53 protein-coding genes, 1 tRNA gene and 1 pseudogene (2 of these 55 running past the window's edge) are annotated in these 55,483 nt (G+C 63.3%); 21 read left to right on the forward strand and 34 right to left on the reverse strand.

The features are described 5' to 3' along the window. On the forward strand, positions 1-894 hold the 3' portion of the coding sequence (locus tag ABVV53_RS15890; protein WP_353985414.1) for a PQQ-dependent sugar dehydrogenase. 537 nt of this gene lie to the left of the window's left edge; 894 of the gene's 1,431 nt are visible here — the last part of the coding sequence; its start codon lies off the left edge, out of view; the stop codon is at positions 892-894. Between the two features lie 37 nt (positions 895-931). Here the strand turns inward: ABVV53_RS15890 and ABVV53_RS15895 are convergent, their stop codons facing one another. Next, on the reverse strand, positions 932-1,804 hold the full coding sequence (locus ABVV53_RS15895) for an ATP-binding protein (RefSeq protein WP_353985415.1): 873 nt from the start codon (positions 1,802-1,804) through the stop codon (positions 932-934). Between the two features lie 24 nt (positions 1,805-1,828). Between ABVV53_RS15895 and ABVV53_RS15900 the strand changes: the two genes are divergently transcribed. Then, positions 1,829-2,776, forward strand: coding sequence for an L-threonylcarbamoyladenylate synthase (locus ABVV53_RS15900; RefSeq protein ID WP_353985416.1), 948 nt, complete (start codon positions 1,829-1,831; stop codon positions 2,774-2,776). A 6-nt stretch (positions 2,777-2,782) separates the two neighbouring features. Here the strand turns inward: ABVV53_RS15900 and ABVV53_RS15905 are convergent, their stop codons facing one another. The 5 genes from ABVV53_RS15905 to ABVV53_RS15925 all read right to left on the reverse strand — a co-directional run bounded on the left by ABVV53_RS15905 (position 2,783) and on the right by ABVV53_RS15925 (position 7,250). Then, complete coding sequence (locus tag ABVV53_RS15905; RefSeq protein WP_353985417.1) at positions 2,783-3,112, reverse strand: hypothetical protein; 330 nt, start codon at positions 3,110-3,112, stop codon at positions 2,783-2,785. Positions 3,113-3,236: 124 nt separating this feature from the next. After that, complete coding sequence (locus tag ABVV53_RS15910) at positions 3,237-3,770, reverse strand: CarD family transcriptional regulator (RefSeq protein ID WP_353985418.1); 534 nt, start codon at positions 3,768-3,770, stop codon at positions 3,237-3,239. Between the two features lie 269 nt (positions 3,771-4,039). Next, the gene (gene fdxA / locus ABVV53_RS15915; RefSeq protein ID WP_353985419.1) at positions 4,040-4,378 is read right to left on the reverse strand and encodes a ferredoxin FdxA; all 339 of its coding nucleotides are present in this window, start codon (positions 4,376-4,378) and stop codon (positions 4,040-4,042) included. Then, positions 4,375-4,689, reverse strand: a complete 315-nt coding sequence (locus ABVV53_RS15920; RefSeq protein ID WP_353985420.1) for an RNA-binding S4 domain-containing protein — start codon at positions 4,687-4,689, stop codon at positions 4,375-4,377. The genes fdxA and ABVV53_RS15920 overlap by 4 nt, the downstream gene beginning before the upstream one ends. A 17-nt stretch (positions 4,690-4,706) precedes the next feature. Next, positions 4,707-7,250 carry a helicase-related protein gene (locus tag ABVV53_RS15925; RefSeq protein WP_353985421.1) on the reverse strand — a complete coding sequence of 848 codons (2,544 nt, stop codon included), beginning with the start codon at positions 7,248-7,250 and terminating at the stop codon, positions 4,707-4,709. Positions 7,251-7,523: 273 nt separating this feature from the next. Between ABVV53_RS15925 and ABVV53_RS15930 the strand changes: the two genes are divergently transcribed. The 6 genes from ABVV53_RS15930 (at position 7,524) to ABVV53_RS15955 (ending at position 14,466) form a co-directional block, all read left to right on the forward strand. After that, complete coding sequence (locus tag ABVV53_RS15930; protein ID WP_353985422.1) at positions 7,524-9,257, forward strand: M23 family metallopeptidase; 1,734 nt, start codon at positions 7,524-7,526, stop codon at positions 9,255-9,257. Positions 9,258-9,288: 31 nt separating this feature from the next. Beyond that, positions 9,289-10,281 (forward strand): porphobilinogen synthase, encoded by a 993-nt coding sequence (gene hemB, locus ABVV53_RS15935; protein WP_353985423.1) that lies wholly within the window; start codon positions 9,289-9,291, stop codon positions 10,279-10,281. Positions 10,282-10,366: 85 nt separating this feature from the next. Continuing rightward, positions 10,367-12,586 (forward strand): spermidine synthase, encoded by a 2,220-nt coding sequence (locus tag ABVV53_RS15940; RefSeq protein ID WP_353985424.1) that lies wholly within the window; start codon positions 10,367-10,369, stop codon positions 12,584-12,586. 5 nt (positions 12,587-12,591) lie between these two features. Further along, positions 12,592-13,149, forward strand: a complete 558-nt coding sequence (locus ABVV53_RS15945) for a gamma carbonic anhydrase family protein (RefSeq protein WP_353985482.1) — start codon at positions 12,592-12,594, stop codon at positions 13,147-13,149. Continuing rightward, positions 13,149-13,430, forward strand: a complete 282-nt coding sequence (locus tag ABVV53_RS15950) for a DUF167 domain-containing protein (protein ID WP_353985425.1) — start codon at positions 13,149-13,151, stop codon at positions 13,428-13,430. Before ABVV53_RS15945 ends, ABVV53_RS15950 begins: the two co-directional genes overlap by 1 nt. A gap of 64 nt (positions 13,431-13,494) precedes the next feature. Further along, entirely contained in the window at positions 13,495-14,466 is a 972-nt protein-coding gene (locus ABVV53_RS15955) for an agmatine deiminase family protein (protein WP_353985483.1), read from the forward strand. 171 nt (positions 14,467-14,637) lie between these two features. Here ABVV53_RS15955 and ABVV53_RS15960 read toward each other — a convergent pair whose 3' ends face one another. The 4 genes from ABVV53_RS15960 to ABVV53_RS15975 all read right to left on the reverse strand — a co-directional run bounded on the left by ABVV53_RS15960 (position 14,638) and on the right by ABVV53_RS15975 (position 19,334). After that, a complete protein-coding gene (locus ABVV53_RS15960; protein ID WP_353985426.1) occupies positions 14,638-15,309 on the reverse strand; it encodes a spermine/spermidine synthase domain-containing protein in 672 nt (223 codons plus the stop codon). Then, positions 15,306-15,758 (reverse strand): acetyltransferase, encoded by a 453-nt coding sequence (locus ABVV53_RS15965; RefSeq protein ID WP_353985427.1) that lies wholly within the window; start codon positions 15,756-15,758, stop codon positions 15,306-15,308. Before ABVV53_RS15965 ends, ABVV53_RS15960 begins: the two co-directional genes overlap by 4 nt. Continuing rightward, entirely contained in the window at positions 15,755-17,758 is a 2,004-nt protein-coding gene (gene thrS / locus ABVV53_RS15970; protein ID WP_353985428.1) for a threonine--tRNA ligase, read from the reverse strand. The genes ABVV53_RS15965 and thrS overlap by 4 nt, the downstream gene beginning before the upstream one ends. Positions 17,759-17,993: 235 nt before the next feature. Next, positions 17,994-19,334 carry a glycosyltransferase 87 family protein gene (locus ABVV53_RS15975; RefSeq protein ID WP_353985429.1) on the reverse strand — a complete coding sequence of 447 codons (1,341 nt, stop codon included), beginning with the start codon at positions 19,332-19,334 and terminating at the stop codon, positions 17,994-17,996. A gap of 110 nt (positions 19,335-19,444) precedes the next feature. Here ABVV53_RS15975 and ABVV53_RS15980 point away from each other — a divergent pair, with 110 nt between their 5' ends. From ABVV53_RS15980 to ABVV53_RS15995, 4 genes are all read left to right on the forward strand, one after another. Then, positions 19,445-20,191 (forward strand): alpha/beta hydrolase, encoded by a 747-nt coding sequence (locus ABVV53_RS15980; protein ID WP_353985430.1) that lies wholly within the window; start codon positions 19,445-19,447, stop codon positions 20,189-20,191. A gap of 19 nt (positions 20,192-20,210) precedes the next feature. Next, positions 20,211-21,062 carry a tetratricopeptide repeat protein gene (locus tag ABVV53_RS15985; protein ID WP_353985431.1) on the forward strand — a complete coding sequence of 284 codons (852 nt, stop codon included), beginning with the start codon at positions 20,211-20,213 and terminating at the stop codon, positions 21,060-21,062. Beyond that, positions 21,059-22,039, forward strand: a complete 981-nt coding sequence (locus tag ABVV53_RS15990; protein ID WP_353985432.1) for an LLM class flavin-dependent oxidoreductase — start codon at positions 21,059-21,061, stop codon at positions 22,037-22,039. Before ABVV53_RS15985 ends, ABVV53_RS15990 begins: the two co-directional genes overlap by 4 nt. A 116-nt stretch (positions 22,040-22,155) precedes the next feature. Continuing rightward, positions 22,156-23,382: an NAD(P)/FAD-dependent oxidoreductase gene (locus ABVV53_RS15995; protein WP_353985433.1), complete on the forward strand. Its 1,227-nt coding sequence runs from the start codon at positions 22,156-22,158 to the stop codon at positions 23,380-23,382. Here ABVV53_RS15995 and queG read toward each other — a convergent pair. Then, positions 23,366-24,502: a tRNA epoxyqueuosine(34) reductase QueG gene (gene queG, locus ABVV53_RS16000; protein ID WP_353985434.1), complete on the reverse strand. Its 1,137-nt coding sequence runs from the start codon at positions 24,500-24,502 to the stop codon at positions 23,366-23,368. The two genes, ABVV53_RS15995 and queG, sit on opposite strands and share 17 nt — an antisense overlap. Between queG and ABVV53_RS16005 the strand changes: the two genes are divergently transcribed. From ABVV53_RS16005 to msrB, 3 genes are read left to right on the forward strand one after another with little or no spacing between them, the layout of a single operon-like run. After that, the gene (locus ABVV53_RS16005) at positions 24,501-25,490 is read left to right on the forward strand and encodes an ABC transporter ATP-binding protein (RefSeq protein WP_353985435.1); all 990 of its coding nucleotides are present in this window, start codon (positions 24,501-24,503) and stop codon (positions 25,488-25,490) included. The two genes, queG and ABVV53_RS16005, sit on opposite strands and share 2 nt — an antisense overlap. Further along, positions 25,490-26,749, forward strand: a complete 1,260-nt coding sequence (locus ABVV53_RS16010) for an ABC transporter permease (RefSeq protein ID WP_419956792.1) — start codon at positions 25,490-25,492, stop codon at positions 26,747-26,749. The genes ABVV53_RS16005 and ABVV53_RS16010 overlap by 1 nt, the downstream gene beginning before the upstream one ends. Before the next feature lie 31 nt (positions 26,750-26,780). After that, positions 26,781-27,305, forward strand: coding sequence for a peptide-methionine (R)-S-oxide reductase MsrB (msrB, locus tag ABVV53_RS16015; RefSeq protein WP_419956788.1), 525 nt, complete (start codon positions 26,781-26,783; stop codon positions 27,303-27,305). On the opposite strand, the gene ABVV53_RS16020 is transcribed toward msrB, so the two are convergent. Continuing rightward, positions 27,263-27,949 carry a PilZ domain-containing protein gene (locus tag ABVV53_RS16020; RefSeq protein WP_353985437.1) on the reverse strand — a complete coding sequence of 229 codons (687 nt, stop codon included), beginning with the start codon at positions 27,947-27,949 and terminating at the stop codon, positions 27,263-27,265. The genes msrB and ABVV53_RS16020 overlap by 43 nt on opposite strands. A 214-nt stretch (positions 27,950-28,163) precedes the next feature. Here ABVV53_RS16020 and ABVV53_RS16025 point away from each other — a divergent pair, with 214 nt between their 5' ends. Further along, entirely contained in the window at positions 28,164-29,780 is a 1,617-nt protein-coding gene (locus ABVV53_RS16025) for an alpha-D-glucose phosphate-specific phosphoglucomutase (protein WP_419956793.1), read from the forward strand. Between the two features lie 48 nt (positions 29,781-29,828). On the opposite strand, the pseudogene ABVV53_RS16030 reads toward ABVV53_RS16025, so the two are convergent. The 10 genes and pseudogenes from ABVV53_RS16030 to ABVV53_RS16075 all read right to left on the reverse strand — a co-directional run bounded on the left by ABVV53_RS16030 (position 29,829) and on the right by ABVV53_RS16075 (position 38,653). Next, positions 29,829-30,251: pseudogene (locus ABVV53_RS16030) on the reverse strand (VOC family protein). Positions 30,252-30,386: 135 nt separating this feature from the next. Beyond that, the gene (locus ABVV53_RS16035; protein WP_353985439.1) at positions 30,387-31,544 is read right to left on the reverse strand and encodes a class I SAM-dependent methyltransferase; all 1,158 of its coding nucleotides are present in this window, start codon (positions 31,542-31,544) and stop codon (positions 30,387-30,389) included. A 3-nt stretch (positions 31,545-31,547) separates the two neighbouring features. Further along, positions 31,548-32,387 (reverse strand): phytanoyl-CoA dioxygenase family protein, encoded by an 840-nt coding sequence (locus tag ABVV53_RS16040; RefSeq protein ID WP_353985440.1) that lies wholly within the window; start codon positions 32,385-32,387, stop codon positions 31,548-31,550. Next, complete coding sequence (locus tag ABVV53_RS16045) at positions 32,378-33,106, reverse strand: WbqC family protein (RefSeq protein WP_353985441.1); 729 nt, start codon at positions 33,104-33,106, stop codon at positions 32,378-32,380. The genes ABVV53_RS16040 and ABVV53_RS16045 overlap by 10 nt, the downstream gene beginning before the upstream one ends. After that, the gene (locus tag ABVV53_RS16050; RefSeq protein ID WP_353985442.1) at positions 33,103-33,642 is read right to left on the reverse strand and encodes a GNAT family N-acetyltransferase; all 540 of its coding nucleotides are present in this window, start codon (positions 33,640-33,642) and stop codon (positions 33,103-33,105) included. The genes ABVV53_RS16045 and ABVV53_RS16050 overlap by 4 nt, the downstream gene beginning before the upstream one ends. Continuing rightward, positions 33,627-34,379, reverse strand: a complete 753-nt coding sequence (locus ABVV53_RS16055; protein ID WP_353985443.1) for a cephalosporin hydroxylase family protein — start codon at positions 34,377-34,379, stop codon at positions 33,627-33,629. Before ABVV53_RS16055 ends, ABVV53_RS16050 begins: the two co-directional genes overlap by 16 nt. Next, entirely contained in the window at positions 34,376-35,509 is a 1,134-nt protein-coding gene (locus ABVV53_RS16060; protein ID WP_353985444.1) for a DegT/DnrJ/EryC1/StrS family aminotransferase, read from the reverse strand. Before ABVV53_RS16060 ends, ABVV53_RS16055 begins: the two co-directional genes overlap by 4 nt. 26 nt (positions 35,510-35,535) lie before the next feature. After that, the gene (locus ABVV53_RS16065) at positions 35,536-36,771 is read right to left on the reverse strand and encodes a glycosyltransferase family 2 protein (protein WP_353985485.1); all 1,236 of its coding nucleotides are present in this window, start codon (positions 36,769-36,771) and stop codon (positions 35,536-35,538) included. Positions 36,772-36,776: 5 nt separating this feature from the next. After that, complete coding sequence (gene rfbC / locus ABVV53_RS16070) at positions 36,777-37,319, reverse strand: dTDP-4-dehydrorhamnose 3,5-epimerase (protein ID WP_353985445.1); 543 nt, start codon at positions 37,317-37,319, stop codon at positions 36,777-36,779. Continuing rightward, on the reverse strand, positions 37,316-38,653 hold the full coding sequence (locus ABVV53_RS16075) for a class I SAM-dependent methyltransferase (protein WP_353985446.1): 1,338 nt from the start codon (positions 38,651-38,653) through the stop codon (positions 37,316-37,318). Before ABVV53_RS16075 ends, rfbC begins: the two co-directional genes overlap by 4 nt. A 767-nt stretch (positions 38,654-39,420) precedes the next feature. Between ABVV53_RS16075 and rfbF the strand changes: the two genes are divergently transcribed. Together rfbF and rfbG are read left to right on the forward strand one after the other, a co-directional pair. Beyond that, entirely contained in the window at positions 39,421-40,191 is a 771-nt protein-coding gene (rfbF, locus tag ABVV53_RS16080) for a glucose-1-phosphate cytidylyltransferase (RefSeq protein ID WP_353985447.1), read from the forward strand. Positions 40,192-40,202: 11 nt separating this feature from the next. Continuing rightward, the gene (gene rfbG, locus ABVV53_RS16085; RefSeq protein WP_353985448.1) at positions 40,203-41,297 is read left to right on the forward strand and encodes a CDP-glucose 4,6-dehydratase; all 1,095 of its coding nucleotides are present in this window, start codon (positions 40,203-40,205) and stop codon (positions 41,295-41,297) included. A gap of 400 nt (positions 41,298-41,697) precedes the next feature. On the opposite strand, the gene ABVV53_RS16090 is transcribed toward rfbG, so the two are convergent. Together ABVV53_RS16090 and ABVV53_RS16095 are read right to left on the reverse strand one after the other, a co-directional pair. After that, positions 41,698-41,782: transfer RNA gene (locus ABVV53_RS16090), tRNA-Leu, on the reverse strand. 58 nt (positions 41,783-41,840) lie between these two features. After that, positions 41,841-42,122 (reverse strand): integration host factor subunit beta, encoded by a 282-nt coding sequence (locus ABVV53_RS16095; protein ID WP_353985449.1) that lies wholly within the window; start codon positions 42,120-42,122, stop codon positions 41,841-41,843. 253 nt (positions 42,123-42,375) lie between these two features. On the opposite strand from ABVV53_RS16095, the gene ABVV53_RS16100 reads away from it, so the two are divergent. Beyond that, positions 42,376-44,031, forward strand: a complete 1,656-nt coding sequence (locus ABVV53_RS16100; RefSeq protein WP_353985450.1) for a peptide MFS transporter — start codon at positions 42,376-42,378, stop codon at positions 44,029-44,031. A 374-nt stretch (positions 44,032-44,405) separates the two neighbouring features. Continuing rightward, positions 44,406-44,540, forward strand: coding sequence for a hypothetical protein (locus tag ABVV53_RS16105; RefSeq protein ID WP_353985451.1), 135 nt, complete (start codon positions 44,406-44,408; stop codon positions 44,538-44,540). 4 nt (positions 44,541-44,544) lie between these two features. On the opposite strand, the gene dxs is transcribed toward ABVV53_RS16105, so the two are convergent. The 7 genes from dxs to rpe form a co-directional block, all read right to left on the reverse strand. Beyond that, on the reverse strand, positions 44,545-46,467 hold the full coding sequence (dxs, locus tag ABVV53_RS16110) for a 1-deoxy-D-xylulose-5-phosphate synthase (RefSeq protein WP_353985452.1): 1,923 nt from the start codon (positions 46,465-46,467) through the stop codon (positions 44,545-44,547). Positions 46,468-46,594: 127 nt separating this feature from the next. After that, positions 46,595-47,053, reverse strand: coding sequence for a Fur family transcriptional regulator (locus tag ABVV53_RS16115; protein WP_353985453.1), 459 nt, complete (start codon positions 47,051-47,053; stop codon positions 46,595-46,597). A 47-nt stretch (positions 47,054-47,100) separates the two neighbouring features. Then, on the reverse strand, positions 47,101-47,778 hold the full coding sequence (gene msrA / locus ABVV53_RS16120; protein WP_419956789.1) for a peptide-methionine (S)-S-oxide reductase MsrA: 678 nt from the start codon (positions 47,776-47,778) through the stop codon (positions 47,101-47,103). 1 nt (position 47,779) lies between these two features. Beyond that, positions 47,780-47,938: a hypothetical protein gene (locus ABVV53_RS16125; protein ID WP_353985454.1), complete on the reverse strand. Its 159-nt coding sequence runs from the start codon at positions 47,936-47,938 to the stop codon at positions 47,780-47,782. Positions 47,939-48,074: 136 nt separating this feature from the next. Then, positions 48,075-49,667, reverse strand: a complete 1,593-nt coding sequence (purH, locus tag ABVV53_RS16130; protein WP_353985455.1) for a bifunctional phosphoribosylaminoimidazolecarboxamide formyltransferase/IMP cyclohydrolase — start codon at positions 49,665-49,667, stop codon at positions 48,075-48,077. A gap of 154 nt (positions 49,668-49,821) precedes the next feature. Further along, complete coding sequence (locus ABVV53_RS16135; protein ID WP_353985456.1) at positions 49,822-51,732, reverse strand: heparinase II/III family protein; 1,911 nt, start codon at positions 51,730-51,732, stop codon at positions 49,822-49,824. Between the two features lie 4 nt (positions 51,733-51,736). Next, entirely contained in the window at positions 51,737-52,396 is a 660-nt protein-coding gene (gene rpe / locus ABVV53_RS16140) for a ribulose-phosphate 3-epimerase (RefSeq protein ID WP_353985457.1), read from the reverse strand. Between the two features lie 268 nt (positions 52,397-52,664). Between rpe and ABVV53_RS16145 the strand changes: the two genes are divergently transcribed. Continuing rightward, on the forward strand, positions 52,665-53,189 hold the full coding sequence (locus ABVV53_RS16145) for a DUF2141 domain-containing protein (RefSeq protein WP_419956794.1): 525 nt from the start codon (positions 52,665-52,667) through the stop codon (positions 53,187-53,189). Here ABVV53_RS16145 and ABVV53_RS16150 read toward each other — a convergent pair. The 3 genes in view from ABVV53_RS16150 to ABVV53_RS16160 are tightly spaced (each overlapping or abutting the next) and all read right to left on the reverse strand, a layout consistent with a single transcriptional unit that may run on beyond the window. Next, the gene (locus tag ABVV53_RS16150; RefSeq protein WP_353985459.1) at positions 53,180-53,983 is read right to left on the reverse strand and encodes a nucleotidyltransferase family protein; all 804 of its coding nucleotides are present in this window, start codon (positions 53,981-53,983) and stop codon (positions 53,180-53,182) included. The genes ABVV53_RS16145 and ABVV53_RS16150 overlap by 10 nt on opposite strands. Continuing rightward, a complete protein-coding gene (locus ABVV53_RS16155) occupies positions 53,980-54,873 on the reverse strand; it encodes a hypothetical protein (protein WP_353985460.1) in 894 nt (297 codons plus the stop codon). Before ABVV53_RS16155 ends, ABVV53_RS16150 begins: the two co-directional genes overlap by 4 nt. After that, a protein-coding gene (locus ABVV53_RS16160) for a diacylglycerol/lipid kinase family protein (RefSeq protein ID WP_353985461.1) crosses the window boundary here: on the reverse strand, positions 54,873-55,483 show its 3' portion. The gene runs 442 nt beyond the window's last position; only the last 611 of its 1,053 coding nucleotides appear in the window; the start codon falls outside the window, past its right edge — the gene reads right to left on this strand; it ends in the stop codon at positions 54,873-54,875. Before ABVV53_RS16160 ends, ABVV53_RS16155 begins: the two co-directional genes overlap by 1 nt.

Below are 55,483 nucleotides of genomic sequence, written 5' to 3' on the forward strand. Positions count from 1 at the left end.
AATGAGGTGCTCGAATTTAAGTTTGAGCCGGGCGCGACTGAACTGATGGGAGCGCCGAGGCAGCTCATGGAACTGCCTGCGGGCGGCAATCACTGGATGCGCAATTTGTTGCTGAGCCAGGACGGCAAGTACCTCTACGTTGCGGTCGGGTCTGCGACGAACATCGCTGAAGATGGAATGGAAGCAGAGACGGGGCGAGCGGCCATTTGGGAAATTGACACTGATACAGGCCGGCGACGCCAGTATGCCGCGGGTATGCGCAATCCGAACGGCCTCGACTGGAATCCCTCAACGGGCGAGATGTGGGCCGTGGTGCAGGAGCGGGACATGCTGGGTCCGGACCTGGTGCCGGACTACCTCACCAATGTTCCCGTCGGCGCGCAGTACGGGTGGCCGTGGGTCTACTGGAAAGACAAGTTCGATGAGCGGGTCGAGTGGCCGATGGACACTTACATGCTCGAGTATACGCGCAAGCCGGAATATGCATTGGGCGCACATGTATCAGCGCTTGGGCTGAAGTTCGCAACGGCCGGCAGTCGCTTGGGCGAGCGTTTCGCAAACGGCGCTTTCGTGGCGCGCCACGGCTCCTGGAATCGCAAGCCGCCATCGGGTTACGACGTCGTCTTCGTCCCCTTCGATGCTAACGGCAATCCCAGCGGTAAGCCCCTGGAGGTGCTGACAGGTTTCCTTGAAGCGGATGGCGACAAGGCCAAAGGACGACCCGTCTGGCTCGCGTGGGAGAAGACGGGAGCATTGCTGGTAAGCGATGATACCGGCGGTGTGATCTGGCGCGTCGTCGCTCCCGATGCGGCTCCCAGTGCTGGTCCACAGGCGGTAGTCACCGAGCACCTTCAGCCTCGGGAGCAGCTTGTCGATCCGACACAGCCGATGTGATGGAGCGCGCTTCGCGGCAGCGGCGCGCTTGGTGCAGTCAGACTGAGATACCGGCGCGCCCGGCAAGTTCTGTTATGAACTGCCAGGCCACTCGGCCAGAGCGAGCGCCCCGGCGCTGTGCCCATTCGAGCGCATCGCTGTGCTGCCAGACAAGTCCGAGCGCTTCGGCATAACCAGCGATGATAGCGAGATAGTCGTCCTGACTGCAGTTATGGAAGCCGACCGACAGACCAAACCTGTCAGCGAGGGCAAGCTGATCGTCAACGGCATCGCGCGGATTGATCGGGTCGTTCTGCTCTGACATTGTTCGTCCGACGATAGCGCGCCGGTTTGATGTGACCGCCAGGCGAACATTGGAAGGCCTGGCCTCAACCCCGCCTTCTAACCAGGATCGCAAAAGGCGCGGTCCCGAAGAATCTCCTTCCTCGAAGCCGAGATCATCGACAAACACCAGGAAGCGACGATCTACCCGGCCGAGTTCCGCAAACAGCCACCCTACTTTGGAGAGGGCATCCTGGCTGACTTGGACCAGTGCGATCCGGTCGGGGTAGGTAGCTTGGGCTTGGCGCACTGCCGCGCGCAGGAGCGCGGATTTGCCCATTCCACGCGAGCCCCACAAAAGCATGTCGTGGGCGGCGTATCCAGCTGCGAGCCGGACCGCGTTGGTGAGGACCCGTTCTTTCTGACTGTCGATGCCACGAAGGAGATCGAGGTCCGGTGCTTCGAGTCGCTGAATGCCGCGTGCAGCGGCTCCGCTCCAGACGTAAGCGGGGCAGGAGAGCCAATCAACAGCTTGGCCCGCCTGCGGTACAAGTTGCTGCAGCACATCCGCGATCCGAGCGAGTTGGCTGCTAACGTCCTCGCCGATCGCGTTGCTGAGCGTCGGCGCCTCTTTTCCTTGGCAATCCATGCCTGCTGCCTATAGCGGCCGCTGATGACGCAGGCCAGTCGACCCTCAGTTGTTGTCGCCGACGAGGACGGTATCCGCAAGGCGGCAGCTCTCTTGCGTGAAGGACAGCTCGTCGCCTTGCCGACCGAAACGGTTTACGGCCTGGCTGCACGCGCGGACCGTCAGGAGAGCGTCGAGGCTATCTACCGGGCCAAAGGTCGTCCAAGCTTCAATCCGCTGATCGTCCATATATCTGGCGTTGCTCAGGCTCGCGACTTGGCCGCATTCGATTCTCCCGCGGAGAGGCTCGTCGCTGCACTTTGGCCCGGGCCGCTCACCCTCGTGTTGCCCGCACTGCCCGGCGCGGGCCTAGCTCCGGCGGTCACCGCGGGCCTTCCCACGGTTGCGCTGCGCTGCCCCGGCCACCCGGCCATGCGCAGCGTTCTGGAGCAGGCCGGTGTCCCACTTGCGGCTCCTTCAGCAAACCGCAGCGGCGCGGTTAGCCCGACCTGCGCCGAACACGTCGCCGCGTCTTTGGGCGGCAATGTGAGCCTTATTCTTGATGATGGCCCCTGCGTGGAGGGTCTTGAATCGACGATTGTGGCCTTGCGTGCCAGTGGCGGTTGGCAAATCCTAAGACCTGGGCCCGTCACGTCGTCGCAGTTGCAAGCAATACTGGAAACTCCGCCGAGCATATCTGAGCCGGCAGGTGTTGAGGCTCCCGGCCAGCTCGCCAGCCACTACGCGCCTGGAAAGCCGGTCCGTCTGGATGCCACAAACGCCGCGGGAGACGAGTTCTTGATTGGCTTCGGCGCAATTCATGGTCATGCGCAGCTCTCCTCAACCGGAGATCTCGTCGAAGCGGCCTCCCGCCTTTATGCGGTTTTGCACCAGGCAGCGGCGTCGCCCTATCTGCGAATTGCTGTTGCACCCATCCCAGAACTCGGCATTGGGATAGCACTCAACGACCGCTTGCGGCGCGCCGCAGCCTAGTTGTTGCTAGCGCCGTTCGTAGGGGACGGTAGGCAGCGAATCTTGAAGCTGATCATATTCGTTGCGAGCTGTCTCGCATGCCGGCTGATCGCCCTGTTCGCACTGGCGGCGGTGCTTATCATAGCTGCGCTGTAGCTTGCCCAGTCGCTCTTCCCGACGGCGGATTTCACGCCCTCGCTTCTCGTCTGCTTCGGACTGACTGGTAGTCGCTATGTCGACTGCTTTTGAAGCGACCCGGACGGGTGCAGTAATTACTCCCACTGCTGTGCGGGCAACACAACCGGACAGCGTCAGCAGAGCGATCGTGGCGAGCAGAGCAGGGGTTTTGATGTTCATCTTCGCTTTGCTGCCACGACCAGGATTTTGAGGCAACGAACATCGTCGCCAGATCGAAAAAGGGGCCGCCATCCTGATAGAGGCAGCCCCTTTTGATTTGGAAACGACTGAAGGCGTTAACGGCTCAGGCCGACTCCGCCGTGTCGTAGTACTTTGGCGCATGTTCGTTGAGGATCGCGAGGATCTTCTTCAGCGCGGCAGGTTCGTCCGTCTTTTCCATGGCGGCAAGTTCACGTGCCAGACGTGAAGAGGCCGCTTCGAAGATCTGGCGTTCCGAATAGCTCTGCTCCGGCTGATCGTCGGCACGGAACAGGTCGCGTGTCACTTCCGCGATCGAGACGAGATCACCAGAGTTAATCTTTGCTTCGTACTCCTGGGCGCGGCGCGACCACATGGTGCGCTTCACCTTGGGCTTGCCCTTCAGGGTATCGAGCGCTTCACGCAGCGTCTTGTCCGAAGAAAGCTTGCGCATGCCGATCGATTCGATCTTGTTCACGGGAACGCGAAGCGTCATCCGCTCTTTCTCGAACCGCAGAACATACAGCTCTAGCTGCATGCCGGCAATTTCCTGGCTTTGAAGCTCGATGACCCGGCCGACACCGTGCTTGGGATAAACGACGTAATCTCCGACATCGAAGGCATTGGCGCTGGTTGCCATGTATCGTCCTTTCACCTGCAAGTCCGTTGCTCGGCGGAGAGGCGTGCGATCCGAGTGAGACAACGCCTCACTGCCGGTCAGATCGCGATCTCAACCGAGTGCTGCCGAACCTTGCCTCTTTAATGAAAACGACCGCCGACAGGCAGATCGCCCCGGCAGTTGCGCACTATATAGCACCGCTGTCACAAAATTGCCAGAGCCACCAGGGCGTTGCGCCCTGTGGCCCATGCGGTTCGACGGGAAGGGTGCGGCAAGCTGCCGCGCGAGGCTCAGTCGCCTTCGCCAGGCTCCGGGGAGAAGAACTTCTCGAACTTGCCGTCAACGCCCTTGAAGTCGTCAGCGTCCTCCGGCGGATCCTTTTTCGTGGTGAGGTTCGGCCATTCCGCGGAATACTTCGCGTTCAGCTCAAGCCACGGCTCGAGGCCACTTTCCGTGTCGGGCAGGATCGCCTCAGCCGGACACTCAGGTTCGCACACGCCGCAGTCGATGCATTCACTGGGATTGATGACGAGCATGTTATCGCCCTCATAGAAGCAATCCACGGGGCAGACTTCCACGCAATCCATGAACTTGCAGCGGATGCAGGCGTCGGTGACGACATAAGTCATGGCTGCAGAAACCCTTCCTGGAACTTCTCTATCGCGCAGGCGCCTATGGGATCAGCGCCGGTTCCGTCAAGCACTCTATAGTGCGCTCTCGCTTCCGGAGCAGGACCGCGCCGGGCGGGGAGGGTGAGCAACTTAAGGACTTGGACGGTGTTCCCGGTCGGTACCGTCAGCACGTCGCCAAGCCCCACCTTCTGGTGAGCACGATCGATTCGGCGGCCGTTCAACCGCATGTGACCGCCTTCGGCCATGGCTTGGGCGGCGGGACGGCTGCGTGCGAGGCGCAGATACCAGAGCAGCTTGTCGATCCGCATCGCGGCAGCCCCGGCTTTCAGCGGACGAGGTCCGCCAGTCCCGCAAACGCTCCCTGGCGTGGCGTTGGTGCCGCAGGAGCAGGGCGGGCCTGGGGACGCGCTGGACGCCAGCGCCAGCGCACGGGAGCGGGCGGGCCCATCGCACCTTCGGTCATGGCGCGGGGCTGTATCGGCTGAAAGCCCGCAAGCCGCAGGAGGCGTTCGTAGCTGGCTTGCGTCAGCCCCATCGAGATCGCTTTGGAGGAGTCGAGCACGAAGGGGCGGCGTCCGACGGGCGTGCGAACCTGGTGGGCGTCCCGCAGCAGCTTTTCGGCCATATCAAGCCGGATCATCTGTTTGCCCAAACTACGGTATCCTCGCGCCCCGCTGCGTCCGGATTGGAGCGTCGGCGGCATGCCAGCAGGGATGGTATCCGCCTCTGCCGGTGAGTGTCCTGCTTTTTGCAACTGATGCCAAAGTTGCACGGCTGCTGGTCTCAGCATCGCGGGCACGAAAATGTCGAGGGAACCAACTTTCACACCAAGCCGCGCGAGCCGAAGCCGTTGCGTCTTGTCCATGCGCTCCAGGCCCGAAGCAGTCCTTTCGATCATCCCTCCGGCTTCCACGAGCCCGATCAGCACCGCTCGCAGTTCCGGACCTGCATCTTCGTTCCGGCTCGCATCTTCGATCTGTCGCAGCGATTCCAGCGGCTTGAGTAAAGATTGGAGCCACTCTTCCAGTGCTGCGAGCAGTTCCTTTCGCGCCGGGGCGGGGAGAGCATCAAGGGACCTATCGGCTTGCAGTTGGGGTGAGAGAACGGACCTTCCCGGAGACAAGCAGGCGATCGTCGCGCCTTCCAAGGTGATCGCGCCCGCTTCGAGGGTCAAACCAGCTTGTCCTGCTCTCATCTGCGCGATCAGTTCGGCGGCGCGGCTTTCCAGCAGCGCCGGTAGATGACGTTCGGCAGCGGCGAGCAGCAGCTTTCGATCGGACAGCCTGGCTCCGGGGTCGACTGCGAATGCGAATCCCTTCAGCGAACCGATGTGCTCACCCTCCACCAGAACCTCCTCGTCTTCCAGTCGGACGGACAGCAATCCCGCGTCCGTGCCCAGCTTGCGCATCAGAACCGCAGTGCGCCGGTTGATAAAGCGCTCCGTCAGCTTGCCATGGAGCGCGTCCGACAAGCGCGCCTCTACCGCGCGGGCGCGCGCCGCCATCTCGTCGCGGGCAAGCACCCAGTCCGGGCGCTGTGCGATGTAGGCCCACGACCGGATCGCGGCGATGCGACCCTGAAGCGTGTCGATGTCGCCCGAGGTTACGTCGAGCTGCGCGATGGCGCGCGCTACGTAGTCGGCGCCAAGCTCGCCTTCACGCAAGTCCTGCCACAAGCGCGCCACGAAACGCGAGTGGGTCTCCGGACCCTGACTTCGGAAGTCGGGCAGGCGGCACACGTCCCAGAACCGGCGGACCACGCCAGGAGAATGAATGCTTCCGGCCACCTGGGGATCGTCCGCCAGCAGCTTGAGAACGGCTATGTCGATCGCCTCTGGGGCGGGAGCAAGCTCAGGCGTGGAGGGTGGCATCTCCAGGTCGCCGATCAGCGTGGCAAGATTGTCGAACCGGGGCTCAGGCTCACGCCAGAACAGCTTCGTGAGCGGAGGAAAGCGATGCTCCTCGATCGCGTAGACTTCCTCATCGGTGAACTCGGATGCGTGATGACTGCCGGCAAGCGTACCGAAGGTCCCGTCCTTCTGGTGCCGGCCTGCGCGACCCGCGATCTGCGCCATCTCGGCTGTGGTCAGGCGCCGCTGCCGTACACCGTCGAACTTGGACAGCCCCGCAAAGGCGACGTGTTCTACGTCAAGGTTCAGGCCCATCCCAACAGCGTCGGTGGCGACGAGGTAGTCGACCTCGCCCGACTGATAGAGCGCCACTTGCGCATTGCGCGTCTGGGGGCTGAGCGCACCCATGACAACGGCGGCACCACCCCTGAAACGGCGAAGCATCTCGGCGATGGTGTAGACCTGCTCCGCCGAGAATGCGACGATCGCGCTGCGTGGGGGAATGCGGCTGAGCTTTTTGGCACCGGCGTGGCGGAGGATGGAGAAGCGCGGACGGCTTTCGACTTCGACGCGCGGGATGAGCGACTTGACCAGCGGTTCGATGGTTGCCGATCCCAAGATCATGGTCTCTTCGCGGCCCCTTGCGTGGAGCAGGCGGTCGGTGAAGACATGGCCGCGCTCACGATCGGCCGCCAGCTGTGCCTCATCGATGGCGACGAAGGCGAGACTGTCCTGCACCACCGGCATGGCCTCTACGGTGCAGAGGAGCCAGCGCGCATTCTTGGGCTCGATCCGCTCCTCACCGGTGATCAGCGCGACGTTGTTCGGGCCCTTGATGGCGCAGACGCGGTCGTAAACTTCGCGAGCCAGCAGTCGCAGCGGGAAGCCGATCGCTCCGCTGGAGTGGGCGCAAAGACGTTCGATCGCGAGATGGGTCTTGCCCGTGTTCGTAGGGCCGAGGACGGCACGAACACGGCTCGCATCCCAGTTGCGAGCATCGGCGGGTCGAGAGGCAGCCATCGCACTGTAAGATGTGGCATCGCTGCAGGCCTACCGCAAGGCAGGGGCTGCATTGCAGGCGGCAAGCTGGGGATATCGAACGGAAGGGAGAAGGAATCCCTCGTAGTTGAAGAAGTGGATTTATGAGCTGGCGCGGGAGTTCCACCGCTTATCTTTTTAAAACAACGTTTCGTCCTGTCAGGAGCACGCAATCCCCAGGTTTTAGAATGTATTAACCTTGAACAGTCAGGGCTCGGCCTGGAAACGCCTGCAGGGCGCGATTGGGACACGGGCTTGTTACGAGAACCTGGCCACATGGAAGAAGGCGGCTGTGGCGCGGGTGGACCCGCGATGCTGGTCCATGCGCAATCCTCGGGCGCAATGCCCAAATTCACTCCACAACGTGATTTCATCAAGGCGCAGCGTGTAGCCGCGATTGGCGCGACTCAGCCGCGCGGCTGGCGGGACCGCATCGAAAGCTGGAGCGCCCGCAACCACTTCGCGCCTGCCTTGATCGCTGCTACCGGCAGCCGCCGCTGGCTGCGGGGCCTTGGCACGTTGGTGGGCCTGAGCGCTGTTGCCGTTTCGCTCTGGCCGGATTTCTCGCAAGTTGAGGCCGCGGTAGCGCTGCCCGCCGACCGGGCGATCCGTGACGAATATCGTAGCCAGATGATCATGCCGCTGGCCCTCGGCGGCGACAGTGGCCGCCGCATGGGCGCGACCACGATGGTACGGCCTCTGACTACCGCGCCGGAGCGCCCAGAGATACAATTGATCGCGACGCTGGGCCAAGGCGACGGCTTTGGCCGAATGCTCGCCCGCGCCGGTCTGGGCGAGGGTGACATCGGCCGCGTCAGCTCTCTGCTCGGCGGGGTCATGCCTGCGGGCCAGATCGCATCGGGCACCCAGTTCGAAATCACTCTGGGCCGGCGTCCCCAACCCGGCGCCGCGCGCACGCTGGAGAGCCTCAACTTTCGTGCCCGATTCGACCTTGAGCTTGCCATTACACGGCAGGACGGCGGGCTGACGCTGGAGCAGCACCCCATCGCGGTCGACGAAACGCCGCTCCGAATTCGCGGCGAAGTGGGTTCCAGCCTTTATCGCTCGGCGCGCAACGCTGGGGTGCCTATTGCAGCCATCCAATCCTATCTTCGCGCGATCGACCGGCACGTCAGCCTTGAAAGCGACCTTGGCGCGGGCGATTCATTTGACATTGTAGTGGCTTACAAGCGCTCCGCCAAAGGCGAGCGGCACGTTGGCGAACTGCTTTACGCGGGGCTCGAGCGAGGCGGAAAACCGAAGCTGCAGCTCCTACGCTGGGGTAAGGACGGTAGCATGGTTGCTGCCGGTGCCTTGGCCCGCGCCAGCGAATCGCGCAGCATCGGCGCACCCGTGGCAGGGCGGATAACCTCAACCTTCGGCATGCGCCGGCACCCTATCTTGGGCTTCGTGCGCCGCCATGCGGGCGTCGACTACGGTGCCCGGCACGGGACGCCCATCCACGCCGTGTCGGACGGCGTGGTATCGTTTGCCGGGCGACATGGCGGCCATGGCAATTACGTGCGGCTCGATCACGGTGGCGGCAACGGCACCGGCTATGCCCACATGAGCCGGATCGCCGTGCGCAGTGGTGCCCAAGTGCGCGCCGGGCAAGTGATCGGCTACGTCGGCTCCACCGGGCTTTCGACCGGTCCGCACCTCCATTTCGAGGCATATCGCGGCGGACGCACGGTCAATCCGGCCGGCATGCGCTTTGCTTCGCGGCCGCAAGTCGACAAGCGCGAGCTTGCCGCGTTCAAGCAGCGTCTTGGCACCATGCTGGCCATCGGTCCCGGTGCGGCCCTTGCTAGCCTCGCGCCTGCGCCGCCGCCGCTGGAGCCCGAGGTGCGCCGCGAGATCGACCGTCTTGCCGGTCACCACGAAACGATGCCGGCTCAATCGGATCCATCCTCGGGCGGGCGATCCTTGGCCAATCCATCGGCTGTTCGCCGCCTTGCTGCCGTCGAGGACTCCGGCCACAGCAATTGATGCGCGTGCCGATTTGCGGCAAGCCGCGTGGATGACTGCTGCCTATCCCCACGCTCGCCTTCGCCGCACGCGCGCTGCCGCATGGAGCCGCGCCCTGCATCGCGAAACGATGTTGACCCCGGCCGACCTAATCTGGCCGCTCTTCGTCACGGAAGGAAGCGGAGTGGAAGAGCCCATTGCCTCGCTTCCCGGTGTCTCGCGCTGGTCGTTCGACGGCATAGCGGAGCGCGCGCGCGAAGCGGTCACACTGGGCATTCCGTGCCTGGCGCTGTTCCCCAACACACAGCCAGGACGCCGCAGCGAAGATGGACGCGAGGCGCTGAACCCCGAGAACCTGATGTGCCAGGCGATTCGGGCGATCCGTGACGCGGTGGGCGATGGCGTGGGCATCCTGACCGACGTGGCGCTCGACCCCTATACCAGCCACGGGCAGGACGGGCTGATCGATGAAGCCGGTTATGTCCTCAATGACCGGACGGTGGAGGTGCTCGTCGGGCAGTCCCTGAATCAGGCCGCTGCTGGCGCGGACATCATCGCTCCCTCCGACATGATGGACGGGCGGATCGGCGCCATCCGCGCTGCGCTGGAAGACGAGGGCTACGCGAACATCCAGATCATGGCCTACGCTGCCAAGTACGCCTCAGCATTCTACGGGCCGTTCCGCGACGCCGTGGGCTCGCGCGGTCTGCTGAAGGGCGACAAGAAGACGTACCAGATGGACCCGGGCAACAGCGAGGAAGCGCTACGCGAAGTGGCGCTGGACCTCGCCGAGGGGGCCGATAGCGTGATGGTAAAGCCCGGCTTGCCTTATCTCGACATCGTGCGCCGGGTGAAGGAGCGCTTCGAAGTGCCGGTCTTCGCCTACCAGGTCTCCGGCGAGTACGCGATGATCGAGGCCGCCGCCGCCGCTGGCGCCGGGGACCGCGACGCGCTGGTCCTGGAAACGCTGCTCGCGTTCAAGCGCGCGGGCTGCTCTGGCGTCCTGACATACCATGCGGCGCACGCAGCCAGACTTCTTACGTGATAGAGCCAGACCGACTGGTTCTGCGACAGCCGACAAGAGAGCAGGCTGAAGCCTTGATGGAGCGGAAGGCCGAGGCGGAACCCGTATGAGATCGGCCGCGCGTCCGCTGTTCGTCGCGACTATCCTCGCCGGCAGCTTCCTGCTGTTCCTGGTCCAACCAATGGTTGCCCGTATGGCCTTGCCGAGGCTGGGCGGGGCGCCGAACGTCTGGAACAGCGCCATGGTGGTCTACCAGGTGCTGCTGCTGGCCGGGTACGCCTACGCGCACTGGCTGTCCCGGTTCGATGTGAAGCGGCAGGCGATCACGCATCTGGCGCTGCTGGCAGTTGCGGCGCTGACACTGCCGATCGCGCTGGCAAGGCTGGCGCCACCTGCGCCGGGGTGGGAAGTCCTGTGGGTGCCGCTGCTGTTGCTCGCGACGATCGGACCTGTCTTCGTGGTGATCTCGGCCCAGGCGCCGCTGATGCAGCGGTGGTACGCGGCGGATCCTCGTGCGGGCGAGCCGTGGGCGCTCTACGCGGCTTCCAACTTCGGCAGCTTTGCCGGGCTTCTCGCCTATCCCTTGGTGGCAGAGCCTCTGCTGACGCTGCGCCAGCAGAGCATCGCCTGGAGCCTTGGCTTCGGCGTGCTTTGCGGGCTCGTTGTATTCGCCGCGCGTGCGCGGTGGGGCATGCGTTCCGTTCCGGCCGAAGCTGTGGCCGAACACGGCGAGAATGAGGAGCGGGAGAAGGTCGGTACGCGCCGTATCCTGCTATGGCTCGCGCTCTCCGCCGTTCCCTCGGGCCTGCTGCTTTCTACAACGACGCACCTGACTACCGACATTTTCGCCATGCCCTTGCTGTGGGTGATTCCGCTGGGGCTGTACCTACTCAGCTTCGCCATCGCCTTTTCGGACAACCGCGGCGTGGCGAATGCGATCGTGCTGCTGACGCCTGCAGCGGTCATCTTCGCGGGCAGTTATGCGATGGTCTCATCGGCGTCCGGCACGATGACGGCGGCATTCGGCGCACTGCTGCTGCTGTTCGATATTGCGGTGGCGCTGCATACCCGCCTTTACGACGCACGGCCCGGTACCGCGAAGCTGACGTTCTTCTACCTCGTCATGTCCGCAGGCGGTGCCTTGGGCGGCGCGTTCACCGCGCTGGTGGCCCCGGTGGTGTTCGACTGGGTTTGGGAGCACCCGATCCTGATCCTGGCAGGCGCGCTGCTGCTGCCCTTGCCTCCGCTGCTGGACTGGAGACGGATGGCCGGGCTCGATCGTGGCATGTCGCGCATTGCCCTGGGCGTGCTGATCGTGGCCGCGCTGTTCTTCACCGCGCATCTGACGTGGCTGGTGACGGAGGGAGCGAGCCAGCTGCTGCGGTTCTTCCTGCTGACCCTGCTGACCGGCGTGGGACTGTTGCTGCTCCCCTGGCGCTGGGCTTTTGCGGGCGTGCTCTTGCTGGCGATGCTGGCGCAAGGTGGGGTTTCGACCTTCCGCACCTCGATGGAGGGGCAAAGGACGCGCAGCTACTTTGGCATCTACACCGTCTATGAGGATACCGTGGAGCAGAGCCGCCTGCTTACCCACGGCACCACATTGCATGGCAAGCAGCCGCTCGACCCGTCGCGCGTGCGTGAGCCTACCACGTATTACGGCGATACCTCGGGCGTTGGCCTGGCGATTGATGCCGCGCCGGGCATGTTCGGGCGCGAGGCGAATATCGGTGTGGTAGGGCTGGGCACCGGAACGCTCTCCTGCCGCCGCAAGCCAAGCCAGTCCTGGACCTTCTTCGAGATTGATCCCGCCATGGTGCGCTTCTCGCGCAACGGCACGTTCATGTACCTGAAGACCTGTGCGCCCAAAGCCCGGATCGTGTTGGGCGACGCGCGGCTGGAGCTGGAGAAGGTCCCCCGCGGCTCGTTCGATATCCTAGCCGTTGACGCCTTTTCGTCGGATGCGATCCCGCTTCATCTGCTCACACACGAAGCGGTCGGCGTCTACGAACGCGCATTGGTGGATAACGGTCTTTTGCTGATCCACATTTCCAATCGCTATATCGAGCTTGAGCCGATCCTCGCCGCCATCGCCGCCAAGCGGAGCATGTATGCGCTGATCCGGCGCGACGTACCGTCGGGCGATCTGACTGTGGCCTCCAACTGGGTCGTGCTGACGCATAGCGCTGAGCGGCTGGCGCAATTGCAGGCGAGCAGCGGCACGCTCGACTGGCAACCGCTTGAACCGGCACAGGGCGATGCGTGGACCGATGATTACGCATCGGTCTTGCCCTTCATCCGCTGGAGCTACATCCTGGGGAAACTATGACCGATATGACCCAACGCACCGACATCACGATCGCCGCCATCCATGGCAAGGCGCCCCGGATTCACTCCAGCGCCTTCATCGCCCCGGGGTGCCGCATCATCGGCGATGTCGAGATCGGGGCCGATGCCAGCATCTGGTATAACTGCATCATCCGCGGCGACGTGAACCGGATCGTGATCGGCGCGCGCAGCAACATCCAGGATGGCACGGTCGTCCATTGCGACAGCCCCAAGTCCGAGAGGCCCGAGGGGTATCCGACGATAATTGGGGAGGAGGTTCTGATCGGCCACATGGCGATGGTCCACGGCTGCACTCTTCACGACCGCGCCTTCGTGGGGCTCGGGTCCATCGTGATGGACGGCTGTGTGATCGAGAGCGACGGCATGCTCGCGGCCGGCGCGATGCTCACGGCTGGCAAGACGATCGGCGAGCGGGAGTTGTGGATGGGCCGTCCCGCCAAATACGCGCGCGACTTAGACGAGGAAACGGTGGCCGCCAATCTGGCGGGTACTCTGCGCTACGTTACGAATGGCCGCTTGCACGCAGACGCGCTTGGACACTGATGGCGCGGGCGAAAGTGGAGCTGCCGTCGGCGGGGAGCCTGCTGGCACTTGCCGACGGGGAGGGTCGTCTCGCAGTGCGCGTGACGCCTGGTGCCAAGACCGAAGGGCTGGAAATCGGCGCCGATCAGCTTCACGCCAAGGTGCGAGCCAAGCCCGAGGACGGCAAGGCGAACGAAGCAGTGCGCGCCCTGCTGGCTGCTGCGCTGGACCTCGCGCCCTCACGGCTCACTTTGCTGCGCGGAGCTACCTCGCGCGAAAAGCTGTTCCGCATCTTGCCATGAACGCACTACTTGCGCGAACGCAGCCGCCCCAAGAAGCGAAGGACCTCCCGTGACGACGTATTCCATGCCGCCCGAGTGGCACCCGCAGGATTGGCTCTGGGTCGGCTTTCCGCATGATCCCGTGGAGTGGCCTGGCTACCTCGCGCGTGCGCAGGAGCAGATGGCAGCGTTCGCGAACGCCGTTGCCGAAAGCGGGCAGGCCGTGCGCCTTCTGGTGAGGGATGAGGCGAATCGCGCCCGTGCGGCGCAACTCTGCTCAGCGAAAGTGCAGCTGGAGATGCGGCGGTACGGAGACGTATGGCTGCGCGACACCGGTCCGCTGGTGGTCGCGGGCCCGCAGGGCGAGCGCAAGGCTATGCGCTTCGGGTTCAACGGATGGGGCGGCAAATACCTGATGGACGGCGATCAGGAGATCGGGGCCGAACTTGCGGCGGACGCCGGTCTGGAAGTCTTGACCGCCGACTGGATTTTGGAAGGCGGGGCGATCGACGGCGACGGCACCGGGCTCGTCGTCACGACCGAGCAGTGCCTGCTCAACCCCAACCGCAATCCCCACCTCACGCGGCGCGACCTGGAAGAGCGCCTCCGCCGCGACCTCGGCTACGACCGCGTGCTGTGGTTGGGAGAGGGGCTCATCAACGACCACACCGACGGGCATGTCGATAATCTGGCGCGATTCGTGGCGCCGAATACGCTCGCGCTACCGCGTGCGACCGGTGCGGACGATCCGAACGCGGCGATCTATGCCGACGCCAAGGCGCGGGCCGAAGCGTTCGGCGTCACCGTGCGCGAAGTGCCCTCACCGGGTCGCGTCGAGACGGAAGGGCGGATCGAACCGGCAAGCTACATGAACTTCGCGGTGACATCGAAGCTGGTCGTCGTCCCGACCGCCGGCACTGTTCACGACGACGAGGGCGTTGCCGCCATCGCCGAGCTGTTCCCCGGTCGCGACACCGTCGGCATTCTGGCTGACGCAGTGCTGGCCGGGGGGGGCTCGTTCCATTGCTCCAGCCAACAAATGCCTGCGCGCCGTTAACGCTTCCACAATCATAGGCGGGCAAATGTTCGCCTATGGCCTTCGTCCTGAACATCGCCTCGCGCGTGACACGTGCTCAAGAGAGCCTGCTGCGATCCGGGATCGTCTGCGGCTGCGCCCTGGCGCTGATTTTCGCCGGCTTCTGAGATGGGGCGAGCTGTTCCGAACGCACTACCGCTTGGTGGCGAACCAGATCACGTGCTTGGGGCCCTTGCCGTTGCTGCGCGAGGCGACCTTCACCTCGTCCACCACAAGATCGCACTTCTCCAGCCGCCGCGTGAATGTGGGGTCCGGGCCTGCGGACCAGATCGCAAGGACGCCATCGGGCGTTAGCGCGCGCTTGGCGGCACGCAATCCGGGCGTGGAGTAGAGGATGTTGTTGTCCTCACGCACGAGGCCGTCCGGACCGTTGTCGACATCGAGCAGGATAGCATCGTAATCGGCATGCGCGCCCGAGATGAAAGGCGCGACGTCGGACATGACGAGCTGCACGCGCGGGTCTTCCAGGCATCCAGCGGTCAGATCGGCCATAGGGCCGCGTGCCCATTCGATGATCTTGGGCACGAGTTCGACCACGGTCACGTTCGCGTTCGCAGGCAGCACCTTCAGCGCCGCGCGCAGGGTGAAGCCCATGCCGTAGCCGCCGATGAGGAAGCTGGGCTGCTTGGAGTTGCGCACCTTTTCGAAGGCCATCGTCGCCAGCGCTTCTTCCGAGCCCCACTTGCGCGTGCTCATCAGTTCGTTGTGACCCAGCACGATCATGTGGTCGCGGTCGTGCCGATAGAGCTTCAGTTCCTCGCCCCCTGGCACTTGTGCCGTGTCGAGAAGTTCGCGCTGGATCATGTAATGGCCGCCTCGGGTCCGGGGTGTCGCAAATGGATGATGGGGTAAGGACGTCCGGCGCTGTCCCGTTCCGAACGGCCCACACGTACGAACCCGCGCGCTTCGTAGAACGGCGAGGCGTTCGTGGCTTGCTCGTTGGCGTCGACTCGCGCTTGCGGGTCAAGCGAGATTGCGTGCGCCACAAGGGCCGAGCCATACCCGCGCCCATGCGCCTCGGGATCGACGAACAGCGCTTCGATCACGCCATCTGCGAAGATCATGAAGCCCTGGGGCTCGCCGCCGTCGTCTTCCGCGATCGTCAGCGGGGCGGTCCGGAGCAGGTCGTGGACCATGGCCGCAATGGAAGACTTGTCCGCTGGCGAGAGGAAGCCGTGCGTTGCATCCACGGCGCCCCGCCAGATGGCGAAGGCACGTGGAGCATCGGCAGCGGTTCCCTCGCGCAGCTTCACGCCGTGTGCGGCCGCAGGTCCGGCGCCACGGCGGCATCCCTGAGCAGGGCGATCGCCTCGTCCAGGCTGACGACCTTCTGCTGCTGCTCACCCAGCGTGCGGATGGCGACGGTGCCTTCCTCCGCCTCGCGCTTGCCGACGACCAGCAGGTACGGGACCTTCTGCAAGGAGTGCTCGCGCACCTTGTAGTTGATCTTTTCGTTGCGCAGATCGGTCTCGACCCGCACGCCTGCCGCCTTCAGCTTGGCCGTGACCTCGCCAGCGTAACCGTCTGCATCGGAGACGATCGTCGCCACTACGGCTTGCACTGGCGCCAGCCACACCGGCAGCTTGCCGGCGAAGTGCTCGATCAGGATGCCGATGAACCGCTCGTAGGAACCGAAGATCGCGCGATGCAGCATGACCGGGCGATGGCGGGCGCCGTCTTCGGCGACATAGCTGGCGTCGAGGCGCTCGGGCAGCACGCGGTCGGACTGGATGGTGCCGACTTGCCAGGTGCGGCCGATCGCATCGGTGAGGTGCCATTCCAGCTTGGGCGCATAGAAAGCGCCTTCGCCCGGCAGCTCTTCCCAGCCGTATTCGGCGCTGGCAAGCCCCGCGCGGGCCACGGCGTCGCGCAGTTCGGCCTCGGCTTGGTTCCACATCGCCTCGGTGCCGAAGCGATTCTCCGGCCGCAGTGCCAGCTTGATCGCGTAAGTGAAGCCGAAGTCGCGATAGACGCGGTCAGCCAGTTCGCAGAACGCCTGCACTTCCGCCACGATCTGGTCTTCGCGGCAGAAGATATGCGCGTCGTCCTGCGTGAACTGGCGCACGCGCATCAGGCCGTGGAGCGCGCCGTGCGGCTCGTTGCGATGGCAGCAGCCGTTCTCGTAAAGGCGCATCGGCAAGTCGCGGTACGACTTGATGCCCTGCCGAAAGATCAGAACGTGCGCGGGGCAGTTCATCGGCTTCAAGGCCATCCAGTCCGCATCATCCGAGATGATCGGGCCTTCATCCTCGACGTTCGGAACCTCGTCGGGGATGACGAACATGTTCTCGCGGTACTTGCCCCAGTGCCCGGACTGCTCCCACTGGCGCGCGTCCATGACTTGCGGGGTCTTCACTTCGCGATAGCCCGCGCCGTCGATGGCGCGCCGCATGTAGGCCTCCAGCTCGCGCCAGATCACGTAGCCCTTGGGGTGCCAGAATACCGAGCCGTGCGCTTCGGCCTGAAGGTGGAACAAGTCCATCTCCTGCCCAAGCTTGCGGTGGTCGCGCTTGGCGGCTTCCTCCAGGCGCGTGAGGTGCGCGTCGAGCTGCTTTTTGTTCAGCCATCCCGTGCCGTAGATGCGGCTGAGCATCGCGTTTTTCTGGTCGCCACGCCAGTAAGCGCCCGAAACGCGCGTCAGCTTGAACGCGGCCGGATCGAGTTTGCCGGTCGAGGGCAGATGGGGCCCGCGGCACATGTCGAGCCAGTCGCCACCCGACCAGTAAACCGTCAGTTCCTCGCCTTCGGGCAATTCGGCGGCCCATTCCGCCTTGAAGCTCTCGCCCTCGGACTTCCAGCGCGCGATCAAGTCCTCGCGAGTCCAGACTTCACGCTTCAGCGGTTTGTTGGCGGCGATGATCTCGCGCATCTTGGCTTCGATCGCGGGCAAGTCCTCCTCGGTGAAGGGACGATCCTTGGGCGCGAAGTCGTAGTAGAAGCCGTCGTCGGTCGACGGGCCGAAGGTGATCTGCGTGCCGGGAAACAGCGCCTGCACCGCTTCAGCTAGGATATGCGCATAGTCATGCCGGGCGAGTTCCAGTGCATCGGCTTCGTCCTTGGAGGTCACCAGTGCCAGCTGCGAATCGCCCATGAAGGGACGCGAGAGGTCGACAAGCTCACCGTCGACCTTGGCTGCGAGCGCGGCCTTCGCAAGGCCAGGCCCGATCGCCGCGGCGACGTCCGCCGGAGTCGAACCCACGGGCATGTCGCGCACGGAGCCATCGGGCAGGCTGATCTTGAACATCTCGGACATCGATAGCTTCTTTCTCAAATCCGCCGCGCGCCATGGCACAAGGGCTCACGCGGGGGAAGTCTGGCGCCGGTTTTCAGATAGTTCGGGGAAGGTGACGCCAGCCGCCCGAACCCGGGCGGCGGTGGCCGCGCTCAGTACGCGACCAGACGCACCCGGGAGAACCCGGTGGTAGTCGTCGTGGTCGTGGTGCGAGCTTGCGCCATGAGGAGGAATATAGAGCGCTTCCGGCGCGATGTCACGCGCGAGCCCTGCGCCCGACAAGGGAGGGCGCGGGCCTGGTGGCGGCCCAAGCCTGCCATGCCTCCGCCATGATCCAGCCGCTGGCAAGGCACAGGAACGGCATCACGGGATAGTGGAAGCGGGACTGCCCGAATACGAGCACCGCAACGAGTGTCGGGTAAGCCGCCATGGCCCAGGGCAGAACCCACCAGTCCACCCAGCGCAGGCTCGCGGCCCTGCGCCTGAGCGTCATCGTCACCAGAGCCGCGGCTGAAGAGAGCAGGAGAACCGCATAGTAGGCCTGATTCGCGATGCGCACGGCGCGATAGAGTGGCTCGAACCGGGGGTAGCTTGGAGCACCGGCCTGATAGCCCCACGCCGCCTCGCCATCGGGAAGCCACAGGATCGCCAGCTTGCGCGGCGCAAGGGCGAGGAACTGCATAGGGTTGTGCGTGATCCAGTCCACCGCGATCCGCTTGGCCTCCGCATCGCGCTCGACTTCGCCAAGGTCGGCCCGCGCCATCAGGGCGACGTAGGCACGGCTATTCTCGGCATAACCACCGTTGGCGTCCTCGTTGTTGCCGATGAGCAGATTGTACCCTCCATTGGTCGAGACCACGATCCAGTGGCCGAGTTGCGTGTGGTTGCGCAGGCTCCAGGGAACGATCACCAGCGCTGCCGCCGTGAGGAGCAGCACTGTCTGGCCAACCAGCTGAGGCAGGCGCCGCCAGCGATCTGCGGCGCGAAGCCAATCGATGGCGAACAGGAGCGGGACGACGACGAGTGTCTGCGCTTTCACCAGCGCTGCCAGCCCGAACACAAATCCGGCCGTGATCAACCCCGCCACGGCCGGCCAGCCCGCCGAGCGTCGCTCGATGACCAGCCAGCAGCCCATCACCAGCAGAGCCGTGTAGAACACCTCGGTCAAGCCAAGCGGCACGTAGGCGATTGCGTTGGGATAGCAGGCGAGCAGCAGTAGACCCAACCGTGCGCCAGCCTCACTGCCGAACAGGCGACGTCCCAGCAGCAGCGTCAGCCACCCGATGAGCACCGCGCTAGCCAGGTTGAACAGACCCACCGCGAGCAACGAAGGGCCGGTGAGCCGGAACAAAACCGACAGCACGAGCGGCCAGCCTGCCGGCCAGAACGCGGTTGGCGCGCCGCTGTTGTCGAGATAGCCTTGCCCGGTCGCGAGTTCGCTGGCCCTTTGCACATACCATTCCGCATCGGACGTGGGCGCGACGGGTACCAGCAGAACGGCAAGGCGAAGCAGCACGTAGATCGCCCAGATCGCCGGAAGCACGCGCGGTGACGTCGCGAAGCGCTTGATCAGCGGCCGGTCTGTACGCGATTCCATCGCAGCAGGGCCTAGCACGCTCCTTTTAAGATCGGATTGACGCCGGTTACCGGCCCGTCTCGCCCCTCCCCCCCCTTGTCGCGGGGGGAGGGGATCTCCACTACCTGTCCATGGCAGAGATTGCGTTTCACGAAATGCCCGACGGGCGCCGCATCGCCTACCGCTTCATGCCCGGTGCGGGTCCTGCGGTGGTGTTCCTGCCGGGCTACATGTCCGACATGGCGGGCGGCAAGGCGACGGCAGTGTTCGATCTGGCTCGTGCCAAGGGAAGAGCCTGTCTCCTGCTGGACTACTCCGGCTGCGGCAAAAGCTCGGGCGAATTTGCCGATGGCACGCTCTCGCGCTGGCGTGAGGAAGTGCTGTCCCTGATCGAGGCTCATTGCCCCGGCTCCGTGGTTCTGGCCGGCTCTTCGATGGGCGGGTGGCTGATGCTGCTGGTCGCTCTGGCGCTGCCGGCGGAAAGAGTCGCCGGTCTGGTCGGCATCGCGCCGGCGCCCGACTTCACTGACTGGGGCAACACGAGTGAAGACCAGGCGCGCCTCGCTGCGGGTGAGACGCTCTGGGCCGACAATCCCTATGGTCCCGAGCGGACACCCACCTATGCCGGCTTCTGGGCCGATGGGCAGGCGAACCTTCTGCTCGGCAGCGAGATCGCGCTCACGTGTCCGGCGCGCCTGCTCCACGGCCAGCAGGACCCGGATGTACCCTGGGCAATCTCCTTGCGTCTCGCCGAAGCGCTGCGTTCAGACGCGGTGCGGATCACGCTGATCAAGGACGGCGATCATCGCCTCTCGCGTGATGCCGATATTGCGCTGCTGCTCGACGCTGTGGGCGCGATCGCCGGCTGGCCCGACTGACAAGCCCCGGAGACCTTCCATGTCGCTGCTCCTTCTGATCCTGCAATATGGCGCCACAGTCAGCCAGTTGCCGCCCGAGATCCTCGACCGCAAGAGCATCGAAGCGCGCAAGAGCGCTCAGGCCGCGGGACCGGTGTTGCCGAGCGTGCGGACGGCGGGCTGCATGGACGAGATGGTGTCCAGCCCGGCCGCTGGCGCCATCGCGGCGCAAAACGCTCTTGATCGCGCTCAGGGTGCAGAGCGGGTGCGAGCCGGCTTGTGCCTTGGCGCGGCGCTGGGTGCGATGGAACGCTGGGACGAGGCCCGCGCGGCTTTCCTCCGCGCCCGCGATTCGGCTGGTCCCGCGAACTTCGCCAGCCGCGCACGATTGGGAGCGATGGCCGGAAATGCGGCCTTGGCCGGCGGTTCGGCCGATGTCGCGCTGCCGATCCTCGATACCGCGCAGGCCGACGTGAAGATCGCGAAGGATACCGAGCTGCTTGGCACCATCGCTATTGATCGGGCCCGCGCGCTGGTGGCGCTGGGGCAACAGGATCAGGCGGCGCAAGCGCTAGCCGACGCCCGTGTAGCGGTGCCCGGCAATCCGCAGGCATGGCTCCTTTCGGCCACGCTCTCTCGGCGGCAGAACAAGCTGGCCGAAGCCCAGGCGCAGATCGAACGGGCCGCGCAGCTCGCTCCGCGCGATCCCGAGATCGGACTTGAAGCAGGCGTAATCGCGGTACTGGCTGGTCGTGAAGACGCCGCGCGCAAGAGCTGGCAATCCGTTGTGGCCGGTACGCCCGACAGCGAGGCTGCCAAGACCGCGAAAGGGTACCTCGCGCAGCTGGACGCCAATCCGGCCGAGGCCAATCCAGGAGCCGCCAAGCCATGACACCTCTTTCCGTTCTTGACCTCGTGCCCGTCCGCGAAGGTGGAACTGTCGCCGAGGCCCTCACTGAGTCCGCGAAGACGGCGCAGACTGCGGAGAAGGCCGGCTATGCCCGCTACTGGGTGGCAGAACACCACGGCATGGATGGCATTGCGGGTGGCGCCGCCTCCGTCGTGCTCGCGCACATCGGTCACGCCACAAGCACGATCCGCATCGGGGCAGGCGGTATCATGCTGCCAAACCACAACCCTTATGTGATTGCCGAGCAGTTCGGCACATTGGACGCGCTGTTCCCGGGCCGGGTGGACCTTGGCCTTGGCCGCGCAGCCGGTGCCGACGGGCGCCTCGCCTATGCGCTGCGCAAGGACATCGTGAAGGCGTCGGAAGCTTTTCCGCAGGACGTGGTCGAGCTGCAGGCCCGGTTCTCAGGCGAAGCCGTATCAGGCGTGGCGGCGCCGCAAGCTGCGGGCGCGGCGGTCGAGATGTGGATACTGGGCTCCAGCCTCTACGGGGCGCAGCTCGCGGCCATGCTGGGCCTGCCTTATGCGTTCGCCTCGCACTTCGCGCCGGCCCTGCTCGACCAGGCGGCTGCGATCTACCGCGAGCGCTTCAAGCCGTCGGAGACGCTCGATAAGCCGCACTTCATGGCAGCGATCAACGTCATCGCGGCCGAGACGGACGATGAGGCGCAGTACCTCGCCTCGACCAACGAGCAGGCGTTCGTGGCGCTGCGCTCCGGCTCGCCGGGGCGAATGAAACCACCGATCCGCAACTACCGTGCAACATTGCCCGCCGGCGCGCTGGCCATGCTCGACCAGATGCGTTCGGTCAGCGCGATCGGCTCACCCGAGACGGTGCGCGCCGGGATCGAGGCTTTCCTCGCTCGCACCCAGGCGGACGAACTGATCGTGTCAGGATCGACCTATGATCCCGATGCGCAGCGCCGCTCGCTAGAGCTGACGATGGAAGCGCTGGCCTGACGCTCTAGAGTGACGCTCTGGCCCGACGCTCTGGGCGCGAACGCTCTGCCGATGGAGACAAGCCGCCGATCCGCGCCCCATTGACGCGCAGGCGCTTTTGCCGGATCGAACGGCGCATGGAAAAAGCAGACGTCGTTATCGTGGGAGCCGGGCACGCAGGCGCACAGTGCGCGATCGCGCTCAGGCAAAATGGGTTCACTGGCACCGTCGTGGTGATCGGCCGCGAGCCGGAATATCCTTATGAACGCCCGCCGCTCTCCAAGGAGTACTTCGCGCGCGAGAAGACGTTCGACCGCCTCTATATTCGTCCACCGACGTTCTGGGCGGAAAAGGAAATCCACTTTGAACTCGGCGTGGAGGTGACGAAGGTCGATGCTTCGGCGCACCAGGTGACGCTCTCCAACGGAAACAAGCTGGAATACGGTAAGCTGGTCTGGGCTGCGGGCGGCGATCCGCGCCGACTGTCCTGCTCCGGCGCGGAACTGGCCGGCGTCCACGCGGTCCGCACCCGCCAGGACTGCGACACATTGATGGCCGAGGTCGATGACGGCACCAACCAGATCGTCGTGGTCGGTGGCGGCTACATCGGTCTGGAAGCGGCCGCTGTGCTCAACAAGATGGGCTGTAAGGTGACGCTGCTCGAAGCCTTGCCGCGCGTCCTCGCCCGCGTGGCGGGTGAGGAGCTTTCTGCCTTCTACGAAAAGGAGCATCGCGATCACGGCGTCGATCTGCGGACCGACGTGAAAGTCGATTGCATCATCGGTGACGGTCACAAGGTAACGGGCGTGCGGCTGGCCGACGGCGAAGAGCTTCCCGCGCAGGCGGTGATCGTGGGCATTGGCATCGTGCCCGCCGTAGGCCCGCTGATCCTTGCGGGCGCTTCGGGCGCCAACGGCGTCGACGTCGATGAGTTCTGCCGTACCTCGCTGCCTGACGTCTATGCCGTGGGCGATTGCGCGGCCTTCGCTTGCGACTTTGCGGGCGGGAACGTCATGCGCGTGGAATCGGTGCAGAACGCCAACGACATGGCGACTTGCGTGGCTAAGGCAATCTGCGGCGATGAGAAGCCGTACAAGGCGTTCCCGTGGTTCTGGTCCAACCAGTATGATCTGCGCCTGCAGACCGCCGGGATCAACGCTGGTTACGACCGCAGCGTCGTGCGCGGCAATCCCGAGGATCGCGCTTTCAGCGTCGTGTACCTCAGGGAAGGCAAGGTCCTTGCGCTAGACTGCGTCAACACGGTCAAGGACTACGTGCAGGGGCGCAAGCTGATAGAGGCTGGCGTCAGGCCTGACCTCGCCGCGCTGGCTGACAAGGGCGTGCCGCTCAAGGAGCTGCTGTAACTTCGGTGGCGACAAGTCGCGAGGCGGCCCAGTCCGCTGCCTCCGCGACGACGGGGTTCGGATCGCCCCGCAGCGGCGCGACTTGTTCGAGAAGTTCGGGACGGCCGCTGTTTCCTGCCGCGTAGAGGCAGTTGCGGACGAAGCGGTCGCGGCCGATCCTCTTGATGGGTGAGCCGCTGAACAGCTTGCGGAAGGCCGCATCGTCCAACGTCAGCAGGTCGCGCAGTTCGGGTGCGGTCAGTTCGCCGCGCGGCAGATAGGCACGGTGTGCGTGGGCGGTCTCTGCGAACTTGTTCCAGGGGCAGACCGCCAGGCAATCGTCACAGCCATAGATGCGATTGCCAAGCGTCGGCCGCAGATCGGCGGGTATCGGCCCTTTGTGCTCGATCGTCAGATAGCTGATGCAGCGGCGCGCATCGAGCCGATAGGGCTCCGGAAACGCGTTGGTGGGGCAGGCGTCCTGGCAGGCGCTGCAGGAGCCGCAGTGATCGCGCAGCTGCGATCCGACCGGCAGCTCGAGTGTGGTGTAGATCTCACCGAGGAAGAGCCAGGAGCCGTGCTCCCGGCTGACGAGGTTGGTGTGCTTGCCTTGCCAGCCAAGCCCCGCCGCTTGCGCCAGCGGCTTCTCCATGACGGGCGCGGTGTCCGTGAAGACCTTGACCTCGGGCGCGGGAATGCCATGGCGCGGCGCTGCCTCGATCAGCCAGCGCGCCAGGGCCTTGAGCGCTTTCTTGAGCGCGTCGTGATAGTCCGCGCCCTGGGCATAGGCGGAGATCCGCGCCAGATCGGAATGGTCCGCCAAACGCAGAGGATCGTTGGCGGGGGCATAGCTCATGCCCAGCGCAATCACGCTTCGCGCTTCGGGCCACAGCGCTTGCGGGGCGCAGCGCTGGTGCGCGCGCTCTGCCATCCACTCCATCGTGCCGTGCATACCTTGTGCGAGCCAGGCGGACAGGCGATCCCCGTGCGTCTCGTCCTGGCCGGCAGGCGCGATGCCGAAGGCGCAGAAGCCCAGTTCGAGGGCTTTCGCCTGCAATGCCTGGACGAACCCGCTTAGCTCTGTGTTAACCGTGCTTGCGGATGCTGTCGTTGACGTGGCACGAGGTACGAGCGCCTGCATGAAGGCCCAGATAGGAGAAGCACGCTTGGCGGGCAATGCAGCCGCGACCCGGCCTCTCGCCATTGAGGCGCGGGGCCTCGTCAAGCGCTTCGACGGCTTCACCGCGGTGGATGGCGTGGAATTGGCGGTGCCGGAAGGCGCGATTTACGGCATCCTTGGGCCCAACGGCGCGGGTAAGACGACCACGCTGCGCATGCTGCTCGGCATCATCGATCCCGATGCGGGGTACCGCCGCGTGCTTGGCGCGGAGCGGCCGCACGACGTGGCGCGGGCCATCGGTTACCTGCCGGAGGAGCGTGGGCTGTACCCGGCGATGAAAGCGGTCGAGGCGATCGCCTTCGTGGGCGCATTGCGCGGATTGCCGCTGCGCGAGGGGCGCCGCCGTGCGCGCGATCTGCTGGAGGGGCACGGCCTGGGCTACGCGGCCGACCGCCAGATCCGTCAGCTCTCCAAGGGCATGGCGCAGCAAGTGCAGATCCTGGGCACTCTGGTTCATCGGCCACGCCTGGTGGTGCTGGACGAGCCGTTCTCCGGCCTCGATGCGCTCAACCAGGGCAAGCTGGAAAAGATGATTCGCGGACTGGCTGATGAGGGCACGACGGTGATCTTCTCCACGCACGTCATCGCGCATGCCGAGCGGCTCTGTGATGAAGTGGCGATCATCGCCGGCGGCAAAGTGCCGTTCGCCGGCCCGGTCGATGTCGCGCGCGATCGCATCCCGGCGCAAGTCCGGCTGGAGACGCGCGCCAGTACCGGTCCGTGGTTGGCGGCGCTGCCGGAAGGCGCACGGCAGGAGGGGCGCTTCTGGCACTTCGCCCTGCCGGACACCGGCGTCGAGCCGCTGCTTCGCACGCTCATCGAAGGTGACGCGGGCATCCTGTCGCTGTCGATCGAGCGAGCCGGGCTGCACGACGCCTTCGTCGCAATTGCGGGGGAAGCAGCGGCACGGGCGCTCGAAGCCGGTGCGGGCGACGAGGAGATGCGATGATGGTCGAGCACTCCACACGGGGCAGTCGACTCTCGTTGTTCGCGGCGGCGTATGTCGTCGCGTGGCGGGACTTCATGGCGATCCTGATCAGCCGCAGCTTTCTGTTCTTCCTGCTCGGCCCGCTGTTTCCCATCGTCGTCGCCAGCTTCGCGGGCGGCGTGGGCGCGCAGCTTCGCGAGACGGTGGAGCGCCCGCAGCTCGGCCTGGCGATGGCGAGCGCCGATGTCGCGGCCATGCAGAAGGCGCGCGCGCAGCTTGCGGAAACGCTGGGGGGAAGGGTGCCGGACACGGTCGTCCTCCAGCGCCTCGCACCCGGAGAGACCTACGACTCGGGCAAGGTCTTGGCCGGTGACCGCGGCAACGTGGCAGCCGTGCTGACCGGGAGCCTTGAGCGCCCGGTCCTCACCGGCACAAAGGAGCAGATCGAGGACTGGCGGGGACCGGTGGCCCTGATCGCTGCCAGCGCCATCAAGGGCGTGCCGGGCCCCGCGCCCGAGGTCGTCCTGCACAGCACCGCATCGACGACCGCCAGCGAGCGCACGGGGCAGCTGGTCACGGCACAGGGCGCACAGACGCTGCTGTTCCTGCTGACGATGCTGCTGGCCGGCATGGTGCTGTCCAACCTCGTGGAGGAGAAGGGCAACAAGGTCATCGAAATTCTGGCGGCGGCGATCCCGATGGACGCGGTGTTTTTCGGCAAGCTGTTCGCAATGCTGGCCATCTCGTTCGTGGGCATTGCCGTCTGGGGATCGGCCGTCGGCTTGTTCCTGCTGGGCTCGGGCGCGAACATGGCGGCCATGCCTGCGCCCGCCGTGGGCTGGCCGGCGATGCTGGCGCTCGGCGTCGTCTACTTCGCGATGGCATACCTGCTGCTCGGCTCGATTTTCCTCGCGCTGGGATCGCTGGCGACCACCGTGCGCGAAGTGCAGACGCTCTCCATGCCCGCCACGATGATGCAGCTGGTGGTGTTCTTCCTGGCCAGCTTCGCGATGATGCAACCGGGCAGCGCGGCCGAGATCTTCGCGATCGTGTTTCCCTTCAGCTCTCCTTACGCGATGATCGCGCGCGCCGCGCAGCAGCCGGGACTTGGCCAGCATCTGCTGGCGCTGGCATGGCAGAGCCTGTGCGTTCTGGTCATGGTGCGCGCAGGTTCGCAACTGTTCCGCCGCCGCGTGATGAAGTCGGGACCTGCCGGGGTGCGCAAGCGCCGGTTCTTCAGGCGGCGCGGGAAAGCGCAAGTGTCTGAATTATCACATTGAAAATTAAGCCCGCAGTGTCGACTTCACAACCATGAACACCGAAGACAGAAACCACGCGGAGAGCGCAACGCCGCAGGCGTCACGACGGCAAATCCTGGGATGGCTGACGATCGGCGCCGCCATGCCGGTGATCGGCGCCTGCGGGAGCGCTCCCGCAGAAGCGAAGGCTTATCCGGTGCGGTATTCCCAAGCCGAGTGGCGCAAGCGCCTGACGCCCGCGCAGTTCCACATCCTGCGAGAGGAGGGCACCGAGCGTCCGCACTCCTCCCCGCTCAATCGCGAGCACCGCAAAGGGACTTTCCAGTGTGCCGCCGACGGGCACCCGCTGTTTTCCTCGGCCACTAAGTTCGAGAGCGGCACGGGCTGGCCTAGTTTCTGGAAGCCTTTGCCCGGCGCGGTCGGCACATCCACGGACTTCAAGCTGGGACTGCCGCGCACCGAAGTGCATTGCGCGCGTTGCGGAGGGCACCTCGGCCACGTCTTCGAAGATGGGCCGAAGCCTACCGGCAAGCGCTATTGCATGAACGGCGCGGCGATGACGTTCCGTCCGGCCTGATACTCAGACGCTTTCGCGCTTGCGGGGAGGGGTGAGCGGTTCATGCGCGCGGCGCGCTGAGCCAGCTCGTCCAGACCCATGACTTGCGCGAAGGCGAGCCCATATTCCGGCACGCGGCGCCAGCACACGGTGGCTTCGAACAAGGGCAGTTCGCGCGCTTCCAGGCAGAACCTCTGGCCGATGGCGAGCCGGGTTTCGCTTTCGATCCGCGCACCTTGCCGCGAGATGTCGAGGATCGTGGCGGGCAGAGACTCCGCGCCGATCTTGACGCAGGCGGGGTGATGCACTCGCAGCCGCAGAGGGCGTTTGGGGTAGGGACTTCCCTGCGACACGAAGGTGTCGACGTCGATTCGGTAGTCGAAGCGAAAACCCGCCTCATTGCTGACCGCCCAGACCAACTGCATGGGATAGCGCTGGCCGCCGGGCGTCTCGATCATCAGCGTTCCAGCGTCGGGAAGCTGGTGGAACAACCGCAGCTTGATGCCGGTCTCCGAAACGTCGCGGATAATGCATAGATATTCGGTGCTGTCAGCGATCAGCTTGGCACTGCGCAGCATGAGCGTGAAGCGAGGTGCCCCGCGCATCTCAGCGCCGGTGCCGATTGCCTCGTTCCGGCTTTCCTTGCTGTCACCGAAGTCTTCCATCGCCCCTAAGCCTTCCAGCTGCGCCCGATCTGACCACGCCGCTATTCAGGATTCCCGTCTGATTCTACGCGGTGGGCTCCTAACAAAGGTATAAAGCCAAGAAGCGAGGGCGAGGTTTTCCGCTCCAGTCATTGGCAGCGCGTATTTCTCTGCTACTCCTCCAGTCCGAACGAAATCGTCGCCTTGGAGATGTTAGGTGCGTCACGTCGTCACAATGAAGAGCACCCCGTTTGAGGGTCAGGCACCCGGCACTTCCGGCCTGCGCAAGAAAGTGCGGGTGTTTCAGCAGCCCGGCTATACCGAGAACTTCATTCAGGCCGTGTTTGACGTGGTGAAGCCCGAAGCGGGGGCCACGCTGGTAATTGGCGGTGACGGGCGCTTCCATAACCGCACCGTCATCCAGCAGGCGATCCGAATGGCGGCTGCCAACGGCTATGATCGCGTGCTGGTGGGCCAAGGCGGCATTCTTTCGACCCCCGCCGCGAGCCACGTGATCCGCAAGTACGAGGCCAGCGGAGGCCTGGTCCTTTCGGCCAGCCACAACCCGGGCGGCCCCGACGAAGACTTCGGCATCAAGTACAACATTACCAATGGCGGCCCCGCGCCTGAGACCGTGACCGGTGCCATTCACGAGCGCACCAAGACCATCGACCGCTGGTTGACCGTGGAAGCGGATGACATCGACCTGGACGCCGTCGGCGAAACGGTCGTGGTGGGCATGACGGTTTCGGTGATCGACCCCGTCGCCGACTACGCCGATCTGATGGAAACCCTGTTCGACTTCGCAGCGATCCGCGCGATGGTGAAGTCCGGCTTCACGATGCGCTTCGATGCGATGGGCGCGGTGACAGGCCCTTATGCCCATGAGATCCTCGAAAGGCGGCTGGGCCTTGCCGCAGGGACTGTCGTGAACGGCACGCCGCTTGAGGACTTCGGCGGCCATCATCCCGATCCCAATCTGATCCACGCCAAGGAACTCTACGATCTGATGATGGGCGCCGATGCGCCTGACCTCGGCGCTGCTTCGGATGGTGATGGCGACCGTAATCTCATCATCGGACGCGGCCGCTTCATCACGCCTTCGGACTCGCTGGCGATGCTGGCCGCCAACATCGAAGTGGCGCCGGCCTATCGCGGGCGCCTCGCCGGCATAGCCCGCTCCATGCCGACCAGCGCTGCGGCCGACCGCGTGGCCGAGGCGCTGAATGTGCCGATCTTCGAGACGCCTACCGGATGGAAGTTCTTCGGCAACCTCTTGGATGCGGGCAAAGTCACCATCTGCGGCGAGGAAAGCGCCGGCACCGGTTCCGATCACGTCCGCGAGAAGGATGGCGTATGGGCGGTGCTGCTCTGGTTAAACATCCTGGCGGCGCGCGGCGTCGGCGTCGATGCGATCGCGCGCGAGCACTGGGCGCGGTTCGGCCGCAACTACTACGCGCGCCACGACTATGAAGGCATCGATACCGATCGTGCTAATGCGCTGATGGAAGGTTTGAAGGCTAGACTGGGCGAGTTGCCCGGCCGTGGTTTCGGCCCGCTCACCGTGGCGGTGGCGGACAGCTTCTCCTACACCGATCCGGTCGATGGCTCTATAAGCGCCAATCAGGGCCTGCGCATACTGTTCGACGACGGAAGCCGCGTGGTATTCCGTCTTTCAGGCACTGGCACCCAAGGCGCGACCCTGCGCGTCTACCTCGAGAGCTACGTTCCGCCTTCCGGCGACCTGGACGCAGAGACGGCCGCGATGCTCGCTCACCAAATCAACGCGGCCGAGGAGATTGCGGGAATTGCAGAGCACACGGGACGCGCTGCACCGGACGTGATCACGTAAAGGTCGGGCTCCGCCACCGAGATCGTCGGCTCTGGTCATGAGCGTCGGTCAGGTGGCGAAGAGCTGGTCCAGGTTCTCGAACGCTTTCATCTCGATCGCATTGCCGCTGGGATCCCGGAAAAACATGGTGGCCTGCTCGCCAGGCTCACCTTTGAAGCGGACGTGCGGCTCAATCTCGAAATGAGATCCTGCCGAGATCAGGCGATCGGCCAGCGCCTGCTAATGCTTCATCTCCAGCACGATGCCGAAGTGCGGGACCGGCACATGATGCCCGTCCACGGCATTGCCCGCCGCGTCGCTCAGCTCCGCGCCGGACACGAGATGTGCCACGATCTGATGGCCGTAGAAGTTGAAGTCGATCCACTCCGCAGCGCTTCGCCCCTCGGCACAACCCATCAGATCGCCCCAGAACGCCTGCGCCGCGTTGATGTCATGAACAGGGAAGGCCAGGTGAAAGGGACGCAGCGACATCGACGTTTCCTTCTCGGCGGCCACACAAGGCGATCTGGACAACTTGGAAGCCTCTGGCATTTGATGGTCTGAGGCGCTGAGCGCAACCTCAAAGCTTTTCACTGCACGCTGTGGTTGCCACTTCCGTCGTAATCTTTAATCCAACCAAACTAGATTGAGGTCGCGATGGGTGGGAAAGCTCACGGACGCCATGATTGCGCGCGCTTTGAGTGGGTTCAGGCCGATAAAGATGGTGTCTACGGTTTCGTCCAGTTCAGCAGGGTGTCGCACCGGAATGCCCATATGCTGACTTTCGTGCAGCTTCGGATTTTGATCGAGAAAGGCGACTACATCCATCGCACCTGACAGTTGTTGCGCAATCCAGCTGCCGTAGAAGCCCGCGCCGTAGATGGTGCAGCGCTGGCCCGCCATTCGGTCGCGCGTTTGTGTCAAGCTGGCATACGCCTTCTTCCAGAAGCGGCAGATTTCCCTATTCTGCGCGGTCGCCGCAGCCACACCGTCCTCTGGTCCGGCTAAGTTGCCTTCGCGGGCCGTTGCGCTGACAAAGAAAGCACCTGGGAAATCCGCCCGATTGATCTCGTTCACAGTAAAGCCTGTTGCTTTGAGGGCATGGCGAATGGACGGATCGGTGAAATGGTTGAGATGGTCGACGACGATCATGTCACCAGGATTAGCATGCACGTCTGGCAGCGATATGAGCAGTCGGCCACCCGGCTTCAGCACCGCACGAATCTGAGCGAGGAACGCGATGGGTTCGGCAACATGCTCGATGGCGAAGTGGCTCATCACTGCGTCGAACCTGCCATGCCAACTCGGATCGATCGTGTAGGTCGCCTGATGCTCAGCCCGAACCCAATCCTGCCAGGCGAACACATAGTCTCTACTGACGTCGAAGACATGCGGAATTATGTCGGGCCGGTGCTCTACCAGCTTGCGTAGCGTATCGGATTTCGCCGCGCCATAATCGAGGATTAGCGCGCCTGGTGGCAGTTCCAACATCCGCAGGCTGATGGCGGCCTGGTGATCCGTACGGTAGAGCGGCCGCCCGTCCGCCGCTAGAGCGAACAGCTGGTCATGGTCATCCGCCTCCAGCGAAATGCGGTACGTCGTGTCGTAAAATGTCTGGATGTCTGGCATGTTTGGGCACTGGGCATGACTGCATCGCTCACAGACGTGCACCACCGTATCGCTGTTGAGCGCAGTCATGATCGAGGTCAAAGCGGGGGCGGCGGCCTGATAGGCGGGCTCCCCCAGCGTGCTGCCGCAGACCCGACAAAGAGCCATTGCCCTCATATCCTAGCTCCTCGCCACCAGACCGGGCATAATCTCGGCGAAATCCTCTCCCGCCGCGAAGGAACCGCGCCAGCCGATGCGGATTCCCAAAGGATCGGCAAAGTTAAACAGCCGGAACTGAATGCTCCAGCGCGGGAAGGCCGCAAGATTGCGACCTGACTGATGGAGCGTCATGAAATCGAGTACGATGAGGTCACCCGGCTCGGTTAGTGGGGCGGCGCAGTTATAGCGAGCGACTCGTTCTTTGCCTTGCTCCAGGTGCAACGCATAAGCCCCGGTCGCGCCGACCCCCTTGTCGTCAAGGTAGACGGGAATCGGCCCTTCAGCTTGGGAACCTTCGGCAATCTGTACCGGCCCCAACTCCTCTGTCACCGGAACTAGAGGTGACCAGAATACGACGCCGTCACTGCTGCGCAGCTGGGATGGGAATTCCTGATGCCAGTGCGCCCGGAATTTCTCCTCGCCAGGATTATCTATACGGATGCCGAAACTGCCCGCCGCGATGCCCGGCAGACTATCTGGCCGTAGCGCACGAAAAGCGGCGTCATTTCGGTCCTGCGACACCATCCTCAAAAAAGCCGGGATCTGCTTGACGGCATCGTAGACTTCGCCGCCCCAAGCACGATTGGACGCAATCAAGGACGGATAGGCAATTGTCATAGCTTCGGCGGCGGTGCCGGTCGGCGCGTCGATGCCATACTTGCCGCATACGAGCGCCACGATGCTGCGAATGCCTTCCTGAATGGGAGCGACATCGGCTGCGAGGTCATAAAAGCCTCGAAGGACGACGTAGCCCTTCTCAACGAAGTGCTGCTGATCCTCTTGAGAAATAGTCACTGCCATGTCGCAGCCGCCGTACGTTCCAGATGTGCTTGCCAGGGCAGCGTGCGTGGCTTGAGATAATCGGCCGCGGCTGGTCCAGTCCATGCGATGAGGTCGAGAATAGAGACGTAGGGCGTAAAGGCCCCCGCCCCCTGCGGCCAAGGTGTACAGCTATAGTCGATATAGTCGACCGACACACCCGCCGCCTCGAACGCTCGATGATCGAGGTAACCTGCTGCGCCATGGCCGGTAATATAGCGATTTCCACCTAAATGCTGCACGATGTCCAGTACCCGCGTCCACGATTGTCCTGCAATACCAAGCTCGTGGCTGCAAACCCGACGGCCGCTCGTGATCCCCAGATACGCAGCCGGTATGGCGATGCTGGCGATCAGCAGGTCACATAGCTGCTCACGTGCGTAAACTTCATCCATGAGCACCAGAGCGTCGGTCAGATAGGGTGCATCGCGCAGAGAAGCCTGCACCAATCGCCGATGCTGCTCCCGCCAATCACCTGCCGCGGTTTGGAGTTCGGCAATCGGCTGAAAGCTGCCTTTGCCCTCTAGCGGCACCGTCAGCCAGCGGCGTCCCTCGGGAAATTTCAATTGAACACGATTGGTGAAGCTTCCCCTTGAAAACTGTACATCGTCGAGATCGACATAGATATCAGCCAGCATCAACCCTTCGAAGAAGCCCGGCCATGGAAAAAGCATCGGCTGGCTAATGACGACGGCGCTCATATCACGCCCTCTAGCATGTGTTCCAGGAGCAGGACGTCGTGCGCTGCACCTGTCGCGTCGATGAAATGAGAACTCAATGTGCCGATGATGCGAAAGCCAACTTGGAGATGGGCGTGGAGCGCCGCCACATTATCGACCCGCACTTCTACCAGACCTTTGTGCAAACCCAGTTCGTGGCGTGAGACGTGGAGCAATTCGCGCAGCGCCGCCTGCCCCAGACCGCGCCCGCGAGCATTCTCCGTCAGCGAAATTCCCAGATAGCCGTTGCGGTTGCGGCGATGGACTTGGGCAACCTGAACAAAACCGACGGCCTCGCCGCTGACAGCATCCTCTACCATCCGAAAAAGGCCGCCCGGCTCGCCTTGCCGACGCGCGATCCAAGTTTGTAGAGCGGCATCGTCCAGAGCGTCTGGCACCGTTAACAGCAGCGACTGGAGCGCAAGGTTGCAGCGGAGCGCAAACAGCAGCGGCAAATCGTCCCCACACGCCTCTCGAATCAGGACGCTGGGGGGAACGTGCTTCACCTTTTCTTGCATCGCACGTATCCTCCCGGTGAGCTGGAAAGCACGAGTTTACCGTTCAACGCCTCGTCGACCTCAAACCGATCGGTTTCCGTCATATAGGCTTGGAGGGCGGTGTACGGCTCATTGCCGGGATGCCAAATGGCGGATCGCTTCGTCGGCGTTTGGGATGGATGGCTCAAGCCCAATAGCGTGTCGGCTACCACTATATACTGGCCTGGCGTAACCAGCGGACCATAGGCTCGCAGCTCAGCAAGCACATGATCGCGGCTGTGGTTGCTGTCGAGTACAACCATCACCGATGCACCGGACGGTATCGCCTCGCGGACGCGCGCCACTGTTTCGGATGCGATGGAAGATCCTTCGATCAGAGTGATGAGCGGAGCTAGCGGGTGAGCCTCTATGGATTCGCGGTTATGAGCGCGTATGTCGATGTCGACGCCGATCACTTTGCCGCTACCGATGATCTTGAGCAAAGACGCCATGAAGATCATCGAGCCGCCACGCGCCACGCCGGTTTCGATGATGACATCCGGTTTGTTGGCCCAAATCACCTCCTGCGTCGCCATCACGTCAGCGGGCATCTGGATGATGGGCAATCCCATCCAGGACCAGAGATAAGCATAGTCGTATCTATCGAGCGTGACGAGCGTGGAGAGGCTTTGTTCGAAAGCTTCCTTGTCACGGCCCAGCGCAAGCGCCATTTCACGCTTGTGCGCCTCGAATTCGGCGCGATCGTCCTTGGCAGTCATGTCGCTCGCATCTTTCCTTGTGCGCCGCGGACCACCCTGATGAGAGTATCCGCAACCCGATCAATATCGGCGTCTTCCATCTCGTGATAACTGGGCAGGTTGATCGCGCGCTTTGGAATATCCCAAGCGTTGACGTTCGCCCGCTTGTCTTCGAACATTGGCAGGCTGGACAAGGGATGGAAGAACGGGCGAGCGTCGATGTTTGCCGCTTCAAACGCGGTTAGCAGCAGCTCGCGAGAGACGCCTAGCGCCGGATCGCATACGGCGGTCGGCATCCAGGCGCCATTGATCGTCCCAAGCGGTTCGGGATTCATCGAAACGCCGTCCAGTCCGGCCAGCCGCTCGCGATATTCCGCCAGTATTGCTCGCTTTCGCATCACAAGCTCGTCGGCACGCTCCAGCTGCCCGCAACCGATGGCAGCCTGCAGGTTCGACATCTTGTATTTAAAGCCTAGCATCTCGGGCCAGAACTGTTTGATCTGTCCGACGGCGCGGCCATGATTGCTGAGCGTCTGGACCGTCCTGTACAAGGCATCGTTACTGGTAACGAACATTCCGCCTTCGCCCGTCGTCAGCGTTTTGGTGCCATGGAACGAGAAAGTGCCAAACAGCCCCATCGAACCCGCGCGACGCCCCCGCCATTCCGACCCGATGGCCTCGGCGGCGTCCTCGACGATGGGCACTCCCGTCCGTTCACTCAGATCGAGCAAGGCATCCATATCGCACAGATTGCCATAGACATGCGTCGCGATAATCGCCCGCGTGCGCGCGGTAACATGCCGCTGCGCCTCGGCAGGATCGATGCACCAGCTGTCGGGGGATACGTCGACGAACACCGGCGTCGCACCCAGATGCCGGATCGGAGCGACCGTCGCGACCCAGTTCGTATCGGCTAGGATGATTTCGTCACCTGGCCCGACGCCCAGCGCCGCTAGCCCCATGTGGAGAGCACCGGTGCAGCTGGAGGTTGCGATGGTATGTTGGCTGCCCAGCCATTCGCCAAACGCCTTTTCAAAGCGCACGATATAATCATAGCAACGCGCCCCCCATCCGTTTGCCGCCGCATCTGCGGCATAGCTCTGCTCCAACTCGGTAATGGAGGGCTTGCTGTAGAAGATTCTGCTGCTCACGGCTGGTTCGTCCCGATGCCCATTGTCTAGATCAGAACGTGCTGACACAGTTCCTGAAACGAGAAGATCAGATTGGGGTTATAACCTTGGGCCACAAAGCCCGCTCGCTGGCTGTCGTCAGTGATGAAAATAGCGGACTTATCGATCAGGTCCGCATTCTGACTTGACGCGTCCGTGACGAGTACAATGCTTGGTGACAGACCTATCTCGTACAACAGTTTACCGATGCCGGCGGAATCGTCCTGTCCGCTGATGATCAGGTGGCTGATGCCGGACGTCGAATTGACCTGATAAGTCAATGTTTGAAGTCCAACCAGCGCTGGTAGGTTGCTGGCGATCTGGACGACTTCCGGATGGTTGCCCTGCCCACCCATTATCATGCGCGTGCATAATTCGTATGCTTTTATGAAATCTTTTCTGGCGTACCAGAAACGAATGGCAACCGACATGCGCATCAACGTGAAGATGCGACACACCTGCTCGTAGATAGCACGAGCGTCCTCAGACATGTCCAGCGCACCCCGTTGGGCTGCGATGTGGAGATAGTATTCAAGCCCGCCGCGATACTTGTCCCAAGAGGTCATCACATCATCATGGCCAGCTTGCTGGCGGGTTGCGGCACATTTCGACACGGCTACGGATCGATAGAACGGTTGCTTGAGAAATGTGACGGCACCCTGATCGACAAAATGGGCTAAATAAGAAAACGCCCAAAAGCAGAAATCACGCGGAACCCAGCAAGACCGCAAAGCAGAGGAGCGATAGATGCCGATTTCCGGGAAAATGTGTCCTTCGGTGATGAAGCAGAATAATTCAAAGAAGCTCTGCTTCTCGAACTTGCGGTCTTCCTTGACAAAGTAGAACTGCGACAGGTCAACGTCTTCCACCTCGTCGTACAGCGTCCAAGGTGCATGGCAGGCGACGACATCGGGGTTTCCGTCGAGATAGCGAATCGCATCCTCTACTGCGCTCGGAATCAGAAGGTCGTCATCCGCCAAGTAGACCGAATATTCGCCAGTGGCATGGTGAAAGGCGTTGGCAAGATTGGGACCAGATCCGCCGTTTACGTCGCGGCGGAAATAACGGATCGGCAGGCCTTTGGCGATGAACTCTGCCACCACGGCGCCAGTCGCATCGGTCGACGCGTTGTCTGAGACGACGATTTCATAGGGGAAGCTGAAGGTATACTGTTCGCAATATTCCAGTGCATTCCGAATAAAGGCTTCCCGGTTATATGTCGGGATACAGATGCTGAGTTTCACGTCGTTCAACGAACGATCTCCTGACGATAGGATGGGTAGGCAGCGTCTCGCGCTCCGATCACAATCGGTGCGAACGGCCAGTCGATAGCGAAGAGCGGATCGTCCCAGCGAATGCCGCCAGCGAGGTCAGGCGCATAATCCTTGGACAAATGATAATAAAGCTCGCAGTTGTCCTCGAGAGTCAAATAGCCGTGAGCGCAGCCCGCTGGAATGGCGAGTGCATTGCGCTGAACCGCGTTCAATTCGACTGCCGTCCACTGCAAATAGGTGGAAGATTCTGTGCGTAGATCTACAGCAACGTCGAAAACTGTTCCACGCGTTACACGAACCAGCTTGGCCTCTGCTTGAGGTTCCTTCTGATAATGCAAGCCGCGCAAGGTTCCCCGCTTGTGGTTGACTGAAATGCTGCATTGTGGATAGTGCGACGGCAACCCTTGGTCTGCGAACAGCTTCGCGCAAAACGTGCGAGCAAACGAGCCTCGTTCATCTTCCCGGGGGTCCGCCTCGACGATGAAAGCGCCAGCAATTGCTGTGGGCAGGAACCTCATCCGAGCACTCTCAGTTCCGGCACCGCCACGACGAAGCGTCCGCCCCACTCGCTGACGCTCCGGTTGATCGAGATCACTTCGTCCTGAATGTTCCATGGAAGAATCAACACGTAGTCAGGTCGCGTTTCAAAAATCCGGTCGGGCTCGAGGATGGGCAATTTGCTGCCCGGCATGAACCTGCCCTGCTTGGCCGGACTCCGATCGACCACATAATCGATCAGATCGTCGCCGATCCCGCAAGTATTAAGCAGGGTGTTACCCTTCGCCGCGGCACCATAGCCGGCAACCTTTTTCCCGTCGGCTCTTGCTTGCTTCAGGAAAGCCAGAAGGCCCTCTAGGATAGGCGCCACCTTGTTCTGGAAGGTAGTATACGCGTCAATATGGTCGAAACCCGCGGCAGCCTCGTCACACCGCACCTTCTTCACGCCGGATGTAACTTCTTCGTGCGCCCCCTTTGCCCGTCGCGCGAATACGCGCAGGCTCCCGCCATGGGTCGGCAGTTCCTCGACGTCGAACACGGCAAGGCCATGGGCGGCCAGGATCGTCTCCACCGCTAGCAACGACAGGTAGTAGAAGTGCTCATGATAAATGGTATCGAACTGCGCCCCCTCGATGAGGCGCAGAAGGTGCGGGAACTCTAGGCTGAGTACGCCGTCCGGCTTCATGATCCGTGCCAGCCCACCAACAAAGTCATTGATGTCGGGTACATGTGCCAGCACATTATTGCCGATGACCAAGTCGGCCGCCAAGCCTCTGTCCACCAGAGCGTTGGCGGTATCCTGCCCGAAGAAGCGCGCCTCGGTCGGCACACCAATGGACCGTGCTACTTGCGCGATGTTCTCCGCGGGCTCGACACCAAGGACGGGCACACCAGCTGCAACGTAGTGCTTGAGCAGATAGCCGTCGTTACTCGCCACCTCGACGACCTGGGAGTGCTTGTTCAGAGCAAAGCGCTCGCATGTTGTCGCGGCATATCGCCTGGCATGCTCCACCCAGCTTTCGCTCATGGACGAAAAATAGGCGTACTCGCCAAAGATCTCGTGCGCGGGGACCACAGCATCGGCCTGGACTAGCCAGCAGTGGTGGCAGACGCGGGCATGCAGCGGATAGGAAGGCTCAGGCTGCTCTAACTGCGCCGCCGTCAGAAAGCTATTTGCGAGGGGGGTCGAACCCAGATCAACAAAGCTAAATTCTAAGGCCGCGTTACAAAACCGGCACCTTCGCTCCATGTTCATACCAATCCTCGTAGTCTTCTTGGCCCATGCATCACGCTCTCTGCCGTGCTTTTCGTTAGCAGCGTTCAAAATGGGAGCATTTCGACCATGCGAGCTCATTTCCTGGCAAGATGCCTTCTGCACACGGACCCGGCCCGAAGATAGCCTGCACTGTGCAGGAATAGGCTACTAACTCCGTCATCTCAGAAAAAGTTTGCTCGTGTTGTAGAACTTACTTATCAATATAGAACAAGAGGCTTGCATATACATAATATAGAAGCATGATTATCTCGCTGTCAGCGAGAACAATGTGTACGACCGTTCCTAGCAATTCCGACTGATACATTATAGATGAGTTTACGCCGCTCTGGCAGCGACAGCCAAATTTTGCCTGCCGGGTTCTTCTCAAGGTGCAACGAAACTGGCCGCCTCGATTGACCGCAGGGGCGACCTTACCTTTCACGCCGAATTGGACGACGCACCGGCGACACGCCTCGACGTGCAATCAGCGTACGTCCTTTAGCCAAAAGCCGGCGAGAAGCTTGTCCAAGCCGCCTAGCGCCAATGCCGTTCACGCTGGCCTTTATCCACATGAGCTAAAATGGCTGATGCGCTCCGCGGGAGGGCGGGGGTGTTGTGAAAGTTGCGCTCGCACCTTGCATTGGCTGCTCACCTGCTATCGGGCGGCGACACCGTCTATAATGGAAAGCAGGGCGATGTGCAGAACCTGCTGGTTGAAAATAGCTTCTACCCGGGCGATGCGAGGATATGTACGCGGTTGCCGATGCGATGGTTGAACCCGCCCTAGTGTTTCACCGCGCTCAGATTGCCTGCTTGTCGCCTTTCCCAGCGCGTTCATCAGCTCATATTGACCGGGGGCTTTTTAAATGAAGCTAGTTATTCTCGCTGGTGGCTTGGGCACTCGTTTCGCGGAGGAAACAGACCTGCGGCCCAAGCCAATGATCGAGATCGGCGGACAACCGATTTTATGGCACATAATGAAGATATACGCAGCGCATGGAGTAAATGACTTTGTTTTATGCTGTGGATACAAAGGGTATGTCATAAAGGAGTATTTCGCCAACTACTTCCTCCATATGTCTGATGTTACTTTTGACATGCGCGAGAACAAGATGATCGTGCATGAAAAACGAGCGGAGCCATGGAAGGTGACTCTGGTTGATACGGGCGACGATACGATGACGGGCGGGCGCCTCAAGCGGGTCGCTGACCATGTGAAAGACGAGGAATTCTTCCTGTTCACTTATGGTGATGCGGTCGGCGATATCGACATCACCAGATCGATCGCGTTCCACCGCGAGCATAGCAAGCTTGTGACCATGACCGCGACCTATCCCGCAGCACGCTTCGGTGCCCTGGAAATCGAGAATCAACGGGTCACGCATTTCCTTGAAAAGCCCAAAGGTGATGGCAGCATGATCAATGGGGGCTTCTTTGTCATGTCGCCCCGGGCGATCGACTACATCTCGGACGATTCCACGCATTGGGAGCAGGAGCCGCTGTGCAATCTCACGGCAGACGGTGAACTGATGGCCTTTGAGCATCATGGCTTCTGGCAGCCGATGGATACGCTTCGTGATAAGCAGTTGCTCAACAAATTGTGGGATAAGAGAGAGGCACCGTGGCGAATATGGTGAGGCCGCCCATCGTGAGCGACCTTCATGTCGGTACCGTTGACCCCGATTTCTGGGTCGGAAAGCGCGTCTTTCTGACCGGCCACACCGGCTTCAAGGGAAGTTGGCTTTCGCTTTGGCTGCAGCAAATGGGGGCGCATCTCACCGGTTTTGCGCTGGAGCCGCCAACCAGTCCTTCGCTGTTCGAACAAGCGCGGGTGGCTCAGGGCATGCTGTCCATAATTGGCGACATCCGCAATTGCGACGTGCTCGCAAACGCCCTCGCTGAGAATGAGCCGCACATAGTGATACATATGGCTGCGCAACCGCTCGTGCGCGCATCGTATGACGACCCTGTGGGCACGTATGCAACCAATGTGATGGGCACTGTCCATTTACTTGAAGCGGTACGCAGGGCGCCGTCGGTTCGTGCGGTCTGCATTGTCACCACTGACAAATGCTACGAGAACCGCGAATGGGTTTGGGGCTATCGCGAGAATGAACCCATGGGCGGCTTCGATCCCTATTCCAGTTCCAAGGGCTGCGCGGAGCTGGTTACGTCGGCTTATCGCCAGTCCTTCTTCGCGGGCGGCAGGACCGCCATCGCCTCGAGCCGAGCAGGCAATGTGATCGGTGGTGGCGACTGGGCAACCGACCGGCTGATCCCTGACATCCTGCGTGCGATCACCGAAGGTAAGCCGGCGACGATCCGCAATCCGCTGGCGATTCGCCCCTGGCAGCACGTCTTGGAAGCACTCGAAGGGTATCTCGTTTTGTGTCAGTCGCTTTGCCATAGGCCAGAAATCGCAGCAGACGCCTGGAACTTTGGGCCGCGGGATGAAGACGCACAGTCCGTGGAATGGGTTGCTGATCGCCTGTGCACGTTGTGGGGAGATGGCGCGCGATGGACGGTCGACGAAGGCGTTCAGCCCCATGAGGCTCGCGCTCTGAAACTGGACATTTCCAAAGCGCGCGCCCTGCTGGGCTGGCAGCCGCGCTGGTCATTGCCCGAAGCACTCCATTCCATCGTCGCTTGGCAGCGCGCCCTGCTCTCGGGCGCCGATATGAAGGCTTATTGTTTTGAGGAGTTGGGGCGCTTCCAAAGCGCTGTCTATTCCCCTGCCGGATAGGTACACAAGAAGGCGCCAGGGCAGCTGGCAGTTCCACGGACCTTTGATCTATCTGCGGTTAGTTTGGTCCACTGCGCGTGCGGGGGTTGCGATGGGTGATGCCAAACTGCTCTGACATAGCCTCACGAAGGTAAGCCGGAATCTTTGGCGCCAGAGCCTTCCGCCAGAAGGTTTGATCTTGAACAGAGGCCGCGCTCGTGAGCGAACTTGTGCGCGTTCTCGCCACAGTTGGCGGCTTGATGCCTGCGTCCGTCGAAGCCGATTTTGACGCATTTCCCTTCCGGAGCGCCTTATGCCCAGAACGCGCCTCCAGGGTGTATTCTTTGCCGAAACTGCTTGGAACACGCTGGACGCCGCTCAGCGGGTTCCTCGATTTTCCGGCCTTTGGGGGAATGCGAGCTGGTGCGGACGGCGGGACTCGAACCCGCACTGGGAACCCCAAGCGGATTTTAAGTCCGCTGCGTCTACCATTCCGCCACGTCCGCACGGGCTCGGCCACACAGGGCTGTGGCAGATCGGCAAGCCTCGGGCAATGGCGTGCCGTCAGCTGACGTTGAGGCGCTCGCGCATCTCTTTGCCAGGTTTGAAATAAGGCACGCGCTTTTCCGGCACTTCCACCGCTTCGCCGGTGCGAGGATTGCGGCCCTTGCGACCGTCGCGCTGGCGTGTCGAGAACGCGCCGAAGCCGCGCAGTTCTACCCGGCCTCCGGCCGCGAGGGTTTCGGTGATCTCATCGAAGAAGGTGTCGAGAGCCTGCTCCACGTCGTCGGGGCGCAATTCAGGATTCTCTTTGGCCAACGTCTGGAGCAATTCGGACCGGATCATGTAAACCCCCGTCAACGCACCTCGCGGATGTGGAGGTGCCGTTCCCATAGCTGGGGAACTGCCACTATTCGGTTTTTTCCGCAATGGGGTACGCCCGAGAGAGACGGAGCCGCTGCTTCGCAGCCCGCCTGTAGCGCAAGTGCGGGACAAGTCCGGAGCCACCGGGCCGACCATTGCACTTTCACTACAACATATTGGCCGCTAACCAGGACAGGTCTTCACCTTTGGCCGACCACAAGGAACTCAGCTTCGCATGAAGGATATCGCTGTCTGGAACGAGGGGGACTGGATCGCTGCCGTTGCCGCGGTCGCGCTTTTCGCAGTGCTCGTGATCGGTGGCATCATTGCCACTCGCAAGAGCAGCGAGTTTGCCGGGCATCCCCGCGGCCTCTTCGTGCTCTTCTACGCAGAGATGTGGGAGCGCTTCTCCTACTACGGCATGCGAGCGCTGCTGGTGCTCTATCTCGCGAAGTTCTGGCTTTTCAGTGACGGCCAATCGAACCTGATCTACGGTGCTTATACCAGCCTCGTCTACATCACTCCGGTGCTCGGCGGCTATTTGGCTGACCGCTGGCTGGGGCAGAGGAAAGCGGTGCTGTTCGGCGGCGTCGTCCTCGCGCTCGGTCACTTGTTCATGGCTGTCGAGGGGATGCACGGGGTGACCGACCCCGCCGTGAAGCAAGCGGATCCCGCCATCAACGTGTTCTGGCTTGCGCTGTCGCTGATCATCGTCGGCTCAGGCTTCCTGAAGGCCAACATCTCAGTGATCGTGGGCCAGCTTTACGGAATGCGCGATACCCGCCGCGATGCGGCCTACACGGTCTTCTACATGGGCATCAATGTCGGTGCGGCCTTGGGCACGATTCTCGTCGGCTATCTCGGTGAGACGATCGGCTGGTCCTGGGGCTTTGGCCTTGCAGGCATCGGCATGGTGTTGGGCATGATCATATTCGTGTTCGGCAAGCCGGCCCTACGCGGCAATGGAGAGCCGCCCAAGGCGCTCTCGCGCAAGCTGGAGTGGACGCTCTATGGGATCGGCGCGGCATCGGTGGTCGTAATCTGGCTGCTCGTCCAGTACCAGGACGTGATCCAGTCGCTGCTGATCGTCTCAGGCCTCGGCATGCTGGGCTACACCCTGTACGAAGCCTTCAAGCTGCCCAAGGAACCGCGTGAGCGGATCTTTGCGATTCTGTTCCTGATCGCGCTGAACCCGGTATTCTGGGGCTTGTTCGAGCAGGCCGGCGGTTCGCTGAACCTCTATACCGATAAGTATGTCGACAAGGGCGGCGTGCCGACCAGCCTCTTCCAGTCGATCAACCCCATCTACATCGTGATCTTCGGCCCGATCTTCGCGGCACTGTGGCAGTGGCTGGGACGCAAGGGTATCGAGCCTTCGGCGCCGGCCAAGTTCGGCTTCGCGCTTCTTCAGGTCGGGCTTTCCTTCCTCGTTTTCGTCTGGGGCGCCCAGTCCGTGGGCATGGCCGCGATGACGCCGGTCCTGTTCGTCTTCCTGATCTATCTGCTCCAGACCACCGGAGAGCTGTGCCTCTCGCCTGTCGGTCTTTCCGCGATGACGCGTCTGGCGCCGGCAACGCTGGGCAGCTTCATCATGGGCGCCTGGTTCTACATGACTGCGGTCGGCAACTTCGTCGCCGGCAAGATCGGCGAAGCGACAGGCGGCGAAAGCGGCGAGATGACCAAGGAACTGACGCTGGAGATCTATTCCAAGATCGGCTGGCTCACGATCGGCGTCGCCGTGGTCGTGCTGGTGCTTGCACGCTTCGTGAAGAAGTGGATGCATCTCGAGACCCTGCAGGACAACAACGTGAGCGACGATCTGCAGGGGCTGCCCGAGGCCGGCCTTGAGGCGCAGGAGGCGGGAATGCACCCGCCAGTGCGGCCGCGCTGACAAGGCAAACGGGGAGAGAACCCAAGCGCATCTCGTGCATTGAACAGGCGTGAGCGAGCCCCGCACCGACACGCCTAAACGCACACCGGTCCTCAGCCTGGTTTTCGGCTACGGACCGGTACTTGCTATTCTGCTGGCGGGCGTGCTGGCCCTTGTGGGGTACGGTCCGGCGGTCTGGCTGGGGCAGCTATGGGCCGCTGCGATCCTGATCTTCCTGGCTGGGGTCGTACGCGGCCTGAGCTTTTTCACCGAAGGCGGGCCCCGCTTCAGCCAAGTGTTGATAATGCTGTGGCGTTTCCTGTGCGGGCTGGTTGCACTCGCCGCGCCCCCTACGCTCGCCTTCCTGATCCTGGCTGGCAGTGGGATATCTCAGCGTGCCGGTTTACGAAGTGGTCGCCGCGCGCCAAGGCAGCGCACCGCGCTACTTCGCACGGTTGCGGCCGCCGCAGATGGCGATTGCGGTGCTGGGCCTGATCCTGCTTTTCCTCGCCGCCGCACAAAGCGGCTGAGGCATCAGGCGCGGGCTTCGCTCACGCCGCTGCTATTGTGGCGCAGGGCTTTAAGCACAGTGTCGACGATCTGCGGCGCGTTGAGGCCAGCCTCGTCATACTGTTTCTCCGGCGTGTCGTGGTCCTGGAACATATCGGGGAGCCGCATGGTGCGGATCTTCAGACCCGCGTCGGTCAGGCCCTGATCGCTCGCCATCGTGAGTACATGCGCCCCAAGCCCGCCGATCGCCGCTTCTTCCACCGTGACGATCACTTCGTGGCTGAGCATCAGCTTGCGGATGAGCTCGCTGTCGAGCGGCTTGGCGAAGCGCAAGTCGGCCACGGTGGTGGAGAGGCCCTTTGCCTCGAGCGTGTCGGCTGCTTTGAGCGCCTCGCCGAGGCGCGTACCGAGCGAAAGCAGAGCGACCTTGGTGCCCTGACGAACGATGCGGCCCTTGCCGATCTCGAGCAGCTCGGGCTTCTCCGGCAGGGGCACGCCCACGCCATTGCCACGGGGATAGCGGAAGGCGATCGGGCCGGCGTCATGCTGCGCGGCGGTGTGGACCATGTGGACCAGCTCGGCCTCGTCAGCGGCGGCCATGACCACCATGTTTGGCAGGGTCGCCAGATACGTCACGTCGAACGAACCTGCGTGCGTCGCACCATCGGCGCCGACCAAGCCAGCGCGGTCGATGGCGAATCGAACCGGAAGGTTCTGGATTGCGACATCGTGAACCACTTGATCGAAGGCGCGCTGCAGGAACGTGGAGTAGATCGCGCAGAAGGGGCGCATGCCTTGCGCTGCGAGTCCGGCGGCGAAAGTGACGGCATGCTGCTCGGCTATGCCGACGTCGAAGGTGCGGTCGGGGAAAGTCTGCTGGAACTTGTCCAGACCCGTGCCGGAAGGCATCGCCGCGGTGATAGCGCAGATCCGCTTGTCCGCCTCGGCTTCGGCCAGCAGCGCCTTGGCGAAGACGTTGGTGTAGCTCGGCGGTCCACCCGCGCTCTTGACCTGTTCGCCGGTGATAACGTCGAACTTCTGGACGCCATGGTACTTGTCCGCGCTTTCTTCAGCCGGAGCGTACCCTTTGCCCTTCTTGGTGACGACATGGATCAGGCAGGGGCCTTCGGCCGCGTCGCGCACGTTCTCGAACACCGGGACCAGAGCGTCGAGATCGTGGCCGTCGATCGGGCCGACGTAGTAGAAGCCCAGTTCCTCGAATAGGGTGCCGCCCATCGCCATGCCGCGGGCGAACTCGTCGGTCTTGCGCGCGGCGTTGTGGAGCGGGCGGGGAAGCTTGCGCGCGAACTTGCGGGCAAGCTCGCGCAGGCCCAGGAACTGGCCCGAGGATACCAGCCGCGCGAGGTAGGAGGAAAGCCCCCCGACCGGCGGCGCGATCGACATGTCGTTGTCGTTCAGGATCACGACCAGCCGGTTGCCGGCATCGCGCGCGTTGTTCATGGCCTCGTAAGCCATCCCCGCGCTCATCGCGCCATCACCGATCACGGCGATACCGCGACCCGCCACATTCTTAAGCTTGTTGGCGATGGCGAAGCCCAACGCGGCGGAGATGGAGGTGGAGCTGTGGGCAGCACCGAACGGATCGTATTCGCTTTCGGACCGCTTGGTGAAGCCGGACAAGCCCCCGCCCTGGCGTAGCGTGCGGATGCGATCGCGGCGTCCCGTCAGGATCTTGTGGGGATAGGCCTGATGGCCCACGTCCCAGATGAGCCGGTCGTCAGGCGTGTTGAAGACGTAGTGAATCGCCACTGTCAGTTCGACCACGCCCAGGCCCGAGCCCAGGTGGCCGCCGGTCTGCCCCACGGCGGAGATCGTCTCCGTCCGCAGTTCGTCTGCGAGCTGTCGCAGATCTGCAGGCTTGAGGCGGCGTAGGTCGTCGGGAGTGGCGACGGTATCGAGGAGCGGCGTTGCCGGATCGGCTGTCATGTCTGGGTTGTACACGCGTGATAGTGAGGTGTCGAATAGCGCGAAGGTGCAATATGAGCGTCGTCCCTCGAATGACAGGAAAAACCTACCCTCGCCCTTAACCGCGCATGCGGCGATGCTACTTGCGCTAACTGCAGCTTGAGCAAGTGCCGCGCAATTCCACCACCGGGCGCACGTCGGCAAAGCCCGCTTCGCGCGCCGCCCCGATCAGCGAGCCGGTGAGACGATCATCATCGATGTGCACGATCGCCCCGCACGAATCGCAAATGAGAAAAATGCAGTCATGACGGCAGCCAGGATGGCTGTTGGCGACATAGGCGTTGGCACTCTCCACTCGCCGAGCAAGGTTGGTGCGCACGAACAAGTCCAGGATGCGGTAGACGCTGTTGGGCGCCACGCGCTTGCCGCGTAGCGACGAAACGCTTTCGGCGAGATCGTAAGCCGAAGCCGGACGTTCGCAATCGGCCAGCGCCGAAAAGACGTCGGAGCGCATATCGGTCCACTGCTCGCCTGCGTCCGTCAGGGCGGTGCGGGCAGCCGTGACTAGGCCGTCGCCGGTATGTTCGTGATGCTTGTGTGCTGACATGGCACTAATATGGCGCTGCGTGGCGCTACGCGCAATCGCTCGCAGCCTCAGCCGTTGGTGAAGGACGGCTTGTAGAGCGCAGGATAGAGCTTCTTGAGTGCGGCCACTTTCGGAGCGTCCCAGCGCAAGATGTAGCCGTGGCGCGGGTTACGGAGCATGAAATCCTGATGATACGCCTCTGCGGGGAAGAAGCCGCGGAATGGCTCCACCTTGGTGACGATCGGCCGGCTCCAGAGGCCAGCCTCGCGCAGTTGCGCCAGATAGCCTCGCGCGACCCGCGCTTGCTCCGCGTTAAGCGGCATCAGAGCAGAGCGGTAGTGGGAGCCTACGTCGGGACCTTGCCGGTTGAGCAGCGTGGGATCTGCGATCACGGAGAAATAGACTTGTAGCAGCTGATCGTAACGGACCTTCTTGGGGTCCCAAGTGACCTTGACCGCTTCCGCGTGCCTGGTTCCGCCCCGGCTCACCGTGGCATAGTCCGCGTCACCGCGAGCGCCGCCGGTGAAGCCAGAGACAACGCTGGTCACGCCTTCCATGTGGCTGAACACAGCTTCCACGCCCCAGAAGCAACCGCCCGCAAAGACTGCCGTCTCGCGCTTGCCGACGTCCTGCGAGATCAGCTTCGCCGCTGGCGCCTCGACGACGGTCTCTGCAAAGAGCGGTTGAGAGCAGAGCGTTGCGCTGCCGAGGACGGCGAACAGTGCCGTGCGGCGAAACCTGTTCACATTATTGTGCCGCAGCGGCTTCGGCCTGCGGAACGAGACCGCGCGCAAGATCACTGCCATCTCCCAGGCCGCCGAGGCCCATGGTCGCCATCACCAGCGCCGCGCCGCCGGCAAAACCGAGCGCAAAAAACCGGCTGACTTCATTCTTCAAAATGCTCATTTCCAATTCCGATCTGCCACGTGCCCTCCGTTTCTTTTCGTTACCGAAAGGGCGCTTGCACGGACCTGAATGACGTCATCAAATCGCCATCTTCTCGACCAAGCGCAGCCTCGCGGCGACGAAAGGCGTGTCAGTGTCAGTGGCGGAAGTGCCGCATGCCGGTGAACACCATCGCCAGTCCGGCTTCGTCGGCAGCCGTGATGACTTCCTCGTCGCGGATCGAGCCGCCCGGCTGGATCACGGCGGTGGCACCTGCCTCGGCCGCGGCCAGAAGGCCATCTGCAAACGGGAAGAAAGCGTCCGAGGCGACTGCACTTCCAACAGTGCGCGCGGTGGTCCAACCGTAAGTCGCTGCTGCTTCGGCCGCCTTCATCGCCGCGATGCGCGACGAGTCGCGGCGGTTCATCTGGCCTGCGCCGATACCGGCCGTGATGCCGTCCTTGGCATAGACGATCGCGTTGGACTTGACGTGCCGAGCGACCGCCCAGGCGAACAGGCAGTCCTTCAGTTCCTGCTTGGTAGGGGCACGCTTGGTCACGACCTTGAGGTCATCAGCCGTGATCGCCCCGTTGTCGCGGTCCTGCACGAGGATGCCGCCGGCGATAACGGCGACCGTCTGGCCGGCGCGGCGCGGATCCGGCAAGCCGTCGGTCAGCAGCAGGCGCAAGTTCTTCTTACGCGCGAAAGCAGCACGCGCCGCATCGTCAGCTCCGGGCGCGACGACGACTTCGGTGAAGATCTCGCAGATCGCCTCTGCCGTGGGACCGTCGAGCGGCCGGTTCGCGGCAACGATACCGCCGAACGCCGATACGCTATCGCACGTCAGCGCACCCTTCCACGCGTCCAGCAGCGTCGAACCCTGTGCCACACCGCAGGGATTGGCGTGCTTGACGATGATGATGGCCGGCTCCTGCCCGCGGAACTCGGCGGCAAGCTCCAGCGCGGCATTCGCGTCGTTGTAGTTGTTGTACGATAGCTCCTTGCCCTGCACCTGCTCGGCCTGAGGCAGCCCCTTCGTCGCCGGGCCTGCGGGCACGTAGAGGGCCGCGTCCTGATGCGGGTTCTCGCCATAGCGGAGCGTTCCCGCCAGGGCGCGAGTCATGCTGACGCGCGGCGCGAACTTTTCCTGCTGGTCCACATTGGCGAACCACTGGCTGATCGCGGCGTCGTAAGCGGCGGTGGCGGCAAAGGCGCGCGCGGCCATGCGCTTGCGAAACTCGCTGCTGGTCGCGCCATCGTTGGTTTCGAGCTGCTCGAGCAGCTCGGCATAATCGCTCGGGTCCGTGACGATCGTGACATAGGCGTGGTTCTTGGCAGCGGAGCGCACCATCGAAGGGCCGCCGATGTCAATGTTCTCGATCACTTCGTCGCGCTCGGCACCTTTCGCGACGGTCGCCTCGAACGGGTAGAGGTTGACGATCACGAGATCGATGGCACCGATACCGTGCTGCGCCATCGCGCCGGCATGTTCGGCATTGTCGCGCACGGCCAGCAGCCCGCCGTGGATCATCGGGTGCAGCGTCTTCACCCGACCGTCCATCATTTCGGGAAAGCCGGTCACTTCCGATACGTCCTTCACCGTCAGACCTGCGTCGCGCAGGGCTTTGGAGGTCCCGCCCGTGGACACAAGCTCCACGCCACGCGCAGCGAGGGTCCGGCCCAGCTCGGCAAGCCCGCTCTTGTCCGACACGGAGAGGAGGGCGCGGCGGACGGGGACGAGCTGGGTCATGAAGACATTTTCCGATGTTGGCACTGCGCGCGCTCCTAAGTCGGGCGCGAGCGGGGGGCAAGCGTCAGCGGCACACGATGGGCACATTGCGAACAGAACACCGGCAGGGAAGTGGCGGGGGAGCCTTGCGGACTGGACCCTACCGAAAGGTCTGTCAGCCCATCTTCTTGATCAGCCACCCAAACGTGCCGCCGCCGCGCGAGACGAGGCCCTGCAGCACGAGCTGCTGCGTGGCGACAGGGCGCCCTTGGCCGTCGACCCAAAGGCTGTCCTCCAGCGCGACCTCGCAGCCCGATGCCCGGAACTGCCAGTAGCTACCGTCCGGCAGAGCGATGCCGGCGCCTTGCCCGTCCTCGGAAAGGCCGATCTCCACCTCGGGGCCGAGATGAAAGCGGATGGCGAAGCTGACTTTGCCCCGCTTGCCCTTGCGCCCGGTCGGCAGCAGCAAGTCCTCGCCGCGAAGCTCCGTGCCATCATCCCGCATGATCAGGATACGGCGATGCGTCAGGCCGTAACGGCTGGCGTAGCCGTTGTGACTGGCTTCCAGGCGCGTGGCCGACGTTCCACCGGCATCAATGGTGCGCCGCTCTATGTCGACTTGCGACACGCCGACGCCGATGCCGCCGTTGATCAGGATCGCGGTCGAGTTCACGTCGTCGATAGCTAGAGTTGAGTGCGCCGCGGTGGCGCGCAAGCCTTGCTCAAGGCGTACCGGCACGAGCCCGCCGGCACTGGCCGCGCCGCCGCAGTTCACGATCAGCCGGTGCCCCCCGTGGGACAGCTCGAATGCCAGCGTCGAAGCGCAGCCGAAACGCGCATGGCGCGGCATCGGAGGCGGGGCTGCGTCGAACAGCAGCACGGACTTGCCGGCGAACACGCGCTGATAACCCCACTGGCGTACATCGCGAAGAGGGCGGGTGCGAACGCCACTGGCCTCTACCAGGGCGGTGACTTCCTCTCCGCCAACGGCCCAGCCACCTTGCCATGTGCCGAGGTCACCGTCGGTGTGGACCAGCGCCAGCAAGGGCGGCACCAGCAGGTTGAGCATCGCGTCCACTGCCTTGGGCGGGTCGCGTCGCGTGGCCTGGTAGCAGGCGCGCAGCTTCACCAGCAGCGCGATTGCCTCCATTTGTGCCAGCGGACTGCGCGAAAGGACGCCCCCGTCCTCTCCCACGAGCTCGCCCAGAGCTTTGATCAGACCGGCCTCGCCATAGAGCCGCCGTGGCTTGCCATCGGGCAGCAGCAATCCGGCGGCGACGATACCGCTCCAACCCGCGACTTCGGCCAGCCCGTCCTCGGCGTGGTTGACGTTGCGGTCGAGCCAGCGAGCAGTCTCCCCCATGGTCCGCAAAGCCCGGCTGCGCAGACTTTTTTCGCCGGAAAGGATCAGAGGGGCATGCACCAGCCAGTGGAGCAGGCGCATGCCGGTGTTGCCGACATTCCACGCCGGCCCCTTGCCAGGACGCGTCGGGGGCATGGGATTGGCGTGAAGCCAGGCGGTGAGAATCCGTTCCGCAATCGGAGCGACCTGGTTCCGCTGGGCGCAGGCGTCGAGGTCGGCGAGCCAGGAGAAGCTGTGGACGACTCGCTCGAGCGGCGGCGATACTCGCGCGGCTCCGGCATAGTCGACTTGCGCGATGGGTGTCTTCGCGCCGTGGATCAGGAAATGGCCGGCCCGCAGCGCCGTGCCCGCTACGCGGTGGCCGGGCAGGGGGCTGGTGACCGTCGCCAGCAGGCGCAGCTTGGACTTTTTGCCGAGGGGTGAGACCAGCATTGAGCCGGGAATGCCCATCCGATAGGCGAAGCGGATCAGGCGCTCTCCAGCGCCGAGGTCCGGCGGCGTGAAGTCCGTGAGCGTCAACGCGCGGCCAGGCTCGATCTCGTTGATCGGCTCGCCCATTCCTGTGGGAGCGGAGCCGCCGGCCAGATCGTCGGCGCGCTCGTGCGCCTCGCGATCCTCGTATTCCAGCACGCCCTCCTCAGGATTCCCATCAGGCGGTATCGCCCGAGTATCGCTGTGGTTCCGTGACCCCCGGCGCGTCCTCGTGCGTACCTCCTGCACCATGGGCTCAGTCCAGACCCTTCAGCGTGCGGATGTTGGCGGCATAGCGTTCCGGTCCTCCCCGGAAGGTGGCGGTGCCGGCAACGAGGACGTCGGCGCCGGCACTGATGCAGGAGGGCGCTGTGGTGGCATCCACTCCCCCGTCCACCTCAAGCCGGATGTCTCGCCCTGTCTTGTCGATCATCTTACGCACGGCCTCGATCTTGCGAAGCTGGCTGGAGATGAAGCTTTGGCCGCCGAAGCCGGGATTGACGCTCATAATCAGCACCAGGTCGATCTCGTCAATGAGGTAGTCCAGCATCTTGGCAGGCGTGCCCGGGTTCAACGAGATGCCGGCTTTCTTGCCCAGCCCCTTGATCGCCTGCACCGTACGGTGAACATGCGGTCCCGCTTCCGGGTGAATGGTGATGATGTCCGCACCCGCTTGCGCAAAGGCTTCCAGGTAGCTGTCTACCGGAGAGATCATCAGGTGCACGTCAAACGGCTTGCTGGTGTGTGGGCGCAACGCCTTTACAACGGCGGGGCCGATGGTGATGTTCGGCACGTAGTGGCCGTCCATCACGTCGACGTGGATCCAGTCCGCGCCGGCAGCGTCGATCGCGCGCACTTCTTCGCCAAGGCGGGAGAAGTCGGCGGAGAGAATGGAAGGAGAAATCAGCGGAGCCATGAGGAAAGTCCTTTACGGGCAAGTAGAGCACTACATCTTGTGCGGACAAGTTGTCTCGCAGCCGTTTTCCACATCACGTATGGAGCTGACGATGCTGTCCACGAAGCGATGAGTGCCTGTACGAAGCCATCCGGAGTTTGAACGGGAAGTTCAGTCTGGATTAAGTGCCTGTCTGCCATGGACTATGGCAACAACAAGGGGCGCAGCCATGCTGCAAGGGCAGAACGCGAAGCTGCGGCTTCAGAAAGACCATCACGACATGAACATCATGACTTCATCCATTTCCCCGGCGCACAAGCACGCCCGGCATTCCAAGGCGGCTACGGCCCTCGTGCTGGGGGCAGTCGCCTTGACCAGCGCTACGCCGGCTCTTGCGCAGTATCGCAATGACATCAGCAATGACATGCGGCGTTGCACGGCAGGCTCAGGCCCAGCGGTGATGGTGACGGTCGACCACATCAAGACCTCGACCGGTAAGCTGCGGGTCCAGTCCTATAGGGCGACCTCTTCGGAGTGGTTGCAGAAGGGGCGCTGGCTCTCGCGGATAGAGGTGCCGGCCAAGGCAGGCACAATGACCTTTTGCGTTCCGGTGCCCGCTGCCGGGAAGTACGCGATCGCAGTGCGTCATGACGTCAACGGCAATGGCGGGACGGACCTGACCACCGATGGCGGCGCCATGTCGAATAATCCCAGCATCAACATCTTCAATCTGGGCAAACCACACTACACGAAGACGGCTTTCGACGTGGGCGGTAGCGTCAAGTCGATCCGAATTCAGATGCGCTATATGTAAGGGCGGCCCGCTGCGTCGACCAAGGCGCGCACGTCGGCAAGATCAGCCGGCTTGTCGACATCGACCGCTGCGAGGCCGTTCCGCGCCGGTACGGCCGCAGCGTTGATGCCGATCCGGGAGCCCAGGCGTGAAATCGCTTCCGCCATGGTCAGCTTGCCTCGTGCATAGCGCCACAGGGTCCCGACACCCAGACGCGCGGCGATCCGCCAAGGGCGCTTGCGGTCGGCCTCCACAGCGGACCAGGTGGAGATAGCCGCCTGCGCGCCGGAGCCGGCAAGCAGGAACAGGTTGCAGCCCGACCATCCGCCATCGGCCAGTCTCAGGTAAGTGCGGCGGCTGCCGGGCGCGGCTGCTTCGACAGCGTCGCGGCGTGCCAGGAGGACGGCGACGTCCGCCTCAACGGGGGTGTCGACGAGGAAGTCGCGCACCCATTGGCTGTCCAGCAGTGCATGGTCCGCCGTGGTTACCAGCAAAGGAGCTCCCAATTGCGCAAACGCTGCTGCAACGCTTGTGCTTGGCCCGCGAGCCGGGGCCGCAATGACACAGCCTAGTTCTTGCGCCAATGCGACCACGCTTGGTTCGTTCGCACTCACCGCAACGGTCTCGACGCCGGCTTCTCGCAAGGCGGAGACCACGCGGGCGAGCATCGGAACCCCACCCACTTGTACAAGTGCCTTGTGGGCAACGCCTTCCGACACAGCGACGGGATCGGGCTTTCCCGGGCGCGAGCCCGCGAGCACCAATGCTGTACTGGCACTGGCACTGGCACTGGGTGGGGCGGAGGCGCGTGTCATGCGCGGGCGCGCTTCGCACGCCAGACCCGCCACAGTACGCCGGGTGCCGCGAGCACGGGGTGCCTTTCGCGCCATGGCGTGAGCGGCACCGCCACTCCGGTATGCCGCTCGATCTTCCAGGCGGCATACCGCGCTGCGCCTTCGAACGTGGTCGATGCGCGCACCAGCCGAGTGAGATTATAGGGTTTGCCGAGGCGCTGGCGCCGCCGCCACCAGCGGCGAATACGCTGCCTGCGTTCGGGCGCCATCTGCGGCCGGATCTGGTCGCCGGCCTCTCGCGCGTAAGTGATCCCGTCCGCTTGCAAGGCCAGAGGCAGCAGGCCGTCGAAGTGCGCGCGATTGGCCGACAGGATCGAGTCCTCGCGTCCGGCGCTCTCCACGCGGAACTCAGCCGCGTACGTCGCCCGGAACAGCGCCCGCCAGTAAGCGTCCGGCGTGCCGCAATCCGGACCCATTGCCACGGCTAGGCGGGCTGCCGTTCGGGCAGCTTGCGCGATGGCATCGCGGGTCGCATGCGCAGCACGCGCGTCGCGGCTCCAGATCAGCGCCGCCGGCTGCACGAACCGCGCCCAAATCGTGGTATCAAGAAGCTGTCCGGAAGCGGCCGCGGCAAACGTTGCGAGCGTCATCGTCGCCACTTTAGCGCGCAGGACCTGCCCCTGCGTTTCCCACTCATGATAACTCACCCGCGGCCAAATTCCGCTTTGTACCGGGCCTGCAGTCAGAACGTAAAAATCGAGCACGCCTTCGAGCGAGCCCGTCCGCAGGTTTGAGCCGTAGAAGAGGATGCCCAGCACCCTCTCGTCGGCAAACCGCTCGGCGAAGGCGCCCACCTCTGCTTCGACCGGACGAGCGAGCGCAGTCGCGATGCGCTCCTCCAGAGTGTCCATCACGGAACGACGAAAGTGAGCTGCGGCCCTTCCTCAAGGACATAATGCCCCGCCGGAAACGCTTCCCCGTCGAGGATAAAGGCGCCGCTAAGTTCGAGGTCTACCGACGTTGCCGCGAAGCGGCGGGCTCCGGCCCGCTCCATGAAGCGGCCGAAAAAGCCAAGCAGGATCGCAGGCAGCAAGAGCAGCAGCCAGCGTACCGGAGAATCGAGCACCGCGAGCTTCAGGCCGTCCGGCACATGCCGTCCGAACGGACGCACGCCCAAGGGGAAGTTCTTGAAGGTGGTGGCAATGGCCATGAACCGCTCATCGGGTGCGCTGCGACCGCTATGGGGCAGTTCGCGCCCGCTCGTGCGATCGCGCAAGCGCATCCGGGTGCTTGCGCGCCACGGGTTCGCCTTCCGTCCGAATACGACCTGGATAATCGTCCAAAGGATGGTCAGGCCAACTGCGAAACTGTTGAACGCCCCGCGGCGGTGTGCTGCCTGACCGGCTTCCGTACCTTTGGTGAACACGCCGGCGCCCAGGAAGAAGCCCAGAGCACAGCCGCGATCCGCCACAGCAGAGATTCGCATGGGGCGCCGTTCCACCAACCCGCCCTTGCGCGCGG

It is taken from the genome of Novosphingobium kalidii (genome assembly GCF_040534015.1).
Lineage (GTDB): Bacteria > Pseudomonadota > Alphaproteobacteria > Sphingomonadales > Sphingomonadaceae > Novosphingobium > Novosphingobium kalidii.

What these genes read in the sequence shown, in the direction of transcription:
- ABVV53_RS16050 (WP_353985442.1), bottom strand. Translation starts at nt 33,642, where the DNA reads ATGCAAGAAAAGGTGAAGCACGTTCCCCCCAGCGTCCTGATTCGAGAG.
- ABVV53_RS15920 (WP_353985420.1), bottom strand. Translation starts at nt 4,689, where the DNA reads ATGCGGATCGACAAGCTGCTCTGGTATCTGCGCCTCGCACGCAGCCGT.
- ABVV53_RS16100 (WP_353985450.1), top strand. Translation starts at nt 42,376, where the DNA reads ATGAAGGATATCGCTGTCTGGAACGAGGGGGACTGGATCGCTGCCGTT.
- ABVV53_RS16035 (WP_353985439.1), bottom strand. Translation starts at nt 31,544, where the DNA reads ATGAGGGCAATGGCTCTTTGTCGGGTCTGCGGCAGCACGCTGGGGGAG.
- fdxA (WP_353985419.1), bottom strand. Translation starts at nt 4,378, where the DNA reads ATGACTTATGTCGTCACCGACGCCTGCATCCGCTGCAAGTTCATGGAT.
- ABVV53_RS16145 (WP_419956794.1), top strand. Translation starts at nt 52,665, where the DNA reads ATGACTTCATCCATTTCCCCGGCGCACAAGCACGCCCGGCATTCCAAG.
- ABVV53_RS15985 (WP_353985431.1), top strand. Translation starts at nt 20,211, where the DNA reads ATGTCGCTGCTCCTTCTGATCCTGCAATATGGCGCCACAGTCAGCCAG.
- rfbF (WP_353985447.1), top strand. Translation starts at nt 39,421, where the DNA reads ATGAAGCTAGTTATTCTCGCTGGTGGCTTGGGCACTCGTTTCGCGGAG.
- ABVV53_RS16150 (WP_353985459.1), bottom strand. Translation starts at nt 53,983, where the DNA reads ATGACACGCGCCTCCGCCCCACCCAGTGCCAGTGCCAGTGCCAGTACA.
- ABVV53_RS15900 (WP_353985416.1), top strand. Translation starts at nt 1,829, where the DNA reads ATGACGCAGGCCAGTCGACCCTCAGTTGTTGTCGCCGACGAGGACGGT.
- ABVV53_RS15955 (WP_353985483.1), top strand. Translation starts at nt 13,495, where the DNA reads ATGCCGCCCGAGTGGCACCCGCAGGATTGGCTCTGGGTCGGCTTTCCG.
- ABVV53_RS15945 (WP_353985482.1), top strand. Translation starts at nt 12,592, where the DNA reads ATGACCCAACGCACCGACATCACGATCGCCGCCATCCATGGCAAGGCG.
- ABVV53_RS16115 (WP_353985453.1), bottom strand. Translation starts at nt 47,053, where the DNA reads ATGTCAGCACACAAGCATCACGAACATACCGGCGACGGCCTAGTCACG.
- ABVV53_RS16155 (WP_353985460.1), bottom strand. Translation starts at nt 54,873, where the DNA reads ATGGACACTCTGGAGGAGCGCATCGCGACTGCGCTCGCTCGTCCGGTC.
- ABVV53_RS16055 (WP_353985443.1), bottom strand. Translation starts at nt 34,379, where the DNA reads ATGACTGCCAAGGACGATCGCGCCGAATTCGAGGCGCACAAGCGTGAA.
- ABVV53_RS16125 (WP_353985454.1), bottom strand. Translation starts at nt 47,938, where the DNA reads ATGAGCATTTTGAAGAATGAAGTCAGCCGGTTTTTTGCGCTCGGTTTT.
- ABVV53_RS15995 (WP_353985433.1), top strand. Translation starts at nt 22,156, where the DNA reads ATGGAAAAAGCAGACGTCGTTATCGTGGGAGCCGGGCACGCAGGCGCA.
- queG (WP_353985434.1), bottom strand. Translation starts at nt 24,502, where the DNA reads ATGCAGGCGCTCGTACCTCGTGCCACGTCAACGACAGCATCCGCAAGC.
- ABVV53_RS15980 (WP_353985430.1), top strand. Translation starts at nt 19,445, where the DNA reads ATGGCAGAGATTGCGTTTCACGAAATGCCCGACGGGCGCCGCATCGCC.
- ABVV53_RS15925 (WP_353985421.1), bottom strand. Translation starts at nt 7,250, where the DNA reads ATGGCTGCCTCTCGACCCGCCGATGCTCGCAACTGGGATGCGAGCCGT.
- ABVV53_RS16135 (WP_353985456.1), bottom strand. Translation starts at nt 51,732, where the DNA reads ATGGTGCAGGAGGTACGCACGAGGACGCGCCGGGGGTCACGGAACCAC.
- ABVV53_RS16045 (WP_353985441.1), bottom strand. Translation starts at nt 33,106, where the DNA reads ATGAGCGCCGTCGTCATTAGCCAGCCGATGCTTTTTCCATGGCCGGGC.
- thrS (WP_353985428.1), bottom strand. Translation starts at nt 17,758, where the DNA reads ATGTCCGAGATGTTCAAGATCAGCCTGCCCGATGGCTCCGTGCGCGAC.
- ABVV53_RS15910 (WP_353985418.1), bottom strand. Translation starts at nt 3,770, where the DNA reads ATGGCAACCAGCGCCAATGCCTTCGATGTCGGAGATTACGTCGTTTAT.
- ABVV53_RS15940 (WP_353985424.1), top strand. Translation starts at nt 10,367, where the DNA reads ATGAGATCGGCCGCGCGTCCGCTGTTCGTCGCGACTATCCTCGCCGGC.
- ABVV53_RS16095 (WP_353985449.1), bottom strand. Translation starts at nt 42,122, where the DNA reads ATGATCCGGTCCGAATTGCTCCAGACGTTGGCCAAAGAGAATCCTGAA.
- ABVV53_RS16005 (WP_353985435.1), top strand. Translation starts at nt 24,501, where the DNA reads ATGAAGGCCCAGATAGGAGAAGCACGCTTGGCGGGCAATGCAGCCGCG.
- ABVV53_RS15960 (WP_353985426.1), bottom strand. Translation starts at nt 15,309, where the DNA reads ATGATCCAGCGCGAACTTCTCGACACGGCACAAGTGCCAGGGGGCGAG.
- ABVV53_RS15905 (WP_353985417.1), bottom strand. Translation starts at nt 3,112, where the DNA reads ATGAACATCAAAACCCCTGCTCTGCTCGCCACGATCGCTCTGCTGACG.
- ABVV53_RS15990 (WP_353985432.1), top strand. Translation starts at nt 21,059, where the DNA reads ATGACACCTCTTTCCGTTCTTGACCTCGTGCCCGTCCGCGAAGGTGGA.
- ABVV53_RS15895 (WP_353985415.1), bottom strand. Translation starts at nt 1,804, where the DNA reads ATGGATTGCCAAGGAAAAGAGGCGCCGACGCTCAGCAACGCGATCGGC.
- dxs (WP_353985452.1), bottom strand. Translation starts at nt 46,467, where the DNA reads ATGACAGCCGATCCGGCAACGCCGCTCCTCGATACCGTCGCCACTCCC.
- ABVV53_RS16075 (WP_353985446.1), bottom strand. Translation starts at nt 38,653, where the DNA reads ATGAGCTCGCATGGTCGAAATGCTCCCATTTTGAACGCTGCTAACGAA.
- hemB (WP_353985423.1), top strand. Translation starts at nt 9,289, where the DNA reads ATGACTGCTGCCTATCCCCACGCTCGCCTTCGCCGCACGCGCGCTGCC.
- ABVV53_RS16040 (WP_353985440.1), bottom strand. Translation starts at nt 32,387, where the DNA reads ATGGCAGTGACTATTTCTCAAGAGGATCAGCAGCACTTCGTTGAGAAG.
- rpe (WP_353985457.1), bottom strand. Translation starts at nt 52,396, where the DNA reads ATGGCTCCGCTGATTTCTCCTTCCATTCTCTCCGCCGACTTCTCCCGC.
- ABVV53_RS16010 (WP_419956792.1), top strand. Translation starts at nt 25,490, where the DNA reads ATGGTCGAGCACTCCACACGGGGCAGTCGACTCTCGTTGTTCGCGGCG.
- ABVV53_RS16020 (WP_353985437.1), bottom strand. Translation starts at nt 27,949, where the DNA reads ATGGAAGACTTCGGTGACAGCAAGGAAAGCCGGAACGAGGCAATCGGC.
- msrB (WP_419956788.1), top strand. Translation starts at nt 26,781, where the DNA reads ATGAACACCGAAGACAGAAACCACGCGGAGAGCGCAACGCCGCAGGCG.
- ABVV53_RS15950 (WP_353985425.1), top strand. Translation starts at nt 13,149, where the DNA reads ATGGCGCGGGCGAAAGTGGAGCTGCCGTCGGCGGGGAGCCTGCTGGCA.
- ABVV53_RS16025 (WP_419956793.1), top strand. Translation starts at nt 28,164, where the DNA reads ATGAAGAGCACCCCGTTTGAGGGTCAGGCACCCGGCACTTCCGGCCTG.
- purH (WP_353985455.1), bottom strand. Translation starts at nt 49,667, where the DNA reads ATGACCCAGCTCGTCCCCGTCCGCCGCGCCCTCCTCTCCGTGTCGGAC.
- ABVV53_RS15975 (WP_353985429.1), bottom strand. Translation starts at nt 19,334, where the DNA reads ATGGAATCGCGTACAGACCGGCCGCTGATCAAGCGCTTCGCGACGTCA.
- rfbC (WP_353985445.1), bottom strand. Translation starts at nt 37,319, where the DNA reads ATGAGGTTCCTGCCCACAGCAATTGCTGGCGCTTTCATCGTCGAGGCG.